A 54,181-nucleotide genomic window follows, 5' to 3' on the forward strand; every position below is an offset into this window, starting at 1 on the left:
GACACCGCCCGCCCCGAGGGCGGCGGGCGCGCCGCGCCCGGCGACGCCCCGGCGCCGGCCCGCCAGTGGCCGCTGCTGGCGGTGCTGGGCGCGACGGGCCTGGGCCTGCTGGTCGTGGCGTTCGACGCGTTCCGGGTGGGGGCGCTCCTGATCGGGCTGGCCATGATCGGCGGAGCGGTGCTGCGCTGGGCGCTGCCCGACGTGGGCATGCTGGCGGTGCGCTCGCGCTTCACCGACATGTTCACCTACGGCGGGATGGGCCTGGCGATCGTGCTGCTCGCCCTGATGGCCCAACCGCACGCCTGGCTGAAGATCCCTTTCCTGGACGACGTGCTGCACTTCACCGTCCGGTAGCGCAAGGTGTCTGTCGAGGGGCCGTCCACGGCGCCGGCCCCGCAGACGTCGCGACGTCGGGACGCTCGGCCAGTGTCCTGGCGTCGGGGCACCCCTGCTGCGCGAGAGGGACGTTCCGGATCATGACCAAGATCAAGGTGGCCCGTCCCGTCGTCGAGCTCGACGGCGACGAGATGACCCGCATCATGTGGCAGTTCATCAAGGACCGGCTGATCCTGCCCTACCTCGACGTCGAGCTGAAGTACTTCGACCTGGGGATCGAGCACCGCGACGCGACCGGCGACCAGGTGACCGTCGACGCGGCGCACGCCATCCGGGAGCACGGGGTCGGCGTCAAGTGCGCCACCATCACCCCGGACGAGGCGCGGGTCGAGGAGTTCGGCCTCAAGGCGATGTACCGCTCGCCCAACGGCACGATCCGCAACATCCTCGGCGGCGTGATCTTCCGCGAGCCGATCATCATGAAGAACGTCCCGCGCCTGGTCCCGGGCTGGACCGAGCCGATCGTCGTCGGCCGCCACGCCTTCGGCGACCAGTACCGCGCGACCGACCTGAGGGTCCCCGGCGAGGGCACCCTCACCATGACGTTCACCCCGAAGGACGGCTCCGAACCGGTCGAGCTGGAGGTCTACGACTTCCCCGGCGCCGGCGTCGCGCTGGCGATGTACAACCTCGACGAGTCCATCCGGGACTTCGCCCGTGCCTCGTTCCGCTACGGCCTCTCCCGCGGCTATCCGGTCTACATGTCCACCAAGAACACGATCCTGAAGAAGTACGACGGGCGCTTCAAGGACATCTTCCAGGAGGTCTTCGACGCCGAGTTCAGGGCCGGCTTCGACGCCAAGGGCCTGACCTATGAGCACCGGCTGATCGACGACATGGTCGCCGCGGCGCTGAAGTGGTCCGGCGGCTACGTCTGGGCCTGCAAGAACTACGACGGCGACGTGCAGTCCGACATCGTCGCCCAGGGCTTCGGCTCGCTCGGCCTCATGACCTCCGTCCTGATGTCGCCGGACGGCCGCACCGTCGAGGCCGAGGCCGCCCACGGCACGGTGACCCGCCACTACCGGCAGCACCAGGCGGGCCGGTCCACCTCGACCAACCCGATCGCCTCGATCTTCGCCTGGACGCGGGGCCTGGCCCACCGCGGCACACTGGACGGCACGCCCGAGGTCACGGCGTTCGCCCAGGCGCTGGAGGAGGTCTGCGTCGAGACCGTCGAGAGCGGCCGGATGACCAAGGACCTGGCGCTGCTGATCGGTCCGGAGCAGCCGTGGCTGACGACGGAGCAGTTCCTGGCGGCGCTGGACGAGAACCTGCGGAAGAAGACCGCGGCGTAGGCGCGTGCACCCGCACGGGTGACGGAGGCCCGTCCTCTCCCCCGAAAGAGGACGGGCCGCCGCGTTTATTTCACCGGCTTCCGGTTAAGGAGCCGGGGCAGGCCCGGCGCCGGGCTGTACGGTGCCGTGCTTACTTGCCGCGCAGAGCCTTCCAGGTCTTCGGCCCGACCTTTCCGTCCGCCTGGCCCCCGCCGTAGTTCTTCTGGAACCACTTCACCGCGGCGAGGGTGTCCTTGCCGAAGTCCCCGTCCACGGCCAGCTTGCCCGTGTACGAGCTGGTGTACTTGATGAGGGCCTGGATCTCCTTCACCTTGGGGCCGCGGTCGCCGAAGTCGGTGTAGTCGCTGCCCTTGTAGTAGCCGCAGTACCAGCCGATGCCGGCCGTCAGGTTGCACTTCGCGGCGACGCTGACGGACGCCGGCTCCTGAGCGGTCGGCTGGGCCGCATGCGCTGCCGGTGCGATGGCGGCCATGGTGCCGCCGACGAAGGCTGCCGAGACGATGCCCGCTGCGATGCGCTTGCGTACGTTCATGGGTTCGGGTTCCTCCCCTGGTGGTGGGCGCGGCGACACGGGGTGGACCGCGTCGCCGCCCGGCTTGCAGGACTGACTTTGATGCGCCACATCCGCAACTGCCAGATCGCCGCGGTCCCTTGGGTCGACGTGGGACGTCCCACGCCCTGACCTGCGAGGACGACGGGTCCCACGACGTCGCGGTGGGACGCCGGAGCCGCCGCGCGGGTGGCCGGAACACACGGCCCCCGTCGTACGGGGCGGAAACCCGTGCCCCCGTGTCGCCATCATGTGCGGCATAGGGGGCTCGTTGCCTCGGGGGCTGTTTGGCGCGTATGGGGTGGAACATGCCGCGTTGGAAGGAATTACCCGTCTCGTTGGACGAGCGCGTGCGTCAACTCGTCGTCCAGCTGAGGAGACTCAAGGACCGCAGCGGGCTGAGCCTCGCCGCACTGGCCGCCAAGACCTCCTACAGCCGCTCCTCCTGGGAGCGGTACCTCAACGGCAGGCTGCTGCCGCCGGCCGACGCCGTCGAGCAGCTGGCACTGGTGTGCGGAGCGGACCCGGTCCGCCTGCTGGTGCTGCACGAGGTCGCGGCGGACGCGTGGTCCGACGAGGCGCCCGCCGGGGAGGAGGGCGCCTTCGACGACGAGGCCGAACGGGCGCGGCGCAGCGCGCGGCGGCGGACCCGGGCGCTCGTCGGGGCGGTGATCGTACTGTCGGTGGCCCTGGTCGCCACGCTGCTGCTCACGCACCCCTGGCGGGACGACGAGGCGGCGCCCCGGGACGGGGGCGGCGGGAATTCCCAGGAGCCGTTCGTCTTCGTCAAGGGCCGCTCCCGCCCGTGCGAGGTGAAGCGCAAGGCCGGCGGGCTGACCGCCGGGTACAGCTCGACCCGCACCACGCTGATGGAGCTCAAGACCTCGGGCTGGGAGGTCGTGGAGGCCCAGTGCCTGCTGAAGTTCCACCACTTCGACCCCGGCATCACCGACGGGTCCTACGGTCCGCGGAGCATGGAGGCGGCCAAGGGCTTCCAGAAGGAGCGCGGGCTGGTCGTCGACGGCATCGTCGGGCCGGACACCTGGGGGGAGCTGCGCCGGTGAGCACCGCACGTCCCCTGCCGGTGGAGTGCGGCCGGCTGGCCGCGGGGCTGCGCGAGCTGAAGGACCGCACGGGGCTGAGCCTGGCCGCGCTCGGCGGGCGCACGCCGTACAGCAAGTCGTCCTGGGAGCGCTATCTCAACGGGAAGAAGCTGCCGCCGAGGCAGGCGGTCGAGGCGCTGTGCGCCCTGGCGCACGAGCCGCCCGGGCGGCTGCTGGCGCTGTGGGAGCTGGCGGAGCAGGCGTGGAGCGGACGGTCCGCGTCGCCCGGGCCCGGACCCGGGGTGGCCGAGGAGGTCCCGGGGCCGGGGGCCGGCGACGCGGCCGGGCCGGACCCGTCCGGTTCCGCTTCCGGCGGGGGCGGCGGCCTGCGGAGGCTCCTCGGCCGGCGTTCCGGAGCCGCGTACGTCGTATCGGGCGTCGTCGCGGTCGCCGCCGCCGTCGCCACGGCCCTGCTCCTGACGTCCGGCGAGCGGGCGTCGGGCGAGCGGGCGCCCGGCGGGCAGGGGCCGGACCGCCCGGCGGCCACGTCCCCGTACGCCCAGCGGTGGGAGCCGGCCTGCGAGGGGGAGCAGTGCGACGGCGAGAAGGCGAAGGACATGGGCTGCGACGTGCCCTCGCCGACGGTGGTCGCCCAGCGTCTGGGGGCCGACGGGCAGCGGGTCGAGCTCCGTTACGGCGAGAGCTGCGGCACCGTGTGGGTGCGGGCGTGGCACCTGCGCCTCGGTGACCGGGTCGAGCTGTCCGTGCCGGGTGCCGACGTCAAGAGGCTGGAGGCCGCGAGCCGGCAGGACACCATGGACTACCTGGTGACCGGCATGTCGGTGGCGAAGGACCCCCGCACGGCGCGCGTCTGCCTGCTGCCCGCAGGCGACGGCCGGCCCGAGTGCTTCACGCCGCCGCCGTCCGGAGGGTGAGGACCCGCCGGCCGTACGCCTGTGTCGCATGTCTTTGTGTGTGGGCCGAGTGGGAGGCGCGGCACAGGGGTAATGAACGAGGTGGAGAGAGCAGGCGACCAGTCCTCCACCCCCGTGGGAGGACGGGCCGCCGCTCACGTTGATGATCAAGACCGTGCCGGCCTGGATCAAGGCCGGGCGGGCCGCTGTGGCCCGCACGTGACACGTCCGGTACCAGGTCCGCTTTCCGTATCAAAAGGCCCGCCCGTGTCACCGCCCGGTGACGCCCGGCCGCCGGGGAGGGCCGCCGGGCGTGCTCCAGGGGCGTGCGCCCCACGGCCTTGATCAACCCCAAGTGCCACCGTGCGCCGCCCGGTTGGGAACTGACATGCTGGTTTCGGGCATCCCCGTGGGTAGCCGGGAACGAGGCTGTGGAGGGGACGCACAGCGACACGGGGGACCACCACCGTACGGACCGGGGGACAGGGGGAGGGCAATGCCTCGCTGGAGGGCGCTACCGGAGGAACTCGACCCGCAGGTGCGCGAGTTCGCCCAGCAGCTGCGCAGACTCGTCGAGCGCAGCGGGCTGAGCATCGCCGCCGTGGCCGACCGCACCGGCTACAGCAAGACGTCCTGGGAGCGGTACCTCAACGGCCGGCTGCTGCCCCCGCGCGGGGCGGCCGAGGCGCTGGCCGAGGTCACGGGCACCGACGTCGGCCACCTGGGCACGATGTGGGAGCTGGCCGAGCGCGCCTGGAGCCGCTCCGAGCTGCGGCACGACGTGACGATGGAGGCCGTCAAGGTCGCCGAGGCGCGCGCCGCCCTCGGCGAGTTCGGCCCGGCCCCGCAGAAGCCGGTCAAGGCCGGCCGGCGGGCCGGGGCGACACGGCAGGGACAGGAAGGGCGGCAGGGGCGGGAGGAGAGGGCGGGCGGCAAGGTCCGCACCGCGCTGCGCAGCGAGGGCGCCCCGGTGCGCACGGGGCTGCCGCGTCCGCCGGAGTCGCCCGACGTGCGGGCCAAGGCCATCCCGCTGCACGGCCCCGGCGGGCCCGGCCGGCGGCGGCGCACGGCGGTGCTGTTCGCCGTGGGCGCCGTGGGTGCCCTCCTCGTGGCCGTCGCGGGCGTGTTGCTGCTGGGTGCGGACGGCGACGACGGCAAGGTGGCCGGGGGCACCGTCGCCACGCCGGGCGTGAGCAGCGCGGCAGCGCCCCCTGCCGGGGTGAAGTGCACCGGCGGCGACTGCTCGGGAAAGGACCCCGAGGACATGGGATGCGGCGGCCGGCACGCCACGACGGCCGGCTCCGCGACGGTGGGCACCTCCTATCTGGAGGTGCGGTACAGCAAGGTGTGCGGGGCCGCATGGGCCCGCATCACCCAGGCCGTGCCGGGCGACGGGCTGCGCATCAGCGGTACGGGCGCGGGGGCCCGTACCGAGAGCGGCCGGGTCGAGCGGGGCACGGACGGTCACACGCGCATGGTCGCGGTGCCGGGGCCGGGGCAGGCGTCGGCGTGCGCCACGCTGCTGTCCGGCCGCAAGGGGTGCACGGTGCCGCGGGCCTCGGCCCCGGCGGAGCCCGGGCCCACCGGCTGAGGAGTGCGGAGGAGCCCGGTGGAGCGGACGGTGAGGCGTCCCACACCGGGTCGGCGGCCGGGGGCGTGCCGGGTCGGATAGCCTGACGCCGGATCTCTTGACACCAAGAGAGATCGACACACCCGGGCAGGGACACCCACCAGTTCGCAGCAGGAGACCGCCATGACCCGCACTCCCGTCAATGTCACCGTCACCGGCGCGGCCGGTCAGATCGGCTACGCGCTGCTCTTCCGCATCGCCTCCGGTCACCTCCTCGGCGCGGACGTGCCGGTCAAGCTGCGCCTGCTGGAGATTCCGCAGGGCCTGAAGGCCGCCGAGGGCACCGCCATGGAGCTCGACGACTGCGCCTTCCCGCTGCTGCGCGGCATCGAGATCACCGACGACCCGAACGTGGCCTTCGACGGCGCCAACGTCGCGCTGCTGGTCGGCGCCCGCCCGCGCACCAAGGGCATGGAGCGCGGTGACCTCCTGGAGGCCAACGGCGGCATCTTCAAGCCGCAGGGCAAGGCCATCAACGACCACGCCGCGGACGACATCAAGGTCCTGGTCGTCGGCAACCCGGCCAACACCAACGCCCTCATCGCCCAGGCCGCCGCTCCGGACGTCCCGGCCGAGCGCTTCACCGCGATGACCCGCCTGGACCACAACCGCGCGATCTCGCAGCTGTCGAAGAAGACCGGTGTCGCGGTCTCCGAGATCCGCCGCCTGACGATCTGGGGCAACCACTCCGCCACCCAGTACCCGGACATCTTCCACGCCGAGGTCGCGGGCAAGAACGCCGCCGAGGTCGTCAACGACGAGCAGTGGCTGGCCGACACGTTCATCCCGACCGTCGCCAAGCGCGGTGCGGCGATCATCGAGGCCCGTGGCGCGTCCTCGGCCGCCTCGGCCGCCAACGCCGCCATCGACCACGTCCACACCTGGGTCAACGGCACCGCCGAGGGCGACTGGACCTCGATGGGCATCCCGTCGGACGGCTCCTACGGCGTCCCGCAGGGCCTCATCTCCTCCTTCCCCGTCACCTGCAAGGACGGCAAGTACGAGATCGTCCAGGGCCTGGAGATCAACGACTTCTCCCGCGCCCGCATCGACGCCTCGGTGCAGGAGCTGGTGGAGGAGCGCGACGCCGTCCGCGGTCTCGGCCTGATCTGATCACACCGGACCGGAACTGACTGATCGGTCGCACCCGATCGGTTCCCACACGGCCCGCCAGTCGGCCCCGACAGGGGTCACCGGCGGGCCTTCTGGCTTATTCTGAGGTCTTCCGAAAATACGTCAACTCATGTAATCGACACATGAGTTCGACGGATCGGGGGACAGAAATGAGTCAATCCGCTCAAGACGCCCCGACAGAGGCCACCCGGTTACTCTGCGCGGGGACCTACCTCGACATCGACTTCCGCCGCCGTGTCATCGAAGAGCTGGTGGAACACGAAGAAAGACCCATCGCCCCCTCGCTGGGCGTGGACGTGGTGCCGGTGCTCACCCACGCACTGCGCGCCCGCGCTCAGGACACCCTGACCGCGACCCTCCTCCTGGGCCTCTGGGTGGGCTTCGTCGCCGTCGACGTCGCCTCCGCCCCGGAAGGCACCCCCGCCCCGCTCTGGTCGGGCGCGTACGCCCTGGTCTGCCTCGTCCACTGGGCCGCCTACGCCGCCGCCGGGCGCGGCTCGGCCGCCTACGTCGTCGACAAGCGCACCCTGCGCCAGGCCCTGCGGGGCAGCGGCGCCCTGCGGGCCCTGCGCGTCCTGCTCCCGGTGGGCGTGCCCGCGCTGACGCTCGGGTACTGGGCGCTGACCTTCTGGGCCCTGTCCGAGGGCGCGAACAACTGGGTCGGCATCATCTTCCCGCTGCTGCTCGCGGTGCCCGTATGGGCGCACCGCGCGCGGGTGGCGGCCGTGATGCGCGACGAGCTGGGCCGCGACGTCTTCCGCAGCCGGCCGCGGGCGTTCCCCGACTCCGCCCACCACCGGCGGATCGCCCGCGCCATCGACCGCGAGCAGTACGCGGGGCTGACCATCTACGACCCGTCCCGGCCGTTCATCGGCATGGGATTCCCCTACGAACCGTGGTCGTTCGCCCTGGAGCTCAAGCAGCGCAAGCAGGCCGGGGACCCCGCCCCGAACGGCACCCCGCCCTTCACCGGCCGCACGATCGTGGAGCTGATCCGGCCCCGGCTGGAGGCCCTGCGCAAGGGGGCCGCCGAGAGCAGCCGGGACCGGCTGAAGGACCTGGAGATCGAGGAGTTCGTCTACCTGCCGGTCGGCCCGCAGCGGCCCATGGTCGACTACGAGGAGCACAGCGTCCGCCGGCACCTGGCGGAGTCCGTCAACGAGGGCGGCGAGGCGCGCCGCTACTTCCTGCGCGTGCGCGTCGGCGCCTGGGACGAGCAGGTGGTCGTCTCCGTGCTCGTCAGGGTGCACACCCAGGGCGGCATGCTCGTCCTGGAGGTCGTCCCGCACGTCCTGACGCCGGTCCGGCCGGAGTTCCGCGCCGTCGACGTGATCGCGGCCCGCGGCGAGGACGACCTGCTGCGCGACGGCGTGCGCGCCCTGCTGACCGCCCCCGCCGCCGGCTTCGCGGCCGCGGTCTCCACGGTCCGCTCGGCCGTCTCCGGCTTCCGCACCTGGCTCGCCGACCCGCGGCGCGCCGTGCCGGACGGACCGGCCGACTCCGTGCGCGAGCTGGCGGCGGCCAAGCACGTCTCGCTGTTCCAGGAGATGGACGTCAGCCGCTACGTGAAGACGGTCCAGGACCGGATCGCCAGCGGGGTCCGGGACGCACTGCGCTCCCAGGGCTACGAGACGGACCAGTTCGAGCAGCAGATCGTGCAGATCAGCGAAGGCGGCATCTACATCGGCTCGATGAGCGGCGGCGCCGTGGCCCAGGGGGCCGGCGCCGAGGCCAAGCACCTCACAGGAAGCGGGGGACGATGACGGACCAGAGGAACGACGACGGCAAGGGCGGCATGTTCATCGGCCGCATGACGGGCGGCGCGGCCGCCTCCGGCAAGGGCGCCCGGGCCGAGGACCGCTCGGAGCGCACCGGCCGGCCCGCCGACGGCGGCGAGTCCGCCCCCGTGGTGGTGCCGGAGGGGCTGCGGATGCCGGGCGAGGGCGGCATGGCCGTCCTCGACATGAGCGGTGGCGCGGCCGCCACCGGGGAGAACGCGGAGGCGGTCGATGCCTCGCGGCAGCTGCTGGCGGTCACGCCCGAGCTGCTGGCGGCCGTGGGCGAGCTGAAGCTGGACCTGCCCCGCTTCGCCCGCACCGAGCAGCTCGACGCGCTCGACGCGGAGCTGGCCGGGCTGGAGGAGGACGCCCGCACGCAGGGGCGGACCCGCTCCGGACGGCTGACCCGGCTGCGCGAGCTGCTGACCGGCGGCGCCACGGCCGTCGGCGGACTGGCGTCCGCCGTCGCCGTCGTGCAGGCGATCAGCTCCTTACTGGGCTGAGGCGGCGAGTGCCATGTACTGGGATGCCGACCAGCAGAAATGGGTGTCCGCCCCACCGTCCCCACCGTCCGCACCGGGCGCGCCGCACCCCGCGGAGCCGCCGGGCGCGTCCGGCGAGCCCGAGGTGTTCCTCGTCCCGCCGCCTCCGCCGGGCCCGCCGCCCGGGCCGCCCGCCGGGCCCTCGCACGCGTCGGTCCTCGCCGGCGTCCTGACCGGCATCGTCCTGGCGGGCGCCATCGGCACCGGCGTCTGGGCGCTCGTCCGCGACGACGGGGACGACGACCGCTCCCGCGGGGTCCCCGGCGCCTCCGCCCCGGTGACGCCCGGCCCCACCGCGAGCTACGGCCCGACCAGCCGCCCCACGGGCGGCACCGGCCCCTCCGGGGGCTTCACGCTGGCCCCCGCCCCCGCGCCGACGCCCACCCCGGGCACCTTCGCCGGCACGGGCTTCCCGGACCGCTTCGTCCGCACCCTGGACCCGGCAGGCTTCCGGCTGGACGTGCCCACGGGCTGGACGCGCAGCGTCGACGGGGCCAGCGTCTTCTACCGGGCACCGGGCGGCAGGAGCCTGATCCAGGTCTTCACCCTGAACCCGCCGGGGCCCACTCCCTACGACTCGCTCGTGCAGACCAGGAAGTACGTCTCCCTCTACGCCGACTACCGCGAGGCCCGGCTGGCCCGGGTCGGCGGGGCGGGGAACCCCGCCGAGCTGGAGTACACCTACACGCTCACCGACCGCACCACCCGCCACGTGATCATCCACGCCCGCACCGCGCCCGACGGGAAGCAGTACGCGCTGCTGTCGGCCGGCCCCGCGGCCGACCGGTTCGCGACGGCCCGGGTCCTGCAGGCCCTGGTGGCCTCGTTCTGCCCCACGGGAGCGTGCACCGGCTGACCCGGCCACCCGACCGGAAAGCGTGTACTCCGAGTGACCCGTGTCACTCTTCGTGAAAAAGGAGGCATAGGTTTCGCCCTTCTGGTTATGGGCGTCCCGTTGCCGGTCCGGCCGTCGTGCCGGCCGGTGACGGGACCGTCTGAGAACCGGAAGGCAGAGAGTGATGTCGTCAGTCGAGACCATCCACGTCGACGGGGTGTGGCGCGCCGCCGCGTCCGGCGCACAGCGCGAGGTGCTCGACCCCGCCGACGCCACGATCCTCGCCGTCGTCTCCGAGGGGAGCGCGGAGGACACCGACGCGGCCGTCGCCGCCGCCCGCCGCGCGTTCGACGGGGGCGCCGGCGTCTGGCCGCGCACGCCCGTCGCCGACCGGGCCGCACTGCTGCGGCACGTGGCCGGACTGCTGCAGCGCGACCGCGAGGAGATCGCGCTCACCGAGAGCCGCGACACCGGCAAGACCCTCGAAGAGGGCCGCATCGACGTCGACTGCGTGAGCGACGCCTTCCGTTACTTTGCCGACCTGGTGGTGAGCGAGGGTGCGGGCCGCGTCGTCGACGCGGGATCCGACACCGTCCACAGCGTCGTCGTGCACGAGCCCGTCGGCGTCTGCGCGATGATCACGCCCTGGAACTACCCGCTCCTGCAGGCGAGCTGGAAGATCGCCCCGGCGCTCGCCGCGGGCAACACCTTCGTCATCAAGCCCAGCGAGGTCACCCCGCTGTCCACCGTCCACCTCGTGCGACTGCTCGCCGAGGCCGGACTGCCCGACGGCGTCGCCAACCTCGTGACCGGCGCCGGCGACCCCGTCGGCGCCCGCCTCGCCGAGCACCCCGACGTGGACCTCGTCTCCTTCACCGGCGGACTCGCCAGCGGCACCCGGGTCGCGGCCGCCGCCGCCCCGACCGTCAAGAAGGTCGCCCTCGAACTCGGCGGCAAGAACCCCAACGTCGTCTTCGCCGACGCCTGCGAGACCCCCGAGGACTTCGACACCGCCGTCGACCAGGCCCTCAACGCCGCGTTCATCCACAGCGGCCAGGTCTGCTCGGCCGGCTCCCGACTCATCATCGAGGAGTCCGTCCGCGACCGCTTCGTCTCCGAACTCGCCCGCCGCGCCGAGCGGATCAAGCTCGGCCGCGGCACCGAGAAGGGCGTCGAGTGCGGCCCGCTCGTCTCCGCGCAGCAGCTCGCCAAGACCGAGGCGTACGTCGCCTCCGCCCTCGCCGAGGGCGCGGCCCTGCGCTGCGGCGGCAAGCGCCCCGAGCCCAGTGCCGTCCGCCCGGAGAACGGCTACTTCTACGCGCCCACCGTCCTCGACCTGTGCCACGGCGCGATGCGCGTCGTCCGCGAGGAGACCTTCGGCCCCCTCCTCACCGTGGAGACCTTCCACACCGAGGACGAGGCCGTGGCGCTCGCCAACGACACCGAGTACGGGCTGGCCGGCGCCGTCTGGACCAAGGACGCGGGCCGGGCCCGGCGCGTGGCCGGCCGGCTGCGCCACGGCACCGTGTGGATCAACGACTTCCACCCCTACCTGCCGCAGGCGGAGTGGGGCGGCTTCGGCAAGTCCGGAACAGGACGCGAACTGGGTCCCACGGGGCTTGCCGAGTACCGCGAGCCGAAGCACATTTACCAGAACCTGGACCCCAAGCCGGTGCGCTGGTTCGCGGGTTGACGCCCCGCACTCGTCAAGCGAAGAACATTCCTGCCGCAGAAGGAGTTCATCCCCCCATGCCTGTCTACGACTACGTCGTCATCGGCGGCGGTACCGCCGGCTCCGTCATCGCCTCCCGCCTCACCGAGGACCCCGACGTGAGAGTCGCCGTCATCGAGGGCGGCCCCACCGACGTCGACCGCGAGGACGTCCTCACCCTGCGCCGCTGGCTCGGCCTGCTCGGCGGCGACCTCGACTACGACTACCCGACCACCGAACAGCCGCGCGGCAACTCCCACATCCGGCACAGCCGCGCCCGCGTCCTGGGCGGCTGCTCCTCGCACAACACCCTCATCTCCTTCAAGCCGCTGCCCGGCGACTGGGACGAGTGGGCCGAGGCCGGCGCCGACGGCTGGGACGCGGCGTCGATGGACCCGTACTTCGCCCGGCTGCGCAACAACATCGTCGCGGTCGACGAGAAGGACCGGAACGCCATCGCCCGCGACTTCGTCGAGGCCGCGCAGAAGGCCGTCGGCGTGCCCCGCGTCGAGGGCTTCAACCGGCAGCCCTTCCACGAGGGCGTCGGCTTCTTCGACCTCGCCTACCACCCCGAGAACAACAAGCGCTCCTCCGCCTCGGTCGCCTACCTCCACCCCTTCCTCGACCGCCCCAACCTCCACATCATGCTGGAGACCTGGGCGCACAAGCTGGAGCTGGACGGCACCCGCGCCAAGGGCGTGCACGTGCGCACCAAGGACGGCGAGGAGATCTACGTCGAGGCCGCGCGCGAGGTCCTCGTCTGCGCCGGCGCCGTCGACACCCCCCGGCTGCTGCTGCACTCCGGCATCGGCCCCAAGGCCGACCTGGAGGCCCTCGGCATCCCCGTCGTCCACGACCTGCCCGGCGTCGGCGAGAACCTCCTCGACCACCCCGAATCGGTCATCGTGTGGGAGACGGACGGCCCCATCCCCGAGAACTCGGCGATGGACTCCGACGCGGGCCTGTTCGTGCGCCGCGACCCGGACGCCAACGGCCCGGACCTGATGTTCCACTTCTACCAGATCCCCTTCACCGACAACCCCGAGCGCCTCGGCTACGAAAAGCCCGGGCACGGCGTGTCGATGACCCCCAACATCCCCAAGCCGCGCAGCCGCGGCCGCCTCTACCTCACCAGCGCCGACCCGGCCGTCAAGCCCGCCCTCGACTTCCGCTACTTCACGGACGAGGAGGACTACGACGCCCGCACCCTCGTCGACGGCATCAAGATCGCCCGCGAGATCGCCAAGGCCGAGCCGCTGGCCGGCTGGCTCAAGCGCGAGGTCTGCCCGGGCCCGGACGTCACCTCCGACGAGGACCTCAGCGAGTACGCCCGCAAGGTCGCGCACACCGTCTACCACCCGGCCGGCACCTGCCGCATGGGCGCCGCCGACGACACCGAGGCCGTCGTCGACCCGCAGCTGCGCGTCCGGGGCCTGAAGAACATCCGCATCGCCGACGCATCGGTCTTCCCGACCATGACGGCCGTGAACCCGATGATCGGCGTCCTGATGGTGGGGGAGAAGTGCGCCGAACTGCTTGCCGAGGCCACGACCCCTGGGGGTGAGGCGTAATGCCTGCTGCCGATACCGACGCCGCGCCCGTCTTCTCCGTCCGCAACCTGTGGAAGGTCTTCGGCCCCAAGGCCGAACGCGTGCCGGGCGGCGAACTGGCCGGCCTGTCCCCCGAGGAACTGCGCGAGCGGACCGGCTGCACCGTCGCCGTCCGCGACGTCTCCTTCGACGTCCGCAAGGGCGAGTGCTTCGTGGTCATGGGCCTCTCCGGCTCCGGCAAGTCCACGCTCGTCCGCTGCCTGACCCGCCTCATCGAGCCCACCAGCGGCACCATCGCCATCGACGGCGAGGACGTGTGCGGCATGGACAAGGGCGCCCTGCGCGACCTGCGCCGCCACCGGGCCGCCATGGTCTTCCAGCACTTCGGCCTCCTCCCGCACCGCACCGTCCTCGACAACGTCGCCTACGGGCTGGAGATCCAGGGCGTCGCCAAGGCCGAACGCCGCGCCCGGGCCGCCGAGATGGTGGAGAAGGTCGGCCTCGCCGGCATGGAGGCCCGCCGGCCCGCCCAGCTCTCCGGCGGCCAGCAGCAGCGCGTCGGCCTGGCCCGCGCCCTGGCCGCCGACCCCGAAGTGCTGCTGTTCGACGAGCCGTTCAGCGCCCTCGACCCGCTGATCCGCCGCGACATGCAGGAAGAGGTCGTACGCCTGCACCGCGACGAGGGCCGCACCATGGTCTTCATCACCCACGACCTCAGCGAGGCCCTGCGCGTCGGCGACCGCATCGCGCTCATGCGCGGCGGCCGCGTCGTGCAGTGCGGCACCCCCGAGGAGATCGTCGGCTCCCCGGCCGACGACTACGTCCGCGACTTCGTCCGCGACGTGCCGCGCGAGCAGGTCCTGACCGTACGCCGGGCCATGCGCCCGGTGCGCAGCTCCGGCGAGGCCGAGAACGGCCCCGCCCTGAACCCCGCCACCACCGTCGCCGACGCCATCGAGGCCGTCGCCCGCACGGGCAGCCCCGCCCGCGTCGTCGACTCCGGCCGGTGCCTCGGCATCGTCGACTTCAAGAGCCTGCTGAGCATCGTCGCCGGCCTGGACCGGGTCCAGTCGCTCGGGAAGGCCGTGGCATGAGCAGCGCCGCCACCACCGTCGCCCCCCAGGCCGCCGCTCCGCCGGGCGCGCTCCGCGCCGCCTGGCAGCGGCCCGCCGCCCGCAAGCTCCTGCTGCTGGCCGCGGTCACCGCCGCCCTCGCGCCGTTCGCCGCCGCCCGCTGGGGCAGCGGGGCGTGGCCGTCGGAGCTGGCCGTCTCCCTCGACGGCCCGCTCGGCAGGGCCAACGACTGGATCATCGACAACCGCGACAGCCACTGGCTCTTCCTGCACTTCTTCGGCCACATCAGCAACGCCATCATCACCGCGGTGCGTGCCGTGTACGTCGTGCTCCTCGCCCTCGGCTGGGCCGGGGTGACGGCGGGCGCGTCGCTGCTCGCCTGGCGCCTGGCCGGCGTACGGGCCGGCGCGACCGCGCTGGTGTCGTTCGCCGTGTGCGGACTGCTGGGCATGTGGGTGCCCACGATGCGCACCCTCGCCCTGATGATCGTCGCCGTGGCGGCCTCGGTCGCCGTCGGCGCGCTGCTCGGCCTCGCGGCCGGCCTGTCGGACCGCATGTTCCGCGGGCTGCGCCCCGTGCTGGACACCATGCAGGCGCTGCCGGCCTTCGCCTACCTGCTGCCCGTCGTCCTGGTCTTCGGGATCGGCGTGGCCCCGGCCGTCCTGGCCACCGTCGTCTACGCGGCCCCGCCGATGGCCCGGCTCACCGCGCTGGGTCTGCGCGGCACGGACCAGGGCGTGCTGGAGGCCGTGGACTCCCTCGGTGCCACCGGCCGCCAGCGGCTGCTGACGGCCCGCCTGCCGCTCGCGCGGCGCGAACTGCTGCTGGGCGTCAACCAGACCATCATGATGGCCCTGTCGATGGCCGTCATCGCCTCGGTCATCGGCGCGGACGGCCTGGGCGACCGCGTCTACCAGTCCCTGTCCACGGTGGACGTGGGCGCAGCCCTGACAGCAGGCATCCCCATCGTCCTCCTGGCGATCGTGCTGGATCGTTCTGTGGGCAATCGTTCCGCAGGGCGGAACGGGGGGGCACAGAACTCACCGCGGAGCCGCACCCGAACGGCAACCACATGGGCCGTGGCCGCGGCGGCGACCGTAGCCCTCGGCCGCCTGGCCGGCACCACATGGCCCGCCCACTGGACGGTGGCCATCGCAGGCCCGGTCAACGAGGCCAAGGACTGGATGGTCCAACACCTCTACAACGGCATCCCCGGCATCGGCGGCACCGCCGACTGGGCCGCCCAGTACACCGGCTGGGTCCTCGACCCCCTGCGCGACGGCCTGCAGGCCCTCCCCTGGTGGGGCGCCCTGGCGCTCGTGGCCGCCCTGGCCTGGCTCATCGGCACCTGGCGCACCGCCCTCACGGCAGTGCTCTCGCTCGCCGCGATCGGCGTGCTGGGCCGCTGGGAGCCCGCCATGGACACCCTCTCGCAGGTGCTCGCGGCCGTCGCCGTCACGCTGGTGCTCGGCTTCGCCGTCGCCGTGCCCGCGGCCCGCAGCCCCCGGGTGGACCGGCTGCTGCGCCCCGTGCTGGACGTCTTCCAGACCATGCCGCAGTTCGTGTACCTGATCCCGGTCGTCGCCCTCTTCGGCATCGGCCGTGCCCCGGCCGCCGCGGCCGCGATCGTCTACGCGCTGCCCGCCGTCGTCCGCATCGTCAGCCAGGGCCTGCGCCAGGCCGACCCCGCGGCCCTCGAATCCGCGCGCTCGCTGGGCGCGACCGGCGGGCAGCAACTGCGGCAGGTGCAGTTCCCGCTGGCCCGCGCCGAGCTGCTGCTGGCCGTCAACCAGGCCGTGGTGCTGGTGCTGTCCGTCGTCATCATCGGCGCCCTCGTCGGCGGAGGCGCGCTCGGCTACGAGGTCGTGTTCGGCCTCGCCCAGGGCGACCTGGCCACCGGACTGATGGCCGGAACGGCGATCGCCTGCCTGGGACTGATGCTCGACCGCGTGACACAGCCGACGAAGGAGGCGACCCGATGAACAAGCGCACCCCGTGGACGGTCGTCGCGGCCGCGGCCCTGCTGGCCACGGCCACCGGCTGCGGCGCCGCCGACATGACGCGCCAGTCCTCGCCCTACGCGAACGCGGCGGGCGACGGGAAGACCGTCACGCTGTCCGTACAGTCCTGGGTCGGTGCCCGGGCGAACACGGCCGTCGCCAAGTACTTGCTGGAGAAGGAGCTCGGCTACCGCGTCGACACCGTCCAGGTCGACGAGGTCCCGGCCTGGGACGCCCTCAGCCAGGGCCGCGTGGACGCCCTCATGGAGGACTGGGGCCACCCGGACCAGGAGAAGCGCTACGTCGCCGACAAGAAGACGGTCACCGACGCCGGTGAACTCGGGGTCACCGGCCACATCGGCTGGTGGGTGCCCAAGTACTTCGCCGACGCGCACCCCGACGTCCTGGACTGGAAGAACCTCGACAAGTACGCGGCACAGCTGCGCACGCCCGAGAGCGGCAGCAAGGGCCAGCTCCTGGACGGCTCGCCGTCCTACGTCACCAACGACAAGGCGCTGGTGAAGAACCTGAAGCTGGACTACCAGGTCGTCTTCGCCGGCTCGGAGGCCGCCCAGATCACGCAGCTCAAGCAGTTCGCGAAGGAGAAGAAGCCCTTTCTGACCTACTGGTACGAGCCGCAGTGGCTCTTCAACCAGGTCCCCATGGTCGAGGTGAAGCTCCCCGAGTACACCGACGCCTGCGCGGAGAAGGGCGCGGCGGACCCGGCGACGGTGGACTGCGCGTACCCCACCACGCCGCTGAAGAAGTACCTCAACACGGAGTTCGCGAAGAAGGGCGGCAAGGCGGCCCGGTTCCTGAAGAGCTTCCACTGGTCGAAGGCCGACCAGAACGAGGTCGCGCAGATGATCGCCGAGGACAAGCTCTCGGCCGACGAGGCCGCGAAGCGGTGGGTGCAGCGGCACCCGGACGTGTGGAAGCCCTGGCTGAAGCAGTGATCCCCGTCCCATGACCCCGGACGCCGGGCGGGCCGTCACCGGCCCGCCCGGCGTCCTTTCGGGTCCGGGAGGGCCGAGGCGTTTGCCCGCGCCCCGGTCAGGGCTGGTAGGAGCCGGGGACCAGGCGCGTGGTGACGCCGATGCGGTTCCAGGCGTTGATCGTGATGATCATCGCGAGCAGCTGGGCCAGCTCCTGCTCCGGGAAGTGGCGGGCGGCCCGCTCGTACACCTCGTCCGGCACGAAGCCGTCGGTGAGGACGGTGACGGCCTCGGTGAGCGCGATGGCCGCCTGCTCCTTCTCCGTGTAGAAGCCGGCCGCCTCCTCCCAGGCGCTGAGGAGGTGGATGCGCTCCTCCGTCTCGCCCGCCTTGCGGGCGTCCTTGGTGTGCATGTCGAGGCAGAACGCACAGTGGTTGAGCTGCGAGGCGCGGATCTTGACGAGCTCGATGATCGTCGGGTCCAGGCCCTGGCGGGCCGCCTTCTCCAGGGCGAACATCGCCTTCGAGACCTCGGGGGCGAGCTTGTGGAAGTGCATGCGCGGGCCGTGCGGGCCAGTGGTTTCGGTTGCCATGACGTCGACACTACGACCGGATCAGCCCAGCAGTATGGTCCATTTCCATGGAGAGAACGTGGGCCATTGACGATGCGGCCGCCCGGGCGGCGACACCCGTGGACGCCCCGGCGCCCCCGGACGCCGACGCGGCGGCCGACGTGCCCGCCGTCCTCGGCGCGGACCTGCACCTGGACCTCGCCGGCGGGGCCGGCGCCCGCGGCGTGCGGGCCGCGCTCACCCGGTCCCTGCGCGAGGCCGTACGGTCCGGCCGGCTGACCCCCGGCACCCGCCTGCCCTCCTCGCGGTCCCTCGCCGCCGACCTGGGGCTGGCCCGCAACACCGTCGCCGACGCCTACGGGGAACTCGTCGCCGAGGGCTGGCTCACCGCCCGGCAGGGCTCCGGCACGCGCGTCGCCCGGCGCACCGCCCCCACCCCGCGGCGGCCCGCCGCCCGCAGCGCCGCGCTGCCCCCGACGCCCGTCCGCCCGCTGCACGACCTGCGCCCCGGCCACGCCGACGTCTCCGTCTTCCCCCGCGCCGCCTGGCTGGCCGCCGTCCGCCGCGCCCTGGCCGCCGCCCCGCACGAAGCCTTCGGCTACGGCGACGGCCGGGGACGCCCCGAGCTGCGCACGGCCCTCGCCGGCTACCTCGCGCGGGCCCGCGGCGTCCGCGCCGACCCCGAACGCATCGTGGTGTGCGCCGGCTTCACGCAGGGCCTGGCCCTGCTGGGCCGGGCACTGCTCCGCCGGGGCGTGCGCGAGATGGGCGTGGAGTCGCACGGGCTCTGGGTGCACCACGGCATCGTGGAGGACACCGGCCTGCGCCCGCGGCCCCTGACGCTGGACCATCACGGCGCCGTCGTCGCCGAGTTGGACGCATGGCGGAACGTGGGGGCCGCCCTCCTCACCCCCGCCCACCAGTTCCCCACCGGTGTCCCCCTGCACCCCGACCGCCGCGCCGACGTCGTCGCCTGGGCCGCGCGGACCGGCGCCGTCGTCATCGAGGACGACTACGACGGCGAGTTCCGCTACGACCGCCAGCCCGTGGGCGCCCTCCAGGGCCTGGCACCCGAAAACGTCGTCTACTGCGGCACCGCGAGCAAGGCCCTCGCCCCCGGGGTGCGCCTGGGCTGGCTGGTGCTCCCGGACCATCTGCTCGGGGACGTGCTGGAGCTCAAGCGCCCGGGGGAGTACGGCCTGAGCGCGCTCGACCAGCTCACCCTCGCCGACTTCATCGAGACCGGGGCCTACGACCGGCACGTGCGCTCCATGCGCCTGCGCTACCGCCGCCGCCGCGACCAGCTCGTCGCGGCCCTGGCCGAACGCGCCCCGCACGTGCGCGTCACCGGCATCGCCGCCGGCCTGCACGCCGTGCTGGAGCTGCCGCAGGGGACGGAACGCACCACCGTGCAGGCGGCCGCCTGGCAGAGCCTGGCCCTGGAGGGGCTGGACCGCTTCCGCCACCCGGCGGCACCGGCCGGGGCGCCGGCCCCGGGCACGTCGACCGGTGACGGCCTCCTCGTCGCCTACGGCACCCCGCCGGAACACGCCTTCCCCGGCGCGCTGGAGGCGCTGCTGAGCGTGCTGCCGCCCGCCGACTGACGAAGGAAGACGGCCGCGGTCAGTGCCGGACGCGCTGGACCATCTGGCAGGGCACGCACCACCACAGGCGGCCGTTGGCGTCCACGTCACTGCCGCCACACACCGGGCACTGCGGCCCGGCGATCAGCGCGGGCCCGAACCTCTGGGAACGGCCCGCCTGCCGGGCCAGCTCCCGGTACTCGGCGGCGTAGCACGCCAGGCACAGCCAGGTCCGCGCGCCGGCCAGCTTGATGGGGCGCACTTCGCACTTGGGACAGGCGGCCTGCCCGACCGGCACCCGTTCCGGCGGCAGGTCGGCGCCGTAGCTCTCCGAGGGGAAGAGGCTCATGCCAGCACCCTGCCCGTGCCGGCGCAGCCGCTGCAGGACGTCGTCACCCTGCTGCCGTCGGGTGCCTCCCACGCCGTCCGTCCCGTGCCACCGCAGTCGTCGCACCGCTTTTCGGGCGGCAGTCCGTCGCCGCTGGTCATGGCTGCTCCCCTGGCATCGATGGCGCGTGTCGGGCGTGGGCCCCAGCGTCCCACGCGCGGGTGCCGTTCGCCGGGCTTTCCCGCAAGCCCCGCCGCGCGGCCCCGTCCCCGGACGGACCGCCCCGGCCGGGGCTCCGTCGCACGGCGGAGACGGATGAGCCCTGCGCGGGACGTGGGACCGGTCGTGCCGCGGCGAGGCTGGCGGCATGCGAATGACGAACGCGAAGGCGACATGGCCCGAGTGGGCGGTACGTGCCGCGACGGTGTGGTCCGCGGCCTACGCGGCCGGGGCGGTGATCGCCGCCCTGTGCCCGGGGTCGGCCTTCGGCTACGAGGCGTGCGGCACGTGGCGCGGCACCGCGGCCGAGTGGACCCTGGCCGGCACGTACACGGCGGCGGCGGTCCTCGGGTGCTGGCCCTCGGCTGGACGGGCGCGGGCGCCCTCGCGCCGTTCGGCGTCTTCCTCCTCGTCTACGGCACGCTCCTGTGGACGGGCGCGGTCGACGGGGGCTTCGAAGGCCACGCCGGCTGGGTGGTGGCCGTCGCCTACGGCGGCTTCTCCGCCTACGGGCTGGCCCTCGGCCGCGCCACCCGCACCTACCAGCTGGCCACCCGGCGGCTGTGCGGCCACTGCGTCCCGCCGGGCCGCCCGGCGTGATCCCCTCCGGGAGCGGGGCCGCCGGGGGCGGGGCGGTGCGTCACGCCGGCCGGGGGGCCGGAGCGGTCGCCGGGCGGGAGGCCCGGGCCACGACGAAGAGGAACAGTCCGCAGGCCGTCACGAGCAGCCATCCCGGGTGGGAGGCACGGGCGAGGCCCGCGGGGGCGACGCCGGAGGCCAGCCCTCCTGCGACGGCGATGCCGACGGCCGAACCGACCTGGCGTGCGGTGGAGGTGATCGCCCCGGCCACGCCGGCGCGGGACGGCGGCAGGCCGCTGACGGCGGTGTTGGTGATCGGTGCGTTGGCGAAGCCGAAACCGATACCGATGAGCAGGTAGGCCAGCAGGAGCAGCAGGACGTTCGTGTCCGGGCCGAGGTTCACCATGCACAGCCCGCCGGCGGCGGTGAAGCCGCCCGCGAGGACCAGCGGACGCCGCGGCCCGAGGCGTGCCACCAGGGCGCCGGACCAGGGCGCGCACAGGGTGGCCCCGAGCGCCATGGGCAGGGTCGCCGTGCCGGTGGCGAGCGGTGACCAGCCGCGGGCGTGCTGGAGGTAGAGCGTGTTGAGCAGCAGCGTCACGTTCAGCGCGACGAACACGGCCACGGCGCCCAGCACCGATGCGGCGAAGAGCGGCCGCCGGAAGAGTCCGAGGTCCATCAGGGGTTCGCTCTGGCGGAGCTCGACCCGGGCGAACCCGGCCGCCGTCACCACGATCAGCGCGTAGCCGGCCAGGGCCGGGGGAGACGTCCAGCCGATGCGGGGCCCTTCGATGAGGACGCCCACCGACAGGCACAGGGTCAGTGTGAGGAGCGCCTGGCCGGGCAGGTCGAGCCGCCGGGCGCGCAGGCCGCGGGACTCCGGCACGAACACGGCGACGAGGACGAGGGCGGCCACGATGACCGGTGCGTTGATCCAGAACACCGACCGCCAGCCGAACGCCGCGATGAGCGCCCCGCCGGTGACGGGGCCCGCCGCCATGCTGAGCCCGAAGACCGACGCCCACACGCCGATCGCGCGGGCCCGCTCGCGCGGGTCGGGCATCGCGTTCACCACGATCGCCAGCGCCACGGGGCTCAGCATGGAGGCCCCGACCCCCTGCAGGGCCCGTGCCGCGACGAGGAGGCCGAACGACGGGGCGACCGCGCACGCGAGGGACGCGACGCCGAAGACGACCAGCCCGCACTGGAACACGCGACGGCGGCCGAAGCGGTCCGCGAGGGCACCGGAGACCATCAGGAGGCTGGCCAGGACCACGGTGTAGGCGTCCACGACCCATTCCAGGCTCCGGGTGCCCACGCCCAGGCCGTCTCCGATCACGGGCAGGCCCACGTTGACGATGGTGGTGTCCAGGCCCACCAGGAACATGCTCAGCGCACAGACGGCCAGCACCGTCCAGCGCCGGCGGGCACTCAATGCGGGCTGAGCAGCCAAGGATGTCGTGGTCACGGGCCTGCCTTCTGCCGGGGGATCGTTCGCCGCCCATGCTCGGACCAGGTGCCGGGACAGGCCCAGTGCCTTTGCGAAGGCTGCAAAATGGAACCCATGGACCGCATGACTCCCACGGACGCCGATCTCGCGGAGATACTCGACGGCATCGGGCCGCGACTGCGAGCGCTGCGGCGCGACCGCGGGCTCACCCTGGAGGCGCTCGCGGAGGACACGGGGATCTCCGTGAGCACGCTGTCGCGTCTGGAGTCGGGCAAACGACGCCCGACGCTGGAGCTGCTCATCCCGCTCGCGCGGGCGCACCGCGTCGCCCTGGACCAGCTGGTGGCGGCTCCCGCCACCGGCGACCCCCGCGTCCACCTGAATCCCCACCGCAAGGAGCGCGGCAACGTCGTCGTGCCGCTGACGCAGTACCCGGGCCGGCTCCGGGTCTTCAAGCAGGTGCTCTCGTACCGCGAACCGAAGCTCGTGACCCACGCCGGCTACGAGTGGCTCTACGTGCTCGCCGGCGAACTCCGTCTCGTCCTGGGGGAACGGGACTTCACGCTCCGGCCGGGCGAGGTCGCCGAGTTCGACACCAGCGAACCGCACTGGTTCGGCCCCGCCGGTGCGACCGCGGTGGAGATCCTCCACCTGTTCGGCCCCCACGGCGACCAAGCCGTTGTCCGCACGGGCCCGACGACGACCTCGTGACCGGCGACCGCCGGGGTGGCGCTCAGCAGCACTGCATCGTGAACATGGCGCGGTCGAAGCGGCGTTCGGCCAGGTCCTCCGGGCGTATGAGCCAGTAGAGGGTGCCGCAGTCGCCCCACATCATGTCGGCGTCGCCGTCCGTGTCGATCTGCGCGAGCAGCGTCCAGCCCTTCGCGTCCTCGGCGACGCGCGGGTCGTCCCAGCGCGCCTCCTTTCCGAGGAGGCCGTGGGCGATCTCGTGCTCCACCGGGTTCTGCACGGGATTGGCGTGGCCGCCGATGTGGTGGTCGGTGCCGCTCTGGAGGTCGTACAGCGCATCGAGGAACGCCTCGGCCTCCTTCGAGCGGGCGTGCGGGTCCTCCACCACGCCGCCCGGCGACAGGGCCACCATCGTGTCCGGGTGCCAGACGTCGGGCGCGGTCAGCTCCACCCGTACGGTCAGCGGTACCTCGGTGTACGCCTCGAACTCGACGTCCTCGTCGTCGATGACGGGCAGGGCGCGTTCGGTGACCGCCGCCCCGGCGGGGATGTGGACGACGCGCGTCCCGGCCCAGGTCTCCGGGTCCTCGGCGTGCACGAACGCCTCGCAGTCGTCGATCTGACCGTCGAAGTAGAAGAACGCCAGCGTGCCGTCGGAGGGCAGCGGTATGTCCAGCTCCCCGGTCGGCAGGGCCCCGCAGTCGACGGACGCGATGAACGTCAGCGGCCCGTGCCCCTCCCACACCGGCCACTCCATGCCCTCCGGCAGCGCGGGCAGTCCGCCGAGCCGGCCGACCACCACGTCCTCCGGGCCCGGCTCCGGCACCGCCACCAGCCGGGCGGCCGGCCGCAGCTGGGCGATCCAGCGCTCGGCGATGCCGGCGGGGAAGTGCTCGCGGGCGAGGTCGATCAGGGGCGATGAGATGGCGCTCTGTGTCATGCCGATGATGATGCACGGCACCACTGACAACCGGCCCCGCGCAGAGCCCGGCGCAGGGCCCCGCCCGGGAGCCACGCCCGGGAGCCCCGGGGAAAACCCGTGTCAGCGACGGGAGGCGGAGCGCGTGGGCGGCGCTATGCGCACCCGCTCCTCGGCGGGGGCGTTCTCGATGTCGTCGAGCTGCGCGAGGATCGTGCTGCGCAGGTCGTCGTAGTCCGCGAAGCGGTAGTCGTTGAACAGCGTGTAGCCCGTCCACATGAGGTTGGCGCACACCCGTGCCGGCACCCGGCCCGTCCGGGCCCCCATGCCGACCAGCGCCACCGACGTGATGCTGCCGGGCGCCTTCTCGTTCTGCTGGTGGACGGCCTGGAACGCGGCGGCGCACGCCAGGGCCACGTTCAGGGTCTCGCTCACGTTCTGCGCCGAGCCCTCCATCGTCGGCGTCGAGATCAGGAACTTCGGGTTCGTCGCCCCGGAGGGGACGCACACCGCGCTGCCCACCGGGAGCCGTCCCGCGAACCGGTCGCGGATCGCCCGCTGCACGCGCAGCTGGATGCCCGCTCCGAGGTGCCGCTTGATGACGGCGTCGGCCCCGCCGTTCATCAGGCCCCGCGCGTTGGTCGGGCTGACCCAGGCGTCGACGGTCTCGTCGAGGATCGATCCCTTGCGGATCTCGATCCCGGGGGTGTCGGCGAACGCCGCCCGCCACGCCTCCACCACGTGGGCGTTGATGTCGGTCAGCACTACCTTGAGCGGTGCCTGCTCGCGGTTCACAGTCATCCTGCACTCCCCCTCGGGAACGGGTTCTTCCAGTGATCCCGAAGCTACAGCGGCCCACTGACAACCAGTCGGGAGCTCGTTGTCACACCCCGTTGCTAGCGTCCCGGCCATGATCGACACCAACGCTCCCGCGCAGCCCGACGCGAACGACCCGCTGGCCCTCGCCGAACTGTTCAAGGGCGGCGGCGAACCGTGGCTTCCGCTGCTGAAGCCGGTCATCGAGGCGCAGCCGGGCGCGGCGGGGTTCATCGGCCCGGGCCGCGGAACGGACGTCGTCCCGGCCCGCGAACTGACCTTCCAGGCGCTCAAGCCCAATCCGCCGCACAAGTGGAAGGTCGTCATATTCGGTCAGAATCCGTATCCGAGGCCGGAGAGCGCCACCGGCATCGCCATGTTCGACAACACCTTCCACGACTGGAAGGACAGCCAGTTCGGCAGGGTCGTCAGCATCCGCTGCATCATCAAGGCGGCGGCGATGTGGAAGTACGGCATCGCCAAGAAGACGCCGATCGCCGACATCCGTGCGCTGCTGAAGGAGCAGGACACCGTCCAGCCGCCGGAGTGGTTCCAGGCGATGCTCACGCAGGGCGTCCTGCTGCTGAACGCGGCGCTCACCGCCGGCAGCAACGACGCCCGCGGCTCCGACCGGCACACCGTGTTCTGGCGCCCGGTCGCCGAGCGGATCGTCGAAGAGATCCTCAAGGCCAAGCAGAACGCCGACGAGGAGGACCGCGGTGTCGTCTTCGCCTGGTGGGGCGCCCACGCACGCAACCTGAAGAAGATCGTCCTTCGTCTCCAGGAGAAGTACCCCGAGGTCGAGGTCCGGCACATCGACCACTCCAACCCCGCGGCACAGGGCGACATCTTCTGCGAGGGCGACCACTTCGGAGTCGTGAACGACGCCCTGGCCTCGCTGGGCGCCGAGGGGGTCGACTGGCTGCCGAGCAAGGGATGGAACGAGGCCGCGGCGGAGGCGGGCGGGACGGACGGCGGCGTCGCCGAGCGCATGGGCGCGTTCATCGCGTCCACCATGGAGCTGCACCAGCTGTATCTGGAGCGGCTCGCCGGCGTCAAGGACGAGGGCCTCGAACTCCCCGCCATCACCGGTGTGTTCGACACCGCCCTCATGGACTTCCGCGACGCCGTCGGCCCCGTCGCCAAGCTGCTGTCCGGCCTCGGCCGGCACGTCGACCGGTCGCACGATTTCGCCAAGAGGCGGGCGGACGAAACGGCCGGCGGCCTGTCCGCCGACGCGATCGCCGCCCTCTACCTCTACACCTGCGAGTCCGCCTTCTACCGGGAGATCAACGCCATCCTCCGCTCACCGGACCGGACCAGGCTCGTCCCGTACCTCCCGTACCTGCGGCTGCTGTTCTCGGCGGTGTCGCAGCTTCCCGCCCGCACGGAGCCGCTGTGGCGCGGCGTGTCGCTGGACCTGCGGGCGCAGTATCCGGTCGGCCGCACCGTGACCTGGTGGGGCGTGTCCTCGTGCACGCCCAAGCTCAGCGTGGCGCGGGCCTTCCTCGGCAGCCGCGGCAAGCGCACGCTCTTCGAGGTGCGCCCTGCCCGGGCCGTGGGCATCAGCAACTTCTCCGCGTTCACCAACGAGGACGAATACATCCTCCTGCCGGGCACGCAGCTCAAGGTGACGGGCGTGACGAACGAACGCGGCGGCCTGTGCACGGTGACGCTGACCGAGTCGGAGGAGCAGCCGCTGGTGTCGTAGGGCGTGTCCGGTGGGTCAGGGGACTTCTCGCAGGTAGAGCGCCGCACAGCTGTGGCAGAAAGGTTCGCCCTGCGGCGTGCCCCAGGCGTCGGCCGACTGTGTAGCCGCACGGGGGTCAAGGTCGCGACCGCACATTCCCTGAGTGCCATCCAGCCGCACCATGTGCCAGAGCCTGATCGGAGCATCGGCCGAGGTCGACGAAACGCCTTCCTCGTACTCCGCGCGCATTTCGTGCTCCACTGCCGGCTCCCTTGTGTCTGCCCTCGCTCGGTCATCTGAACGGGCACCTACCCAGGTGGACGCTGCTCCGGACACATACAAGGGTCAATGCCTCCGTATGTGTGACACCGAACCACCGGACTCTGCCTAGGGCGCCCAGCGGATCGGTCGGAGTGCGTCCTTCCCGCCCTGTCCGACGGTGCCCCGCATGCCGCCGCACTTCTCAGGGCCGGTAGACGCACTCCGCCAGCGTCGCGTGCTTCTTCCAGCCCAGCGTCTCGTACAGCGCACGCCCCGCATCGGTCGCGCCGAGAACGCCCAGGGTCGCGCCCTGTTCCAGCGCCCGGTCGGCGAGCGCACGCATCACGAAGTCGCCCAGCCCGCGCCGTCGGTGTGCCTCCTCGGTCACCACCCGGTCCACGACCGTGGCCTCCCCGAGAACCGCCATCTGCCCCTGGGCCGCCCGCTCGCCCGCCGCATCCAGCACCCGGACCCGGACGACCCCGCCGACGGCCTCCACGGCCGCGGTGTAGCCCTCGGGCGCGACCGGGTCCGTGGCCACCAGATCGACGGCCATCAGATGCCCGGTGTCCTCCCAGGCCATCACCCAGCCCTCCGGCAGCCAGGGCTCGATCTCCTCCGGCTCCGCGGGCATCTTCATCCAGGTCCGCGGGACGGTCACCGAGGCGGCGGCGCTGCGGACCAACGACTCCTCGGCCTCCGGCAGGACATGGCGCCCCACTTCGACGGGGTTGTCGGCCACGTCGATGTAGAAACCCCACGGCTTCCCGACCGGCGAGGGCGCCTGTCGTGACACAGCCCAGCCCGTCGCCCAGGTCCCGATCATGTCCGCAACCATCGAACCCCCCGATGCAGTGGCCGTATCAACGGCAGTGTAAGAGACGGCGATCAGGAGCGCACGTTACATGTTGGTACTGCCATCGACCGTTGCGATCAAGCCAGTTCGCGCCCTCAAGCCTTCGAGGCGCTCCCGCTGGGGCGGATTGCGAACCAGTAGGTGTTCGTCTGGGCGGCGAACCCGACATGGTCGGACGTGCCGATGGAGGCTTCCGCGCTGAGCGAGAGCCGCTCCGCGGGAGGGACGGTGGCGGCGACGCGCATGCGGAAGGGCAGGGTGTAGGTCCCACCCGGCGCGACCTGGTCGATGGGCGCGGGGCAGTCCGCCATCATGTTGCCGACCGGGGTGGCGGTCGGGCACAGATCGGCGAAAAAGCCCTTGCGGTCGAATTCGAGGGCTACTGGGTGCCACGAGCCGCCCGCACGGTACTCCAGCTCGACGCCGCCCTTCTCGAACGTGCCCTTCCCGTAACCGGTGTCGCCGAAGTAGAAGTACGCCCAGAAGTCGGTCATCGTCCGGCTGCTGTGGTTCTCCGCAGTGAGCGAGAACTCCTTCCAGTCGCCGCCCGGGGTGAAGACCTCGGGGAAGCCCTGGAACGACATGACAGGCGTGGTGGGCGCCGCCGGAGCGGCCACCGTCCGGGCGGACGTGCTTGCCTGCTTGGCATCGGCCACGGCCGGGGCCGCGAGCGCGACGGACGAAACCAGCGCGGTGGCGGCCACGGCGGACGCCATCCGGTACAGCTTCATAAAAATGGAACCTCTGTTCTATTCGTTACGAACGAAGATCAGCGTACGCGAAAGGTATGCCGGTACTTCCACCCGTTTTCCGCGACCCGTTCACGCCCGCAGCGGGGATGGGGCATGGCCGGGCCGGTCGCGCGGGCCGCCGGCCGGGGCGCCGCTCATCGCCTTGCGGATCGCGGCCACGCCGCGTCTGGTGGCCTCGACTGCGCCGGTGACGTCGTGCGGGTCGGCTGTGGCCGCCCTGGTCTCTGCCGCCTCCGCTGCCTGCAGGCGGCAGTCGCGGCAGCGCGTCTCGTCCGCGGCCGGCCGGATCATCCGTCCGCAGCCGCCCGCACACGCCCGTAGCGGGGGAGGAGCCGGGGCGGGCTCGGGCAGCGGGTCCGGCATCTTGCGGAGGAGGCGGTCCCGGGTGATGCCCGCGGGGGAGCGGACGGCGTCCGGAAGTCCCGCGGTCAGTGCCTCGTGGAGCTCGGTGAGGGTGGCCCCCCGCTCGAACCACTGCCCCGCGATCGGCGCCAGCGCACGGATGTCCCGCCCCGACAGGCGGAGCCTGCGCTCGCGGTGCGACACCGCAGCGAGGGCGGCGGCGCCGCGCTCGGCCAGCGGGTGGGGAGGGTGGGGAGTGTCCTCCCCGTTGTTTTCCTGGGAACGGCCGACCGCCCGGGGCGTCGGCTCACCGACGGCCGGAGGAGCGGCCGTCGGTGGCGCGCTCGTGCTGCCGCCGTCCCGCACCGCCAGGGCCTCCGCCTCCGTCAGCGGAACGTTCGACACGAGCTGCGTCGTGGACCACCGGCCCCGCGGCCCCGACCGCCGCCACTCGTGCACGTAGCCCTCCGCCTTCAGCTCGCGCTTGGCCCGGATGAACGCCGTCTTCTTGATCCCGGCCCGTTCGGCGGACACGGAGAGCGGCTCGTCGGCGCCGGGCGGAAGTGAAAGCTGCCAGGTCAGAAGGCACTTGGCGTCGGAGGACAGGCGGGGGTGGCGGATGATGTCGTTCGAGATCTGGGTGAAGAAGCGCGTGGGCGCGATAGCATGCCGAAGCATTCCGAGGAGGGCCTTTGCTCCTTGCGGGTGTAGACCCCCGACCGGTGTTCCTAGCACCGCCGGGGGTCGCTTCGTATGCGGCACGAAGCAACCCGATGCGGTGCAACGTAGGCGATGCGGGCGGCCGGACGGGTCCGTTTCGCCGCCCCAACACCCGTACGGTTACGACTAGATCAGGCGTGCGCCATTCGCTGGTGGATGCCCATCACGGTCGCCATCTCCGCGGCCTCGTCGCGGTTGCCGTCGCGCAGCGCCCGGGCCCTGTTCCGCTTGATGGAGTGGCACTCCTCGCAGCGCGGCCTGCTGCCGGTATAGGCGGACAGTGCGGCGGTCAGCAGCTGAGCCTCGTAACCGCTGAGCGGGTCGTGGATGGTGAGGAACACCTGTCCGTCGACGGGCGGTTGGGGAACGACCTGGATTGTGCAGCCGTGCGCCTTGAAGGCGTCGGCGAGCTCGCGTGCCGTGCGGGCGGCGGCGTGGTGGATGTTCATGGGTGGGTACCTCGGTCGTGGACTGTTGCTCCGGTTCGGTTTTCAGCATCGGACTGTGGAGCTACGCTCACCAGGGGTAACGGTTTTCGACGCATCAAGACGAAAACAGGTGGCGACGGTGCCAGCACCCAAGGAACTCGACCCGTCCAGCTCGCTGCCCGCGTTGTACGGGGCGAAGTTGCGCAAGCTGCGCATTCGAGCCGGTTGGACCCAACGCCAGTTGGGCGACAAGATTCCCATCGCCCACAGTCGTATCGCGCAATTCGAGCTGGGCAAGGAGACGCCATCGCGCTGCGTCTCCGACCAAATGGACAACCTCCTGGGCGCGGACGGCGATCTGTCCGACCTGTGGGATCACCTGAACCGATTCCCGCCTACGGATGCATACCGCAAGTACAGGGAGTACGAGACGAAGGCCGTCGCCATGCACAAATACCAGGCACATACGGTGCCGGGATTGCTGCAGACCGAGGCTTATGCGCGCGAGGTAATGCGCCAGGCGCTGCCATGGTGCACCGCAGAGGAAATCGAGGAGAAGGTGGCGACGCGACTCGCCCGGAAGAGTGTCCTCACGAAGGACGTCCCGCCCCTGCTGTGGGCCGTGCTGGACGAGGCGGTGATCCGACGTCCGGTCGGTGGCCCCTCTGTCATGCGTGACCAGTTGGCACGCCTACTGGAGGCTGCGGAGGCCCCCAACGTCGAGATGCAGGTGCTGCCCTTCGAGGTCGGGGGGCACGCAGGCATGGGCGGCTCGGTGACCGTTCTGTCCTTCGCCAACGCTCCAGACGTGGTCTACCTGGAGGGTGGCACCTTGACCGAGATGGTGAAAGATCGTCGATCAGTGGCGCGTCATTCCCATCGATACGATCGCGTGCACGCCATGGCGCTACCTCCGCAGGCGTCTGTCAGATGGATCGAAAAGGCAATGGAGGAGTTCGGCACATGCGAGCCGACCTGAGCGCCGCGGTCTGGCGCAAGTCGACGTACAGCGATGGTCAGGAAGACTGCCTTGAGGTAGCCGACAGCTGGCGCAAGTCCACGCACAGCACCGCGAATGATGACTGCCTAGAGGTCGCCGACAACATACCCACCGCCCTCATCCCCGTCCGCGACAGCAAGAACCCCACAGGCCCCTCCCTCCTCATCGAGGCCGGGGCCTGGTCCGCGTTCGTGGACTTCCTCAAGGCGGCGGCGCCGCGGGGCTGACGACCGGTCCGGCCGTTGTCAGTGGCTGCTGGCAGCATCGCCGCCATGAACGCGATCCGTACCACCCCGCCGCGGCCGCTCGACGTCGCCGCGGTCTTCCCGCAGCTGGCGCCGCTGGCGCGTACGGCGACCCGGCTGCATCCCCGCCCCGGGGCTCCGTCGCTGCACGACAGTTCGATCGGCGGGCCGCTGCTGTGGCCCGCCGACGAGCCGTGGCCGCACTGCGACGCTCCGCACCAGGGCGGGGGCTACTCGCTGATCGAGGTGCGGGCGGAGCGGCGCGCCCGGGCGAGAAGGGCGATGTATCCGGACGGCGCTCCAGACGTCCCCCACTACACGCCTGAGGAGGAAGCGGCCTTGGCGGAGATCGACTGGGACGCCGAGTTGCCGGACGGACCGGTCCCCATGCTGCCTCTGGCCCAGTTCTACGTGCGTGACATTCCCCTGTTGCGCCCGCCCGGTCAGGCCGACCTGCTTCAGGTGCTGTGGTGCCCGTTCGACCATGAGCCGATGAACATGCCCAGGACCGCTCTGTTCTGGAGGTCGGCGGCCGCCGTCACCGACGTTCTCACCTCACCCCCGGAATGGCCCGTGGTGGAGTTCGAGGAGTACGTGCCCGTGCCGTGCGTGCTCGCGCCGGAGCAGGTCACCGAGTACCCCAACTCGCTGGAGTTGAGCGAGGAGCTGCGAGAGCAGTTGAAGGACTGGAGCAGGTGGCAGGCGGCCGATGCCGGTGTGGACAGCTCCTACGCTCCCTACCCGGAGTCGTACTATCACAGCCATCTGTCTGTCGCCCCGGGCTGGAAGGTCGGCGGCTGGCCGCAGTGGGGCTACACCGACCCCGTCCCCCGGCTCTGCCCCGCCTGCGACACCGAGATGGACGCGCTGCTGACCATCGCCACGTTCGAATGGGACGGCGGCAACCGAAGCTGGATCCCGGAGGAGGACCGAGCCGCTGCCTCCTCCCGTGACGACCGCTACCGCGATCTGTGCCAACCGACTGCGGTCCAGATAGCCAGCGGCCACAAACAGCAGCTCTACATCTGCCCGGCGGCGCCGGAGCATCCCCACATGGAGCTGATGCAGTAGCCGGCCGACGGCACGGGTTGCGGGGGAGTGCGGCAGGGGCGCACGGGGTGGCGGCGCGTACCCGTTGGCCGGTGGTGGCGGTGCATACCTGCGCACACCGTGGGGAGGGTGAGCGCGTCCGGACCGACCGCCGTCAGAGGGCTGCCGCATGCGCCAACGTACCGTCGCCACCGCGGCATTGTGCCTCGCCTTCCTCACCGGATGCGGCGCCGGAGCGGCGCCCGGGCCCGCCCCCGACGACGTCATCAAGGCCGCCACCCAGCGGCTCACCGACGCCTGCCTCGCCCGCCGGGGCATCGCCCCGCCACGGGCGGGGCGGAGTCCGTCGCCGGATGCGGCCGCGGCGCAACGGGCCGCGGCCCTCTTCGGCACCGGACCGGCCGAGCTGTCCGTCGAGCTGCCCACCGGCTACGTCGTACGGGCGCACACCGACGGCTGTCTGGCCGCGGCCCAGCAGCGGCTCTACGGCGATCAGCGCCGCTGGTTCCGGGCGTCGGTGATCGTCAACAACTTCGGGCCCGAGGCGGCCCACACCCACCGCAGCATCGCCGAGGTCCGCGACCGGCACCGCGCCGAGATCGCGGACTGGCGTCGGCTGCGCGCACATGCCCTCGCCGGAGCCACCACCCTGCTGGATCACACCTCACCCAAGGGAGCCCCACCTCCATGAAGCGCTTCACCGCTCTCCTCGCCGCCGTTCTGGTCTCCGCGGGCGGCGTCCTGGCCACGTCGTCGACGGCGCAGGCGGCCTCCTGCCGCAGCGGTTACTTCTGCGTCTGGACGCACGCGAACTTCGACGGAATGAAGATCGAGCACAGCGGCGACGACCACTGGTGGGAGGGCAACATGTCCAACCAGGACTCCTCGTGGGCGAACCACGGCGTGTCCGGGCCGGGCGTCAAGGACCACGTCAAGATCTACGACGGCCGCAAGCTGACCGGAGGGGTGACCCTCTGCCTGGGCCCCGGGCAGGAGGTGAGCTACAACGCGCGGGCGAACGACAAGGGCAGCTCCCACACCTGGACCTCCGGCTGCTGAAGCCCGCCCCGGTGAGCGCTACGCGGTGCACGCCCCGGCCGCCGTGACCCGTCGGCGCCTCGCGTAGGCGACGGTCAGCACGGCCAGCAGCGGGCCCCACAGAAGCAGCGGCGCGTAGCAGACGTAGAACCAGGCGGACCTCCACCCGCCGACTTCGCTCGGGAAGTCGGCGGGCAGGTCGTCGCCCCGGATCGTCGTGCCCGTCACCTGGGTGACGAGGGCCAGGACCGTCCACAGGAACGTCAGGGCGGCGGCCCCGGTCGCGGCCGGGACGAGGGCCGCCGCCGGCGGGACCCGGCGGCCGCGCAGCACCGGGACCCAGCGCGGGAAGACCTCGCCCCACCGGGCGATCAGTCCGAACGCCGTGAACGCGAACGCCTCGGACAGGACCGACAGGAAGACGACGTACAGCCGCCCGCCGACCGCGACGTCGCGGTGGAACGCTGCGGGGAGCCGCCAGATGCTGGACGGCAGGACGGACAGCGGCACCGCCCAGGCGACGAGGCGTGTGCGCCGGGACACCCCGGCCACGGGGTCGTGGGCCGCCCGCCAGGCGGCGCGGAACCGCCCGGTGCGGGTGGCGGTGGGTGACCCGGTGCGCGGGAGCGGCTGCATGTGCGGTCCTCGGCTCGGCGGGCCCGGCCGGCCCGTTCGCCACCGAAGATCGCAGCCGGACGGGCCGCGGGGGATCGCCCGGAGGGCCGAACCGGCTCCGCCATGCGGCGGAAGGCGCATACGCCGGATGCACCGGCCTACCGAAGCGCGCAGGCGTCGGCGATGGCCGCGGTGTCCCAGTAGAACGGGCGTACCTCGGTGATCCGGCCGTCCTGCACCCTGATCGTCTGCAGGATGGGGAAGGCGAGCTCCCGGCCGGTGGCACGCGCGCGTGCCCGTACCCGGGTGAGGACCACCGCGGTCTCGTCGGTGGCCAGGAACTCCTGCTCCACCATGTCGAACGATTCCCACGCCGCGCTCATCGCGAGGAAGAACTGTTCCATTCCTGCGTGGCCGCGCCAGGTGCCGCCATAGGGCAGGGCGTCGGCCTGGTGGAGGACGACATCGGGGGAGAAGAACGGGGCCAGCAGATCGAACGAAGCCTCGCCCGGGCCTCCTGCTGCCAGGTACTCCGCCTCGGCCGTGTACATGCGGGTGAGGACGGCTACGGCGTCCGTCGTCAGGGGATCGGTCATGTCCGCCAGCATGGCCGGGCCCACCGGGGGCGCGCTGGCGGCGGTCGGACGTTGCAGCCGCTGGTCTTGTGGGGCCCCTGCTCGCCGCCGTCACCGTCTTCTACCGCCGGCGCCGTAAGCCCTCCGCGTGAGGCGGTGCGGCCCTACAGTCGGAACATGCTTTCCCTGGTCGTGGCGCCCTGGGGGCGCGCTCCTGTGTTCGAACGGAACGCGGACGTGCCGCACGACGCGGCGAGCACCATGAAGGTGGCGGTGCTGGCCGCGCTCCATCGCAGCGGCGCCGACCTGGACGCACGGGTGCCGGTCGTCAACGCCTTCACGTCCGTGACCGGCGACGCCACGTACGCCAACGTGCGCGAGGACGACAGCGACCAGGGGCCGTGGGAGCTGCTCGGCGGCACCGCGTCGCTGCGCTGGCTCGCCGGGCGGATGGTCACGCACTCGTCCAACCTGGCCACCAACCTCTGCCTGGCCGAGGTGGGGCACGAGGCGGTGGCCGAGGTCTGGCGCCGGGCGGGGGCGAGGGGCAGTGCGAGCCCGCGGGGGATCGAGGACCTGCCCGGCCGCGCGGCCGGCTTCTGCAACAGGGTGACGGCCGGTGACCTGGTCAGGCTGCTGGCGTCGCTGGAGCCGGAGGTGCTGGGCCTGCTGGAGGGCAACGTCCACCGTGTGGACCTGGCGGCGGGGCTGCCGCCGGGCACCCGGCTGGCGGGCAAGAACGGCTGGTTCCCCGGCGTGCGGCACAGCGCGGCGGTGATCCACCCGCCCGACGCGGCGCCCTACGCGATGGCCGTCTGCTACAGCGGGCCACTGGCCAACGGCCACGACGTCGACGATCCGGCGGCGAGGCTGCTGGCGCGGCTGTCGGCGGCGGTCTGGAGGGAACGGCACCGCATCGCGGGCTGAGGGCGCCACGAACTTACGCGCCGGTCGGTGCGCTGCGCGCGGCCTTTCCCCTCCCCGCCCTCCCCCAGCTACCGCTGGGCGGTGCCCCCATCCCGAAACCGGGGCTCCGCCCCGGACCCCGGTCCTCAATCGCCGGACGGGCTGGAAATCCAGCCCGTCCGGCGATTGAGGACACTGCGCGAAGCGCGGTCGGGGAGCCACCCCCGGGCCCCCGGCCCGGCTCAGTACCGGACCGCCGAGCCGACCTCGGCCCGGACGTCGTCGGACAGCTTGCGGTTGCCGGTGGCGGTCGCCTCGCCGTCCGTCTTCGGGGCGACGTCCGTGACCGTCACCACCGTGACGTCCAGCAGGTTGCCGCTCTTGTCCTTGAACTGGACGAGGACGGCGAACGACTTGGCCGAGTCGGCCGTGTTGTGTGCCGTCACCTGCACGGTCGCCCGCCCGTCCCCGCCGGTCGTCGGCGTGCCGAGCCGGACGTCGTCCTTGGCGGCGACGCCGTTCTTCACCTCGTCGAGCTTCTTCTGCGCCTCCGCGGTGGCCGAGGAGAGCGCCGCCGCCCCCTGCGAGGCCAGGGAGGCGGCCGCGGAGGACGCCGCCGAGGCGACCTTGCCGCCATTGCCGCCGGACCCCCCGTCGTCGGAACATCCGGCCGCGCCGGCCGTCACGATTGCCGCGAGCGCCACACCCACGGTGCCTCGCACCCAGCCGCCTGCCTGAGCCCTCATGTCGCCTCCACCGGGATCGACGCCCTGTGCCTATCCCAGTGAAGGGCCTGCCCGCCGCGGCCGCACGCCCGACCGGGGATTAGGGTGTACGCACTTTCGAACGCTAAACGCTACGGGGGCGTCAGAGATGGAAAAGAAAACGCGACGGCGTTTGCGGTCCAGCACGGTCATATTGGGCGGAATGGGTGTGCTCGCCGCCGCCCTGACCTCCTGCGGTTCCGAGCCCGACAAGCGCTGCGTGGACCGCAACAGCTATGAGGCCGGAAAGGGCTACAAAGTCCTCGATTCCAAGGCGTGCAAGAAGAGCAGCGGCAGCGGAACGAGCTCCGGCGGAACATCCGGAACCTGGTACTACAACTCAGGAAAATCCGGCACCCACGCCGACAGCGGCACCTTCAACAAAAGCCAGGCCGTTTCGCGGGGCGGTTTCGGCTGCTCGTCGTCCAAGAGCCACTCCGGTTCGAGCGGCGGCTGATTCCCGGAAATGCAGCGTCACCGCATCACCCCCCGCCCCGGCTGGCAGGCCACCGTCGAGGACCAGGGCCTGATCTATCCGCTGGCCCGCCACCCCGACGGTTCACTGCGGCCGTACTGGGACGAGAGCGCGTACTACTCCTTCTCGCTGCCCGAGGTCGAGGCGCTGGAGGAGGTGGTCGAGGAACTGCACGCCATGTGCCTGGCCGCGGCCGCGCACATCGTGGAGCACGACCGCTTCGCGGACCTCGGCATCACCGACCCGCGCCTCGCCGCACTGATCGCCGAGTCCTGGCGGCGCCGCGAGGAACTCCCCTCCCTCTACGGCCGCTTCGACCTGCGCTACGACGGCCGCGGCGGCCCGGCGACGATGCTGGAGTACAACGCCGACACGCCGACGTCCCTGGTCGAGGCCGCCGGACCGCAGTGGTTCTGGATGGAGGAGCGCTTCGCGGACGTGCCGCACGCAGACCAGTGGAACTCGCTCCACGAACGGCTCGTCGACGCGTGGCGCCGCCAGGCCGCCCTGCTGCCGCCCGGGGCGCCCGTGCACTTCGCCCACTCGGCCGGGGACGAGCTGGGCGAGGACCTGATGACGGTCGCCTACCTGCGGGAGACGGCGGAACAGGCCGGCATCGCGACGGACGCCATCTCGATGGAGGACATCGGCTGGGACGCGCTCTCCGGGCGCTTCGTCGACAAGAAACTCCGCTTCATCCGCGCCTGCTTCAAGCTCTATCCGTGGGAATGGCTGGCGGAGGACGACTTCGGCCCGCACGTCCTGGACACGCTCGACAACGGCGGGGGGACGGGATCCACGCTGTGGATCGAGCCCGCCTGGAAGATGCTGCTGTCGAACAAGGCACTGCTCGCGATCCTCTGGGAGCTTTACCCCGGCCACCCGAACCTGCTGCCCGCCTACCTCGACGGGCCGCGGGAGCTGGCCCGTACCCGCGGCTACGCCGCCAAGCCGCTCTTCGGCCGGGAGGGCGCGGGCGTCACCCTCCATCCCGCCGGGGACGCGCCCGTCGTGCGGGACGAGCCCTGCTGCTACCAGGAGCTGGCCCCGCTGCCGGAGTTCGACGGCAACCACGTCGTGCTCGGCGCCTGGGTGGTCGAGGGCGAACCCGCCGGACTGGGCATCCGCGAGTCGGCGGGGCTCATCACGGACGAGTACGCCCGCTTCGTCCCGCACGTGATCATGTAAACAAGCCATCATGGCCTGAAAGTGACGTATTCCACGGCGGCTTGGCGACCGGGTTTCCTCTCCTCTGCCCGACTTGCCGGTCCTCGGAGATCGTCTTCTCCACTACGCTCCGTGCCGCCGGATACGTTGTGTAACCGATTAGGAGAGACACATGCGTCGACGCATTTCCGCCCTGGCCCTGACTGCCGCGCTGGCAGGGGGCGTTGTGCTCACGGCTCTGCCCGTGCAGTCGGCCACCGCCGCCACCGCCACCTGCAAGCCGTCCCAGATGCGCCAGGACATCGCCAACCTGCGGGCCAAGGCCAAGCGGATGAAGCACGAGGGCGAGCCCGAGGCGGCCCGCCGCGCCAACGCCCAGGCGGACGCCATCGAGAAGCGCCTCAACCAGTGCCTCAAGACGGAGAACGAGTCCTCCAAGCGCTGGTCGTAACCCACGGCACGACTGCCGCCCGCCCCGGACGCGTACGGGGCGGGCGGCCGCATGTCGGGAGATCCGGCGCGTCCGCCGCGGTGGTTACCGCCTCCCCGACACCAGCCACCCCGACAGCGCGTCCCCACCCGGCATCGGCCGGCCCAGCGCCGACCCCACCGCGGCGAACGACTGCACCTCGGTGTCCCAGCCGAACCGCTCCAGCAGCTCTTGCGGCGCATCGGTCCCGAAGCGCCAGTCCGCACCCCACTCCGCCATCAGGTCCAGCACCGGCCGGGCCTCGGGAGCGGCGAGCAGCGCCCCGGACACGAAGTCGGTCAGCAGACGGCTGCCCGGCGCGGACAGGGCCGAGAGGCGGCCGAAGAGCGCGTGCACCGCGGACTCCGGCAAGTACTGGTTGAGCCCTTCGACCAGCCAGCACGTCGGATCCTCCGCCCGGAAGCCCGCAGCGGTGAGCGTCTCCTCCCAGTCGTCCGCCGCGAGATCGACCCCCACCGTCACGCGGTGACACGTCGGCTCGCTGTCCACCAACACCCCTTCCTTGCGCGCCAGAAGCTCCGGCCGGTCCAGTTCGTAGACCGTCACCTCCTCCGGCAGCCCCAGCCGGAACGCGCGCGTGTCCATCCCCGCCGCGACGATCACCAGGCGGTGGGGACCCCCGTACCCCACCGCGTCCCTGACGGCGTCGTCGAAGAAGCGCGTCCGCACCGCGATGGCCGGGATGTCGCCGGCGGCCGCGAGCAGGGACGCGCCGGTCTCTCCCGCCAGCGTCGCGGCCGACGGGTCGTGGAAGAGGGCGTCCGCCCTGGCCGATTCCCTCGCCCGTTGGGCAGCCGTGATCAGGGCCGTACCGGCGACGGGGTCGAGTCGTGTTCCGTTCGTCATGCGGATGACCTTCGCCGCACCGGACGCCCTCTGTCCCCAACCGCCCTCCTTCTGAAGGAATCCGACATCGAGTAGCGTCGTCCGATGGATTCCGCCATATCCGACCTCGACGTCCTCGACCGGCAGTTGGCGCACGCCCTGCAGATCGACGGACGCGCCCCCTTCAGCCGGATCGCCGCCGCCGTCGGCTCCTCCGACCGCACGGTCGCCCGCCGTTACCACCGCCTGCGGTCGGCCGGAGCCCTGCGGGTCGTGGGGCTGCCGGAGGCCCGGAGCCTCGGCTACGTCGACTGGTGCGTACGCATCCAGTGCACGCCCGACGCATCCGTCGCGATCGCCACGGCACTCGCCGAACGGGACGACACCTCGTGGGTCGGGCTCGCCTCCGGCGGCACGGAGATCACCTGCATCACCCGCGCCCGGGCGGGCTCCGCCCAAGGAAGCATGCTCCTGTCCAAGTTGCCCAGGACCCCGCGGATCACCGCGGTGACCGCCCACTGCATGCTGCGCGCGGTCGCCGGGACGGCCGGCTGGCCGGGCCGCACCGCGGCACTCGACGAGCGGCAGATCGCACAGCTGTCACCGCCGCCGGCCGCGCCCCCCTCCCGGGACGTGGCGCTGACCGCCGCCGACCACCGGCTCTTCGCCGTCCTCGCCACGGACGGCCGCGCCGCCGTCCGCGACCTGACCGCCGCCACCGGCTGGTCGGAGTCCACCGTCCGGCGCCGGATCGACGAACTCCACGCCGCCGGCGTGCTGTACTTCGACGTCGACGTCGAGCCCCGGCTCTACGGGTTCACCCACGAGGCCGTCCTGTGGCTGACCGTCGCCCCCGCCGAACTCGGCGCCGTCGCCGAGGCCCTCGCCGGACACACCGAGGTCGCCTTCGCCGCGGCCGTCACCGGGCCGAGCAACATGATGGTGTGCGTCGTCGCCCGCGACGCCGACGCGCTGTACGACTATCTCGCCACCCGGATCGGCGCGCTGCCCGGCGTGCGTGCCGCCGAGACGATGCCCGTGACCCGGCACATCAAGCGCGCGGGCCGGCTGCTGGTGCCGCCCGCCACGGCCGACGGCCGCCCCCAGGGGGCCAGGACCCCCCGGGGCGGCCGCTGAGGCCGCTCAGGCGCCGCCGAGGACCTCGCGGAGACGGTCCAGGCCCCAGTCGAGGTCCTCCTTGCTGATCACCAGCGGCGGCGCGATGCGGATCGTGGAGCCGTGGGTGTCCTTCACCAGCACCCCGTGCGCCATCAGCCGCTCGGAGATCTCGCGGCCCGTGCCGTGCGCGGGGTCGATGTCCACACCCGCCCACAGCCCGCGGCCGCGGATCGCCCGCACCGCACCCGAACCGGCCATCTGGTGCAGCTCGCGGTGCAGGTGCTCGCCCAGCTCCGTGGCCCGCTCCTGGTACTCGCCGGAGCGCAGGATCGCGATGACCTCCAGCGCCACCGCGCACGCCAGGGGGTTGCCGCCGAAGGTGGAGCCGTGCTCGCCGGGCCGGAAGACGCCCAGCACCTCGCGAGAGGAGACCACCGCCGACACCGGCACCACGCCGCCGCCCAGCGCCTTGCCCAGCACGTACACGTCGGGGACGACGCCCTCGTGCTCACAGGCGAACGTCCGGCCCGTGCGCCCCAGCCCCGACTGGATCTCGTCCGCGATGAAGAGGACGTTCCGATCGGTGGTCAGCCGCCGGACCCCGGCCAGGTAGCCCGGCGGCGGCACCAGCACGCCCGCCTCGCCCTGGATCGGCTCCAGCAGCACCGCCACCGTGTGCTCGTCGACGGCGGCCTCCAGCGCCGCCAGGTCGCCGTACGGAACGATCTCGAAGCCGGGGGTGTACGGACCGAAGTCCGTCCGGGCCTCGGGGTCGGTGGAGAAGCTGACGATCGTGGTGGTGCGGCCGTGGAAGTTGTTCTCCGCCACGACGATCTTCGCCCGGCCGTCGGGCACGCCCTTGACGCGATAACCCCACTTACGGGCGGTCTTCACGGCCGTCTCCACCGCCTCCGCACCGGTGTTCATCGGCAGCACCATGTCCATGCCGCACAGCTCCGCCAGCGCGGCGCAGAACTCCGCGAAGCGGTCGTGGTGGAAGGCGCGGGAGGTGAGCGTGACCCGGTCCAGCTGCTCCTTGGCCGCGTTGATCAACCGTCGGTTGCCGTGCCCGAAGTTCAGCGCCGAGTACCCGGCGAGCATGTCGAGGTAGCGGCGCCCCTCGACGTCCGTCAGCCAGGCGCCCTGTGCGGTCGCGACCACGACCGGCAGCGGATGGTAGTTGTGCGCGCTGTGTTCGTCGGCGGCGGCGATGCTGCGTTCCGTGGCGGTCAACGTGTGCTCCGTTCGTGTCGGGGCATGCTGGTGACGCCTTTCTACACCCCGACCCGCACCGCTGGGCCGAGTCCGCTTCCGCACCTGAGAGAATGTGGGCATGGCCCTTGATCGTCCGCGCGCCCTCTCCGGTATCCAGCCCACCGCAGGCTCGTTCCACCTCGGGAACTACCTCGGTGCCGTCCGTCAGTACGTGGCTCTGCAGGAGACGCACGACGCCTTCTACATGGTGGTCGACCTGCACGCGATCACGGTGGCGCAGGACCCGAAGGAACTGCGCGCCAACACCCGCGTCGCCGCCGCCCAGCTGCTGGCCGCGGGCCTCGACCCGGACCGCTGCACCCTGTTCGTCCAGAGCCACGTGCCCGAGCACGCGCAGCTCGGCTGGGTGATGAACTGCCTCACCGGCTTCGGCGAGGCGTCGCGGATGACGCAGTTCAAGGACAAGTCCGCCAAGCAGGGCACGGGCGCGACCACGGTCGGCCTCTTCACCTACCCGATCCTCCAGGTCGCCGACATCCTCCTCTACCAGGCGAACGCCGTGCCGGTGGGCGAGGACCAGCGCCAGCACGTCGAGCTGACGCGCGACCTCGCCGAGCGCTTCAACGGCCGCTTCGGCGACACCTTCACCATCCCCTCCGCGCACATCGTCCGCGAGACGGCGAAGATCTACGACCTGCAGGACCCGACGGCGAAGATGAGCAAGTCGACGGCCAACCCCAAGGGCCTGATCAACCTGCTCGACGAGCCCAAGGTCTCCGCGAAGAAGATCAAGAGCGCGGTCACCGACACCGACACGGTCGTGCGCTTCGACGCCGAGGAGAAGCCGGGCGTCAGCAACCTCCTGACCATCTACTCCACGCTCACCGGCAGCACGATCGCCGAGCTGGAGCAGAAGTACGAGGGCAAGGGCTACGGCGCGCTCAAGACCGACCTCGCCGAGGTCATGGTCGAGTGGGTCACGCCCTTCCGCGCCCGTACGCAGGAGTACCTGGACGACCCCGAGACGCTGGACGCGGTCCTGGCCAAGGGCGCCGAGAAGGCCCGCGCCGTCGCCGCGGAGACGCTGGCCCAGGCGTACGACAAGGTCGGCTTCCTGCCCGCGAAGCACTAGCGGAAACCCAGCGGAGGCTGGGCCATCCGGATACGGTTCGGATGCGTCCGTGCACGTCGGGCCCCTGGTCCCGGGCGCCGGGGACCAGGTGACCTGGCAGCGGGTGCGGCGCAGCCGTCACACTGACCACGGGGACGACGTACAGGCGCTCAGGAGGGAGAACGCAGTGGGGACCGTAACGCTCGGCGTTTCGATCGCGGTCCCGGAGCCGTACGGCAGCTTCCTCCAGAAGCGCCGTGAGAGCTTCGGCGACCCGCAGGCCCACGGCATTCCCACGCACGTGACGCTGCTGCCCCCCACCGAGGCGGACGCCTCGTCACTGCCGGCGATCGAGCGCCACCTGGCGGAGGTCGCGGAGGCCGGGCGCCCGTTCCGGATGCGGCTGAGCGGGACGGGCACGTTCCGCCCGCTCTCGCCCGTCGTCTTCGTCAACGTGGTGGAGGGCTCCTCCTCCTGCGCCTGGCTGCAGAAGCGGGTGCGGGACGCCTCGGGGCCGGTGGCGCGGGAGCTGCAGTTCCCGTACCACCCGCACGTGACCGTCGCGCACGGCATCGCCGAGGAGGCGATGGACCGGGCGTACGCGGAGCTCGCGGACTACGAGGCCGAGTGGACCATCGAGGGGTTCGCGCTCTACGAGCAGGGGGAGGACGGCATCTGGCGCCTGGAGCGCGACTTCCCGTTCGGGAAGGACGGCGCGGGCGAGCTGCCCCACCAGAGCGACCTCTCCCCTTTGAGCCGCCCGTCCCCGTGACCTGCGCACGAGAGACGTTTCGGGCCGGATTGGGGGTAGACGTTCCCCCATGGACTGGCTGACGCGGCTCCCCTGGATCGGCCCCCCGATCGGCAAGGCGATGCGGACGCACGCCTGGCGGACGTACGAGACCCTCGACCGGGTGAAATGGACCCGCCTGGCCGCGGCGATCACCTTCACCAGCTTCGTGGCGCTCTTCCCCCTCCTGACGCTCGGCGCGGCCGTCGCTGCGGCCCTGCTCACCGACGGGCAGGTCCAGGAGCTGGAGAAGAAGCTCTCCGAGCAGCTGCCCGGCCTCTCCGGCAGCATCGACCTGCACGCCTTCACCGAGCACGCCGGCGCCGTCTCGCTCGTCGCCGCCGTCCTGCTGCTCTTCACCGGCATCAGCTGGGTGGGCTCCCTGCGCGAGTGCCTGCGCGCGGTGTGGGAGGTGGAGGAGGACCCCGGCAACGTCTTCCTGCTCAAGCTCAAGGACGCGGCGGTGCTGGTGGGCCTGGGGGCCGTCGCGCTGCTGTCCGCCGGCTGCTCGGCGTTCGCGTCGTCGGCCGTCGGCTGGGTCGCCGAGCGGACGGGCCTGTCCGGCGTCGGCGGGCTGCTGACGGCCGCCGGCTTCTGCATCGCCGTCCTCGCCGACTTCCTGATGCTGCTGTACGTGCTCTCGCGGCTGCCCGGCGTCTGGCCGCCGCGCCGTCGCCTCGTCGTCGCCGCCCTCGTCGGGGCGGTCGGCTTCGAGGTGCTCAAGCTGGTGCTGAGCGGCTATCTGCAGGGCGTGGCGGCCAAGAGCATGTACGGCGCGTTCGGAACGCCGATCGCGCTGCTGCTGTGGATCAACTTCACGGCGAAGCTGACCCTGTACTGCGCCGCGTGGACGGCCACCGGAAGCTCCCGGGAGGCTGCGCCCACGCGGCGCGGGAAGAACGGGGAGGACGGCAAGGGCAACGCCGCGTGACGCCCTTGTTTCACTCCTTCGGGCGACGGTGCTGCGTGCGCTGCGGCAGCGGGTGCCGACGGTTGACGACGTAGCCGGCCACGGCCAGCACCGCCAGCGCGCCACCCGTCAGCCCGACCGCCGTCCACATGCCGTCGCTACCGGAGACCGACGCCTGGGCGCCCTGCCCGGCGCTGCCGCCACCGCTGACCCCGCCCGGCTTGTTGGAGGCGCCCGGCGGGGCCACCAGCACGCCGACGGGCTTGACGTGTCCGGCCGCCTCGAATCCCCAGTCCAGGAGCAGCTGCGTCTCCTTGTAGACCTGGTGCGGCTCCTTGATCTCCGGGTTCATGACGGTGACCAGCAGCTTCTTGCCGTCGTGCTGGGCGACGCCGGTGAAGGTGTTGCCGGCGTTGGTCGTCGAGCCGTTCTTCACGCCGGCCATGCCCTTGTACGCGGGGATGCCCTGGCCGGTGAGGAGCCGGTTGGTGTTGACGATCTCCTTCGTCTTCCCCGGGTGGTCCTCGTCCGGGAACTGCGTCCGGGCCGTCGAGCAGTACTCGCGGAAGTCCGCCTTCTGCAGCCCCGAGCGGGCGAAGAGCGTGAGGTCGTAGGCGCTGGAGACCTGCTCCTCGGCGTCGTAGCCGTCGGGGGTGACCACGTGCGTGTCGCGCGCCTGGAGGGCGTCGGCGTGGGCCTGCATGTCCTTGACGGTCTTCGCGACGCCGCCGTTCATCGCGGACAGCACGTGCACCGCGTCATTGCCGGACCTCAGGAAGACACCCATCCACATGTCGTGGACGGAGTAGGTGAGGCCCTCTTTCATCCCGACCTGGCTGCTGCCGTCGCCCATGCCCTCCAGGTCGGAGGAGCGGACCGTGTACTGCTGGTTCTTGGGGAACTTCGGCAGCACGGTGTCGGCGAAGAGCATCTTGAGGGTCGAGGCGGGCGGCAGCTGCCAGTGCGCGTTGTTCGCGGCGAGGATCTCGCCCGACTCGGCGTCCGCGACGAGCCACGAGTTGCCGCTGAGCTCCCTCGGCAGCGCGGGCGCGCCCGGGCCCGGCCGGACCTGGACGCCCGGCCGGCCCAGCAGCTCGCCGCCCACCGTGGACATCTTGGCGGGCGGCCGCTTGGGCGGCTGCTTGGGCTGGCCCTTGCCGTCGGCCGCCGGGGTGGCGGAGGGGGCGGGCGGCGCGGCGAGGGCGGGTGCGGCGGTCGCCAACGGGAGCAGCAGCGACGCGCCGGCCGCCAGCAGGGTCGCGGAGCGCCGGACTCGGCGCGGTGCGGAGTACCGCGTGCGGTGCGCGGGGTACCGCGGGGGGTGTGATGTTGTGGTCGGCACGCTGGTGAACGTACCTCCACGGACTGTGAACCAGGACGGTGCCTCACGGCGTGCGGCCTGCGAGGACCCGATAGGACCAGTGCGAATGCCGGAACGCATACTGAAACCCATGGTGAAGTCTTCCGGGGAAGCGGCCCCCCGAACCCCCGCGACCCTCTCGCGTCCCGTGTCGTGGTTCCTGCTCGCCTTCGGCGCCTGGAGCTGGGTCATCTGGATCACTTTCGTGAAGAATCTCTGGAAGGACGGCAGCGGGCTGGCCTTCGACGACGCGGGTTCCCCGACCGCGTACTTCTGGGTGCATCTGCTGCTCGCGATCACCTCGTTTCTTCTGGGGACGGCTGTAGGACTCATCGGGTTGCGTGGCGTGAGGGCCTTGCGGCGCACCTCATAACGGACAACTCCCCACCCCCTCCGCGGACGGCCGACGATCACTTGGCCGATTCCCGGGACGCACGCGCGTTCGCTTGTTTACGGTGATGCGCATCACCGGGCGGGAGGGGCGCAGGGATGCGTGGGGTCCGAATGCGAGGGGCCGTGGTGTCCCTGGCGCTGCTGGCGTTGTGTGCCACGGGGACCGGCGGCTGCCGGATCACCTCGGGGAAGGGCGGCGGTGGGGGGCCGCTGCGGGTCGGCACGACCGACACGGTCAGTACGCTCGACCCCGCGGGGGCCTATGACGCGGGTTCCTGGGCGCTGTACGGCAACGTGTACCAGTCACTGATGACGTTCAGCCCGGGCTCGGGCGCCCCGGTGCCGGACGCGGCGCGCCGCTGCGGCTTCCGGGGCGAGGACTTACGCGCGTACGCCTGCGAGCTGCGGCCGGGGCTGAAGTTCAGCAACGGGAACGCCCTGACGGCGAAGGACGTGAAGTTCTCCTTCGACCGCATCCTGCGGATCAGATCCGAGCAGGGCCCGAAGCCGCTGCTGGACACGCTGGGGTCGGTGGAGGTCGCCGACGACGACCGGACGGTGACGTTCCGGCTGAAGGCGCCGGATGCGACCTTCCCGTTCAAGATCGCCACGGGTGCGGGGTCCATCGTCGACAGCACGCGCTACCCCGCCGACCGGCTGCGCGAGGGCAACGAGGCCGACGGCTCGGGCCCGTACGTCCTCGCGTCCTACCGCCCGGGCGCCACCGCCGAGCTGGAGCGCAACGACACGTACGCCGGCGCCGTGAAGAAGGTCGGCGGGGACGTGACGGTGCGGTACTTCACCGACCCGCAGCGCATGAGCGACGCCTGGCAGCGCCGGTCCGTGGACGTGGCCGCCCGGCAGATGCCGCCCACCGACCTGGCCCGGCTGTCCTCACCGGACTCCGGCGTCCGGGTGAACGAGAACGCGGCCGCCAACACCCGCTTCCTGGTCTTCAACCTGCGGGAGGACTCCCCGCTGCGGACCCCGGCCGTGCGCCAGGCGGTGGCCGCCGTGGTCGACCGCCAGGCGCTCGCGCGCGACGTGCACCTGCGCACGGTCGAGCCGCTGTACTCCCTCGTACCGAAGGGCCTCACCGGCCATGCCACGTCCTTCTTCGACGCCTATCCCGCGCCGGACGCCGGACGGGCGCGGCAGCTGCTGCAGAAGGCGGGCGTGCAGGTGCCCGTGTCGTTCGGGCTCGCCTACTCGCAGGGCGCGGTGACGGACCAGGAGGCGGCGCTGCTGAAGCAGCAGCTGGAGGCCACGGGCCTGTTCCGGGTGACGACGCGGAAGGTGGCCTGGCAGGAGTTCCAGGAGGGCTACGCGCGGGGCGCCTACGACGCGTACTGCGTCAGCTGGGTGGCCGACTTCCCCGACCCCGACACCTTCACCACCCCGCTGGTCGGCGGCGGCAACGCCTTCCACTCCGGCTACTCCAGCCCCCGCGTGGAGCAGCTCATCCGGCTGACGCAGCAGAACCCCCAGCGCAACCGGGTGGCCGACGAGATCCGCGACATCCAGAAGATCGTGGCCGAGGACGTGCCCATGGTGCCGCTGTGGCAGAAGAAGGACTACGTCCTCAGCACGTCCTCGGTCTCGGGGGCCCAGTACCTCTCCGACGGAACGGGCATCTGGCGGCTGTGGATGCTGGGCCGGATCTGAGGCCCCGCTGCCGGAGGCCGCCGTCCCCGATCAGAGGCCGTGGCGGTCGAGGAAGGACACGATCAGCTTCTCCCACTCCTGCGGGCGCTCGGCCATGGGGACGTGGCCGGTGGCGATCTCGGCGTACTCCGCGCCCGGGATGTGGTCGGCCAGGTAGCGGGAGTTGGCCGGCGAGACCAGGGTGTCCCGGGTGGTGGCGATGACCAGGGTGGGGACGGAGATCCCGGCGAGGTCGCCGGTGGTGTCGCCCGTCAGGACGGCGGCGGCCTGGTCGGCGGTGCCGGCCGGCACGCCCGACGCGATCTGGTCGTAGAAGGGACCCACCTGATCCTGCGGGACGGCGTTGAAGAAGTCCTCGCCGAAGCCGCTGAGCGCGACGAAGCGGGCGAACGCCTGCAGGTCGCCCTCGGCCAGCAGCTTCTGCCACAGGTCGAGCGAGGCCCGCGCCCGGTTGTCGGGCCGGGCCAGACCCGCCGTCAGCACCAGGCCCCGCACCCGCTCCGGGTGGCGGGCCGCGGCCCGTACGGACACCAGCGTGCCCAGCGAGTAGCCGATCAGGGTGAAGGTGTCGAGGCCCGCCTCGTCGGCGGAGGCGACGACGGCGTCGGCGAGGGCGTCCACGGTCAGCGGGCCCGTCGCGCGCGGTGTGGATCCGGAGCCCGGGTAGTCGGGGGCGACGACGGTGTGGGCGGCGGCCAGGGCCGGCAGGACCGGGGCGTAGTTGCCCTCGATGCTGCCGCCCGCGCCGTGCGCGAGGAGGAGGCCGGGGCCGGTGCCGGTGACGGAAGCGGAGAGTGCGGGAATCTGTGTCATGGACCGGAGGTTTCCGTATGACATCAGTGTCAAGGTCAAGTCCGGTGGGGGAATCCGCTGATGCGCATAGGCGAACTGTCACGTCGGACCGGGGTCAGCACCCGGCTCCTGCGCTACTACGAGCAGCAGGGCCTGCTCAGCTCCGAGCGCGACGCCAACGGCTACCGCCGCTACCACCCCGACGCCGTCGAGCGTGTCACGCGCATCCGCGAGCTCCTGGCGGGCGGTCTGACGACCGAGGCCATCCGGGAGTTGATGCCCTGCACCCAGGGCGGTCCCGGCCTGCTCGCCTGCGACCACTCCGTCGGCGTGCTCGACGAGCAGCTCGCCCGGGTCGACGAGCAGATGGCCGACCTGCTGCGCAAGAAGGAGGCGCTGCTCGGGGTGACGTCGGGCCTGCGCACCGCCTGACGGCGGCCCGGGCTCCGGCCCCGGCCCGGTCCCGGGCCCCGGCCGTTGTCAGTGGTCGCCCCTACTCTCGGTGACATGGCAAAGGTGAGGCTCGTCGACGAGACGACATCGGGGGAGCGACGCGATGCCTGCGCGCTCGACATCGCGGAAGAACGGCTGACGCTGCGGGAGGTGATCCGCCGTCGGGTGTTCGAGGAAGTGGCGGAGCTCAACGCCGGGCGGACGGACGGCGGGCGCGGGCTGGTCCGGCCGACCGAGACGGAGCGCACGCTCAATGGCACGGACGGGCGCGGGGCTCCGCGACTGCAGCCGCAGCCGTGCTACGAGCGCGCGCTCGCCGCCTTCGCGCGCAACGGCTTCCTCGTGCTCGTCGGCGACCGGCAGATAGAGGACCTGGACGAAGAGCTCGACCTCACGTCCGGCACGGAGATCACCTTCCTCAAGCTCGTTCCGCTGGTGGGTGGATGATGACGACGACACCGACCACACCGGCGACACCGACCACACCGACGACACCGGCGACCGCCGCCTGGGCCGAGGAGCTCGGCCGCGAGCACGTCACCCACGGCTTCCACCATCCGGTGTGGCACACGGCGGCCGCCGCGCTCGCCGCCGGCGAGCGGCTCCGGGACCTCGCCGTCGCCACGCTGCGGCGCACGGTCCTCGCCCACTCCTACTGGACGCACGAACACGGGCAGGCCGTCGCCGCTCTCGAAGAGCCGGTGCTCAACCCCGGCGAAGCCTGGAGCGACCGGGCCCTGGCCGACGCCGCCGCCCTCGGCGAGCCGGGGCGGCGCCTGCTGGCGCACGCCCTGACCGCCCGCAGCGCCCGCCCCAGCCGCGCCTGGGAGAAGACCGGGCGCGCGCTCCTCGACGGCCTGGGCGAGGAGCCCGACGCGGTGCGGACACGCCTGCTGTCCTGGCTCGACCTTGTCGGCCGCCCCCGCACCGTGCCGTACAGCGACGACGGCTCCCACTGGGCGGACAACACCTACGACAGGTACAACGCCGACGCCCTGCGCGGCCTCGCCTGGCTGGTCACCCTGCTGCCGGCCCACCCCGACTCCGTCCGGGCGCTCGGCGCCCTCGTGGAACACGCCCTGCGCAAGGTGCCCTCCGTGGGCCCGCGCAACCCCAAGGTCGCCAACGCCGGCGTCATCGCGCTCTCCCGGATCGACGGCCAGGACGCCCTCGCCCAGCTGGCCCGGCTGTCCACCCGCGTCACCTACAAGGGCACCCTCAAGCAGCTCGACACCGCACTCAAAGCCCGTGCCGAGGCCCTGGGGCTGAGCCGCGAGGAGATCGAGGAACTGGCCGTCCCCGACTACGGGTTCACCGACGTGGGGCGCGGCGCGCACACCCTCGGCGACTGCACCGCCGAGCTGGCGGTCCTGTCCGGCAAGGCCGTCCTGACCTGGACGAACACCAGCGGCAAAGCGGTGAAGAGCGTGCCCGCCGCCGTCCGGCGCGACCACCCCGACGAGCTCAGGGAACTCAAGGCGGCCGCCAAGGACATCGACAAGATGCTCACCGCCCAGGCCGAGCGCCTGGACCGGCTCTTCCTCTCCCGCCGCCGGTGGACGTACGCCGCCTGGCGCGAGCGCTACCTCGACCACCCGCTCGTCGGCACCCTCTCCCGCCGGCTGCTGTGGACCGTCGACGGCACCGCCTGCGGCTACGCGGACGGCGCGCTGCGCACCCTCGACGACACCGAGGTGCGCCCGGAGCCCGGCGCCCCGGTCGAGCCGTGGCACCCCACCGGCCACGACCCCGGCGAGGTGCTCGCCTGGCGCGAATGGCTCGAACGCCACGCGATCACCCAGCCGTTCAAGCAGGCCCACCGCGAGGTCTACCTGCTCACCGACGCCGAGCGCACCACCCGCGTCTACTCCAACCGCTTCGCCGCCCACGTGCTGCGCCAGCACCAGTTCAACTCCCTGGCCGCCGCCCGCGGCTGGAACAACAAGCTGCGCCTGTGCGTCGACGACTGCTACCCGCCCGCGACGCGCGAGCTGCCCGAGTGGGGACTGCGCGCGGAGTTCCGGGTGGACGGCATCGAGGACGGGGCGGGCGCGGACATCACCGACTCCGGCAGCTACCTGTGGCTGAGCACCGATCAGGTGCGCTTCTACCCGATCGACGCACCGATGCATTACGCCCACGCCGGCTCCGGCGACTACCGCCTCGACTGGAACCAGCCGGCCGTCGAGCCGATACCCCTCGCCGACGTGCCACCGCTGGTGCTGAGCGAGGTCATGCGCGACGTCGACCTGTTCGTGGGCGTCGCCAGCGTCGGCAACGACCCCACCTGGCACGACGGCGGACCCGAGGGCCGCTTCCGTGAGTACTGGACCTCGTACGGCTTCGGCGAGCTGTCGCAGAGCGCCGAGACCCGCCGGGCACTGCTCTCCCGACTCGTGCCCCGCCTCGCGGCAGCCGACCGCTGCACGGTCGAGGGCCGCTTCCTGCACGTCCGCGGCGACCTGCACACCTACAAGATCCATCTGGGCTCGGGCAACATCCTCATCAGCCCGCACGACCGGTACCTGTGCATCGTCCCCAAGGGCGCCGGCCCCGGGGACGCCGGCTACCTGCCCTTCGAGGGTGACCGGACGCTGTCCGTGATCCTCAGCAAGGCCATGATGCTCGCCCGGGACACGGAGATCACCGACCCGACCATCACCAGCCAGCTCGGGTGAACGCGGACGGGCCCGCTCCGCACCTCGCGGTGCGGAGCGGGCCCGGAACCCGTGAACGGGGGAGGGGATCAGAAGCGGCGCGTGATGAGCGCTCGCTTCACCTCCTGGATCGCCTTGGTGACCTCGATGCCACGCGGGCAGGCGTCGGTGCAGTTGAACGTCGTGCGGCAGCGCCACACGCCGTCCTTGTCGTTCAGGATCTCCAGGCGCTGCTCGCCCGCCTCGTCACGCGAGTCGAAGATGAAGCGGTGCGCGTTGACGATCGCCGCCGGGCCGAAGTACTGGCCGTCGTTCCAGAACACCGGGCACGAGGAGGTGCACGCGGCGCACAGGATGCACTTGGTGGTGTCGTCGAAGCGCTCGCGGTCCTCGGCGGACTGCAGGCGCTCGCGCGTCGGCTCGTTGCCCTTGGTGATCAGGAACGGCATGACGTCGCGGTACGCCTGGAAGAACGGCTCCATGTCGACCACGAGGTCCTTCAGGACCGTCAGGCCCTTGATGGGCTCGACCGTGATCGGCTTGGCGGGGTTGATGTCCTTGATCAGCGTCTTGCACGCCAGCCGGTTGCGGCCGTTGATGCGCATGGCGTCGGAGCCGCAGATGCCGTGGGCGCAGGAGCGACGGAAGGTCAGCGTGCCGTCCAGGTCCCACTTGATCTTGTGGAGACCGTCGAGCACACGCTCCTTCGGGTCGATCTCCACCTCGAAGTCTTCCCAGGTGGCCTCCGCGGAGACCTCCGGGTTGAACCGGCGGATCCGGAAGGTGACCGTGATGTACGGCGAAACGTCCTGCGCCGCCGTCCCGGCCTTTTCGAGAGTCGGGGTAGCCATCAGTACTTACGCTCCATCGGCTGGTAGCGGGTCTGGACGACCGGCTTGTAGTCGAGGCGGATCGAGTCCTTGCCGTCCGCGTCGACCTCGCGGTACGCCATGGTGTGGCGCATGAAGTTGACGTCGTCGCGGTTGGGGTAGTCCTCGCGGTAGTGACCACCGCGGGACTCCTTGCGCGCCAGCGCGGACACGGCCATCACCTCGGCCAGGTCGAGCAGGTTGCCCAGCTCGATGGCCTCCAGCAGGTCGGTGTTGAAGCGCTTGCCCTTGTCCTGGACGGACACGTTCTTGTAGCGCTCGCGCAGCTCGGCGATCTTCTCGACGGCCGTCTTGATGGTCTGCTCGGTGCGGAAGACCATGACGTTGGCGTCCATGGTCTCCTGCAGCTCCTTGCGGAGCTCGGCGACCCGCTCGGTGCCGGTGGAGTTGCGCAGCCGCTCGACCTGGTCGGCGACGAGCTGCGCCGGGTCCTCCGGCAGCTCGACGAAGTCGGCCTTCGCCGAGTACTCCGCGGCGGCGATGCCGGCGCGGCGGCCGAAGACGTTGATGTCGAGCAGCGAGTTGGTGCCCAGACGGTTGGCGCCGTGCACCGACACGCAGGCGACCTCGCCGGCGGCGTACAGACCGGGGACGACGGTGTCGTTGTCGGCCAGCACCTCGCCCTCGACGTTGGTCGGGATGCCGCCCATGGCGTAGTGCGCGGTGGGCTGGATCGGGATCGGGTCCGTGTAGGGCTCGATGCCCAGGTACGTCCGCGCGAACTCGGTGATGTCGGGCAGCTTGGCGTCCAGCTGCTCCGGCGGCAGGTGGGTCAGGTCGAGGTAGACGTGGTCGCCCTCGGGACCGCAGCCACGGCCCTCGCGGATCTCCGTGTAGATGGAGCGCGAGACGACGTCACGGGACGCGAGGTCCTTCATGACCGGCGCGTACTTCTCCATGAAGCGCTCGCCGTCCTTGTTGCGGAGGATGCCGCCCTCACCGCGGGCGCCCTCCGTCAGCAGGATGCCCATGCGCCAGATGCCGGTCGGGTGGAACTGGAAGAACTCCATGTCCTCCAGCGGCAGGCCGCGGCGGTAGCAGGCCGCCTGGCCGTCACCCGTCAGGGTGTGCGCGTTGGAGGTCACCTTGAAGAACTTGCCGGTGCCGCCGGAGGCGTAGATGACGGCCTTCGCCTGGAAGACGTGGATCTCGCCGGTGGCCAGCTCGTAGGCGACCACACCGGCGGACTTCTTGACGCCGTCCACCTCGGTGATCAGCTGGTCGAGGACGTAGAACTCGTTGAAGAACTCCACGCCCTCCTTGACGCAGTTCTGGTACAGCGTCTGGAGGATCATGTGGCCGGTGCGGTCCGCGGCGTAGCAGGACCGGCGGACCGGGGCCTCGCCGTGGTTACGGCTGTGGCCGCCGAAGCGGCGCTGGTCGATGGTGCCGTCCGGCGTGCGGTTGAACGGCAGGCCCATCTTCTCCAGGTCGAGGACCGCGTCGATGGCCTCCTTCGCCAGGATCTCGGCGGCGTCCTGGTCGACCAGGTAGTCGCCACCCTTGATCGTGTCGAAGGTGTGCCACTCCCAGTTGTCCTCCTCGACGTTCGCGAGGGCGGCGGCCATGCCGCCCTGGGCGGCGCCGGTGTGGGAGCGGGTGGGGTAGAGCTTCGTCAGCACGGCGGTGCGGCTGCGCTTCGTCGCCTCGATGGCGGCGCGCATGCCGGCGCCACCGGCGCCGACGATGACGGTGTCGTACTTGTGGATCTTCATGATTTAGCGCCTCAGCCCCGGCTCTAGCGGATGTTCGGGTCGAAGGTGAAGATCACCAGCGTGCCCAGCAGGACGGTGAACACCGTGGCGGTGTACAGCAGCATCTTCAGCCAGAAGCGGGTGTTGTCCCGCTCCGCGTAGTCGTTGATGACCGTGCGCAGGCCGTTCGCGCCGTGCAGCATCGCCAGCCACAGCATGACCAGGTCCCATGCCTGCCAGAACGGCGAGGCCCAGCGGCCCGCCACGAAGGCGAAGCCGACCTTGCTGACGCCGCCGTCCAGCACGAGCTGGATCAGCAGGTGGCCGAGGACCAGGACGACCAGCACGATGCCGGACAGCCGCATGAACAGCCAGCCGTACAGCTCGAA

Annotated in this window: 58 protein-coding genes (1 of these 58 cut by a window edge); 36 read left to right on the forward strand and 22 right to left on the reverse strand. The window is 71.9% G+C overall.

Annotated features, from left to right (window positions below; all coding sequences use genetic code 11):
- Window positions 1–354 (forward strand): DUF3017 domain-containing protein (locus tag LE181_RS12415; RefSeq protein ID WP_225661299.1); only part of this gene is annotated, 354 nt, incomplete at its 5' end.
- 122 nt (window positions 355–476) lie between these two features.
- Window positions 477–1,694 (forward strand): NADP-dependent isocitrate dehydrogenase, encoded by a 1,218-nt coding sequence (locus LE181_RS12420; protein WP_225661300.1) that lies wholly within the window; start codon window positions 477–479, stop codon window positions 1,692–1,694.
- A 130-nt stretch (window positions 1,695–1,824) separates the two neighbouring features.
- On the opposite strand, the gene LE181_RS12425 is transcribed toward LE181_RS12420, so the two are convergent.
- Window positions 1,825–2,226 (reverse strand): peptidoglycan-binding domain-containing protein, encoded by a 402-nt coding sequence (locus LE181_RS12425; protein WP_225661301.1) that lies wholly within the window; start codon window positions 2,224–2,226, stop codon window positions 1,825–1,827.
- A 356-nt stretch (window positions 2,227–2,582) separates the two neighbouring features.
- Here LE181_RS12425 and LE181_RS12430 point away from each other — a divergent pair, with 356 nt between their 5' ends.
- The 12 genes from LE181_RS12430 to LE181_RS12485 all read left to right on the forward strand — a co-directional run bounded on the left by LE181_RS12430 (window position 2,583) and on the right by LE181_RS12485 (window position 17,410).
- A complete protein-coding gene (locus tag LE181_RS12430) occupies window positions 2,583–3,308 on the forward strand; it encodes a helix-turn-helix domain-containing protein (protein ID WP_225661302.1) in 726 nt (241 codons plus the stop codon).
- A complete protein-coding gene (locus LE181_RS12435; RefSeq protein WP_225661303.1) occupies window positions 3,305–4,222 on the forward strand; it encodes a helix-turn-helix domain-containing protein in 918 nt (305 codons plus the stop codon). Before LE181_RS12430 ends, LE181_RS12435 begins: the two co-directional genes overlap by 4 nt.
- Before the next feature lie 475 nt (window positions 4,223–4,697).
- Window positions 4,698–5,792, forward strand: a complete 1,095-nt coding sequence (locus tag LE181_RS12440) for a helix-turn-helix domain-containing protein (RefSeq protein WP_225661304.1) — start codon at window positions 4,698–4,700, stop codon at window positions 5,790–5,792.
- Window positions 5,793–5,954: 162 nt separating this feature from the next.
- On the forward strand, window positions 5,955–6,944 hold the full coding sequence (locus tag LE181_RS12445; RefSeq protein ID WP_225661305.1) for a malate dehydrogenase: 990 nt from the start codon (window positions 5,955–5,957) through the stop codon (window positions 6,942–6,944).
- 272 nt (window positions 6,945–7,216) lie between these two features.
- Window positions 7,217–8,728: an AbeC-like domain-containing protein gene (locus tag LE181_RS12450; protein ID WP_225661306.1), complete on the forward strand. Its 1,512-nt coding sequence runs from the start codon at window positions 7,217–7,219 to the stop codon at window positions 8,726–8,728.
- Complete coding sequence (locus LE181_RS12455) at window positions 8,725–9,246, forward strand: hypothetical protein (protein ID WP_225661307.1); 522 nt, start codon at window positions 8,725–8,727, stop codon at window positions 9,244–9,246. The genes LE181_RS12450 and LE181_RS12455 overlap by 4 nt, the downstream gene beginning before the upstream one ends.
- A gap of 13 nt (window positions 9,247–9,259) precedes the next feature.
- Entirely contained in the window at window positions 9,260–10,141 is an 882-nt protein-coding gene (locus LE181_RS12460) for a serine/threonine kinase C-terminal domain-containing protein (protein WP_225661308.1), read from the forward strand.
- Window positions 10,142–10,304: 163 nt separating this feature from the next.
- On the forward strand, window positions 10,305–11,813 hold the full coding sequence (locus LE181_RS12465) for an aldehyde dehydrogenase family protein (RefSeq protein ID WP_225661309.1): 1,509 nt from the start codon (window positions 10,305–10,307) through the stop codon (window positions 11,811–11,813).
- 56 nt (window positions 11,814–11,869) lie between these two features.
- Complete coding sequence (locus tag LE181_RS12470; protein WP_225661310.1) at window positions 11,870–13,402, forward strand: GMC family oxidoreductase; 1,533 nt, start codon at window positions 11,870–11,872, stop codon at window positions 13,400–13,402.
- Complete coding sequence (locus LE181_RS12475) at window positions 13,402–14,475, forward strand: quaternary amine ABC transporter ATP-binding protein (RefSeq protein WP_225661311.1); 1,074 nt, start codon at window positions 13,402–13,404, stop codon at window positions 14,473–14,475. The genes LE181_RS12470 and LE181_RS12475 overlap by 1 nt, the downstream gene beginning before the upstream one ends.
- Complete coding sequence (locus LE181_RS12480) at window positions 14,472–16,436, forward strand: ABC transporter permease (RefSeq protein ID WP_225661312.1); 1,965 nt, start codon at window positions 14,472–14,474, stop codon at window positions 16,434–16,436. Before LE181_RS12475 ends, LE181_RS12480 begins: the two co-directional genes overlap by 4 nt.
- Complete coding sequence (locus tag LE181_RS12485; RefSeq protein WP_225661313.1) at window positions 16,433–17,410, forward strand: ABC transporter substrate-binding protein; 978 nt, start codon at window positions 16,433–16,435, stop codon at window positions 17,408–17,410. The genes LE181_RS12480 and LE181_RS12485 overlap by 4 nt, the downstream gene beginning before the upstream one ends.
- A gap of 97 nt (window positions 17,411–17,507) precedes the next feature.
- Here the strand turns inward: LE181_RS12485 and LE181_RS12490 are convergent, their stop codons facing one another.
- Window positions 17,508–17,981 (reverse strand): carboxymuconolactone decarboxylase family protein, encoded by a 474-nt coding sequence (locus tag LE181_RS12490; protein WP_225661314.1) that lies wholly within the window; start codon window positions 17,979–17,981, stop codon window positions 17,508–17,510.
- 47 nt (window positions 17,982–18,028) lie between these two features.
- On the opposite strand from LE181_RS12490, the gene pdxR reads away from it, so the two are divergent.
- Window positions 18,029–19,564 carry a MocR-like pyridoxine biosynthesis transcription factor PdxR gene (gene pdxR, locus LE181_RS12495; RefSeq protein ID WP_225661315.1) on the forward strand — a complete coding sequence of 512 codons (1,536 nt, stop codon included), beginning with the start codon at window positions 18,029–18,031 and terminating at the stop codon, window positions 19,562–19,564.
- A 19-nt stretch (window positions 19,565–19,583) separates the two neighbouring features.
- On the opposite strand, the gene LE181_RS12500 is transcribed toward pdxR, so the two are convergent.
- Both LE181_RS12500 and LE181_RS12505 read right to left on the reverse strand, forming a co-directional pair.
- The gene (locus tag LE181_RS12500) at window positions 19,584–19,892 is read right to left on the reverse strand and encodes a hypothetical protein (protein ID WP_225661316.1); all 309 of its coding nucleotides are present in this window, start codon (window positions 19,890–19,892) and stop codon (window positions 19,584–19,586) included.
- Window positions 19,889–20,032: a hypothetical protein gene (locus LE181_RS12505; RefSeq protein WP_225661317.1), complete on the reverse strand. Its 144-nt coding sequence runs from the start codon at window positions 20,030–20,032 to the stop codon at window positions 19,889–19,891. Before LE181_RS12505 ends, LE181_RS12500 begins: the two co-directional genes overlap by 4 nt.
- A gap of 367 nt (window positions 20,033–20,399) precedes the next feature.
- Here LE181_RS12505 and LE181_RS12510 point away from each other — a divergent pair, with 367 nt between their 5' ends.
- Complete coding sequence (locus LE181_RS12510) at window positions 20,400–20,690, forward strand: hypothetical protein (protein WP_225661318.1); 291 nt, start codon at window positions 20,400–20,402, stop codon at window positions 20,688–20,690.
- A gap of 40 nt (window positions 20,691–20,730) precedes the next feature.
- On the opposite strand, the gene LE181_RS12515 is transcribed toward LE181_RS12510, so the two are convergent.
- Window positions 20,731–22,137, reverse strand: coding sequence for an MFS transporter (locus LE181_RS12515; protein ID WP_225661319.1), 1,407 nt, complete (start codon window positions 22,135–22,137; stop codon window positions 20,731–20,733).
- A 96-nt stretch (window positions 22,138–22,233) separates the two neighbouring features.
- Here LE181_RS12515 and LE181_RS12520 point away from each other — a divergent pair, with 96 nt between their 5' ends.
- Window positions 22,234–22,830, forward strand: coding sequence for a helix-turn-helix domain-containing protein (locus tag LE181_RS12520; RefSeq protein ID WP_372458327.1), 597 nt, complete (start codon window positions 22,234–22,236; stop codon window positions 22,828–22,830).
- 22 nt (window positions 22,831–22,852) lie between these two features.
- Here the strand turns inward: LE181_RS12520 and LE181_RS12525 are convergent, their stop codons facing one another.
- Together LE181_RS12525 and LE181_RS12530 are read right to left on the reverse strand one after the other, a co-directional pair.
- Window positions 22,853–23,749: a YwqG family protein gene (locus LE181_RS12525; protein WP_225661320.1), complete on the reverse strand. Its 897-nt coding sequence runs from the start codon at window positions 23,747–23,749 to the stop codon at window positions 22,853–22,855.
- Between the two features lie 102 nt (window positions 23,750–23,851).
- A complete protein-coding gene (locus tag LE181_RS12530) occupies window positions 23,852–24,529 on the reverse strand; it encodes a macro domain-containing protein (protein WP_225661321.1) in 678 nt (225 codons plus the stop codon).
- Between the two features lie 109 nt (window positions 24,530–24,638).
- On the opposite strand from LE181_RS12530, the gene LE181_RS12535 reads away from it, so the two are divergent.
- Window positions 24,639–26,255 carry an ADP-ribosyltransferase domain-containing protein gene (locus LE181_RS12535; protein WP_225661322.1) on the forward strand — a complete coding sequence of 539 codons (1,617 nt, stop codon included), beginning with the start codon at window positions 24,639–24,641 and terminating at the stop codon, window positions 26,253–26,255.
- A gap of 15 nt (window positions 26,256–26,270) precedes the next feature.
- Here the strand turns inward: LE181_RS12535 and LE181_RS12540 are convergent, their stop codons facing one another.
- The 5 genes from LE181_RS12540 to LE181_RS12560 all read right to left on the reverse strand — a co-directional run bounded on the left by LE181_RS12540 (window position 26,271) and on the right by LE181_RS12560 (window position 29,614).
- Window positions 26,271–26,495, reverse strand: a complete 225-nt coding sequence (locus LE181_RS12540; RefSeq protein WP_225661323.1) for a hypothetical protein — start codon at window positions 26,493–26,495, stop codon at window positions 26,271–26,273.
- A 202-nt stretch (window positions 26,496–26,697) separates the two neighbouring features.
- Window positions 26,698–27,321, reverse strand: a complete 624-nt coding sequence (locus LE181_RS12545; RefSeq protein WP_225661324.1) for a GNAT family N-acetyltransferase — start codon at window positions 27,319–27,321, stop codon at window positions 26,698–26,700.
- A 125-nt stretch (window positions 27,322–27,446) separates the two neighbouring features.
- Window positions 27,447–28,082: a hypothetical protein gene (locus LE181_RS12550; RefSeq protein ID WP_225661325.1), complete on the reverse strand. Its 636-nt coding sequence runs from the start codon at window positions 28,080–28,082 to the stop codon at window positions 27,447–27,449.
- A 90-nt stretch (window positions 28,083–28,172) separates the two neighbouring features.
- On the reverse strand, window positions 28,173–29,123 hold the full coding sequence (locus LE181_RS12555) for a hypothetical protein (protein ID WP_225661326.1): 951 nt from the start codon (window positions 29,121–29,123) through the stop codon (window positions 28,173–28,175).
- Window positions 29,124–29,296: 173 nt separating this feature from the next.
- The gene (locus tag LE181_RS12560) at window positions 29,297–29,614 is read right to left on the reverse strand and encodes a hypothetical protein (RefSeq protein WP_225661327.1); all 318 of its coding nucleotides are present in this window, start codon (window positions 29,612–29,614) and stop codon (window positions 29,297–29,299) included.
- A gap of 118 nt (window positions 29,615–29,732) precedes the next feature.
- On the opposite strand from LE181_RS12560, the gene LE181_RS12565 reads away from it, so the two are divergent.
- The 5 genes from LE181_RS12565 (at window position 29,733) to LE181_RS12585 (ending at window position 32,947) form a co-directional block, all read left to right on the forward strand.
- Complete coding sequence (locus LE181_RS12565) at window positions 29,733–30,572, forward strand: helix-turn-helix domain-containing protein (RefSeq protein ID WP_225661328.1); 840 nt, start codon at window positions 29,733–29,735, stop codon at window positions 30,570–30,572.
- Window positions 30,557–30,820 (forward strand): DUF397 domain-containing protein, encoded by a 264-nt coding sequence (locus LE181_RS12570; RefSeq protein ID WP_225661329.1) that lies wholly within the window; start codon window positions 30,557–30,559, stop codon window positions 30,818–30,820. The genes LE181_RS12565 and LE181_RS12570 overlap by 16 nt, the downstream gene beginning before the upstream one ends.
- A gap of 45 nt (window positions 30,821–30,865) precedes the next feature.
- Complete coding sequence (locus LE181_RS12575) at window positions 30,866–31,909, forward strand: hypothetical protein (RefSeq protein ID WP_225661330.1); 1,044 nt, start codon at window positions 30,866–30,868, stop codon at window positions 31,907–31,909.
- Between the two features lie 148 nt (window positions 31,910–32,057).
- Window positions 32,058–32,579: a hypothetical protein gene (locus LE181_RS12580; protein WP_225661331.1), complete on the forward strand. Its 522-nt coding sequence runs from the start codon at window positions 32,058–32,060 to the stop codon at window positions 32,577–32,579.
- On the forward strand, window positions 32,576–32,947 hold the full coding sequence (locus LE181_RS12585) for a peptidase inhibitor family I36 protein (protein ID WP_225661332.1): 372 nt from the start codon (window positions 32,576–32,578) through the stop codon (window positions 32,945–32,947). The genes LE181_RS12580 and LE181_RS12585 overlap by 4 nt, the downstream gene beginning before the upstream one ends.
- 18 nt (window positions 32,948–32,965) lie before the next feature.
- Here the strand turns inward: LE181_RS12585 and LE181_RS12590 are convergent, their stop codons facing one another.
- Both LE181_RS12590 and LE181_RS12595 read right to left on the reverse strand, forming a co-directional pair.
- Window positions 32,966–33,562: a hypothetical protein gene (locus tag LE181_RS12590; protein WP_225661333.1), complete on the reverse strand. Its 597-nt coding sequence runs from the start codon at window positions 33,560–33,562 to the stop codon at window positions 32,966–32,968.
- Window positions 33,563–33,699: 137 nt separating this feature from the next.
- The gene (locus LE181_RS12595; RefSeq protein ID WP_225661334.1) at window positions 33,700–34,137 is read right to left on the reverse strand and encodes a nuclear transport factor 2 family protein; all 438 of its coding nucleotides are present in this window, start codon (window positions 34,135–34,137) and stop codon (window positions 33,700–33,702) included.
- A gap of 156 nt (window positions 34,138–34,293) precedes the next feature.
- Here LE181_RS12595 and LE181_RS12600 point away from each other — a divergent pair, with 156 nt between their 5' ends.
- Complete coding sequence (locus tag LE181_RS12600) at window positions 34,294–35,043, forward strand: serine hydrolase (RefSeq protein WP_225661335.1); 750 nt, start codon at window positions 34,294–34,296, stop codon at window positions 35,041–35,043.
- A gap of 221 nt (window positions 35,044–35,264) precedes the next feature.
- Here the strand turns inward: LE181_RS12600 and LE181_RS12605 are convergent, their stop codons facing one another.
- The gene (locus tag LE181_RS12605; RefSeq protein WP_225661336.1) at window positions 35,265–35,768 is read right to left on the reverse strand and encodes a hypothetical protein; all 504 of its coding nucleotides are present in this window, start codon (window positions 35,766–35,768) and stop codon (window positions 35,265–35,267) included.
- Between the two features lie 127 nt (window positions 35,769–35,895).
- Between LE181_RS12605 and LE181_RS12610 the strand changes: the two genes are divergently transcribed.
- From LE181_RS12610 to LE181_RS12620, 3 genes are all read left to right on the forward strand, one after another.
- Window positions 35,896–36,243: a hypothetical protein gene (locus tag LE181_RS12610; RefSeq protein WP_225661337.1), complete on the forward strand. Its 348-nt coding sequence runs from the start codon at window positions 35,896–35,898 to the stop codon at window positions 36,241–36,243.
- Between the two features lie 9 nt (window positions 36,244–36,252).
- Window positions 36,253–37,449, forward strand: coding sequence for a glutathionylspermidine synthase family protein (locus LE181_RS12615; protein WP_225661338.1), 1,197 nt, complete (start codon window positions 36,253–36,255; stop codon window positions 37,447–37,449).
- Window positions 37,450–37,600: 151 nt separating this feature from the next.
- Complete coding sequence (locus tag LE181_RS12620) at window positions 37,601–37,879, forward strand: hypothetical protein (protein WP_225661339.1); 279 nt, start codon at window positions 37,601–37,603, stop codon at window positions 37,877–37,879.
- Between the two features lie 84 nt (window positions 37,880–37,963).
- Here LE181_RS12620 and LE181_RS12625 read toward each other — a convergent pair whose 3' ends face one another.
- Window positions 37,964–38,764, reverse strand: a complete 801-nt coding sequence (locus tag LE181_RS12625; protein WP_225661340.1) for a class I SAM-dependent methyltransferase — start codon at window positions 38,762–38,764, stop codon at window positions 37,964–37,966.
- 84 nt (window positions 38,765–38,848) lie between these two features.
- On the opposite strand from LE181_RS12625, the gene LE181_RS12630 reads away from it, so the two are divergent.
- Window positions 38,849–39,880, forward strand: coding sequence for an Lrp/AsnC family transcriptional regulator (locus LE181_RS12630; protein WP_225661341.1), 1,032 nt, complete (start codon window positions 38,849–38,851; stop codon window positions 39,878–39,880).
- 6 nt (window positions 39,881–39,886) lie between these two features.
- Here the strand turns inward: LE181_RS12630 and rocD are convergent, their stop codons facing one another.
- Window positions 39,887–41,095 (reverse strand): ornithine--oxo-acid transaminase, encoded by a 1,209-nt coding sequence (rocD, locus tag LE181_RS12635; protein ID WP_225661342.1) that lies wholly within the window; start codon window positions 41,093–41,095, stop codon window positions 39,887–39,889.
- 100 nt (window positions 41,096–41,195) lie between these two features.
- Between rocD and trpS the strand changes: the two genes are divergently transcribed.
- The 3 genes from trpS (at window position 41,196) to LE181_RS12650 (ending at window position 43,909) form a co-directional block, all read left to right on the forward strand.
- On the forward strand, window positions 41,196–42,209 hold the full coding sequence (gene trpS / locus LE181_RS12640; RefSeq protein ID WP_225661343.1) for a tryptophan--tRNA ligase: 1,014 nt from the start codon (window positions 41,196–41,198) through the stop codon (window positions 42,207–42,209).
- A gap of 166 nt (window positions 42,210–42,375) precedes the next feature.
- Entirely contained in the window at window positions 42,376–42,960 is a 585-nt protein-coding gene (locus LE181_RS12645; protein WP_225661344.1) for a 2'-5' RNA ligase family protein, read from the forward strand.
- Between the two features lie 49 nt (window positions 42,961–43,009).
- Complete coding sequence (locus LE181_RS12650) at window positions 43,010–43,909, forward strand: YihY/virulence factor BrkB family protein (protein ID WP_225661345.1); 900 nt, start codon at window positions 43,010–43,012, stop codon at window positions 43,907–43,909.
- A 10-nt stretch (window positions 43,910–43,919) separates the two neighbouring features.
- On the opposite strand, the gene LE181_RS12655 is transcribed toward LE181_RS12650, so the two are convergent.
- The gene (locus LE181_RS12655) at window positions 43,920–45,329 is read right to left on the reverse strand and encodes a D-alanyl-D-alanine carboxypeptidase family protein (RefSeq protein WP_372458328.1); all 1,410 of its coding nucleotides are present in this window, start codon (window positions 45,327–45,329) and stop codon (window positions 43,920–43,922) included.
- A gap of 10 nt (window positions 45,330–45,339) precedes the next feature.
- Between LE181_RS12655 and LE181_RS12660 the strand changes: the two genes are divergently transcribed.
- Together LE181_RS12660 and LE181_RS12665 are read left to right on the forward strand one after the other, a co-directional pair.
- Entirely contained in the window at window positions 45,340–45,621 is a 282-nt protein-coding gene (locus LE181_RS12660; RefSeq protein WP_225661347.1) for an SCO4848 family membrane protein, read from the forward strand.
- Between the two features lie 116 nt (window positions 45,622–45,737).
- Window positions 45,738–47,306 carry an ABC transporter substrate-binding protein gene (locus LE181_RS12665; protein WP_225661348.1) on the forward strand — a complete coding sequence of 523 codons (1,569 nt, stop codon included), beginning with the start codon at window positions 45,738–45,740 and terminating at the stop codon, window positions 47,304–47,306.
- A 30-nt stretch (window positions 47,307–47,336) separates the two neighbouring features.
- On the opposite strand, the gene LE181_RS12670 is transcribed toward LE181_RS12665, so the two are convergent.
- Entirely contained in the window at window positions 47,337–48,119 is a 783-nt protein-coding gene (locus LE181_RS12670) for an alpha/beta fold hydrolase (protein WP_225661349.1), read from the reverse strand.
- Window positions 48,120–48,179: 60 nt separating this feature from the next.
- Here LE181_RS12670 and LE181_RS12675 point away from each other — a divergent pair, with 60 nt between their 5' ends.
- The 3 genes from LE181_RS12675 to LE181_RS12685 all read left to right on the forward strand — a co-directional run bounded on the left by LE181_RS12675 (window position 48,180) and on the right by LE181_RS12685 (window position 51,229).
- Window positions 48,180–48,530: a MerR family transcriptional regulator gene (locus tag LE181_RS12675; protein ID WP_225661350.1), complete on the forward strand. Its 351-nt coding sequence runs from the start codon at window positions 48,180–48,182 to the stop codon at window positions 48,528–48,530.
- 75 nt (window positions 48,531–48,605) lie between these two features.
- On the forward strand, window positions 48,606–48,998 hold the full coding sequence (locus LE181_RS12680; RefSeq protein ID WP_225661351.1) for a hypothetical protein: 393 nt from the start codon (window positions 48,606–48,608) through the stop codon (window positions 48,996–48,998).
- Window positions 48,998–51,229, forward strand: coding sequence for a DUF4132 domain-containing protein (locus LE181_RS12685; protein WP_225661352.1), 2,232 nt, complete (start codon window positions 48,998–49,000; stop codon window positions 51,227–51,229). Before LE181_RS12680 ends, LE181_RS12685 begins: the two co-directional genes overlap by 1 nt.
- Before the next feature lie 68 nt (window positions 51,230–51,297).
- Here the strand turns inward: LE181_RS12685 and LE181_RS12690 are convergent, their stop codons facing one another.
- The 3 genes in view from LE181_RS12690 to LE181_RS12700 are tightly spaced (at most 23 nt apart) and all read right to left on the reverse strand, a layout consistent with a single transcriptional unit that may run on beyond the window.
- Window positions 51,298–52,059 (reverse strand): succinate dehydrogenase iron-sulfur subunit, encoded by a 762-nt coding sequence (locus LE181_RS12690; RefSeq protein WP_225661353.1) that lies wholly within the window; start codon window positions 52,057–52,059, stop codon window positions 51,298–51,300.
- Window positions 52,059–53,813 (reverse strand): succinate dehydrogenase flavoprotein subunit, encoded by a 1,755-nt coding sequence (gene sdhA / locus LE181_RS12695; RefSeq protein ID WP_225661354.1) that lies wholly within the window; start codon window positions 53,811–53,813, stop codon window positions 52,059–52,061. The genes LE181_RS12690 and sdhA overlap by 1 nt, the downstream gene beginning before the upstream one ends.
- Before the next feature lie 23 nt (window positions 53,814–53,836).
- Window positions 53,837–54,181, reverse strand: the 3' portion of a protein-coding gene (locus LE181_RS12700) for a succinate dehydrogenase hydrophobic membrane anchor subunit (RefSeq protein WP_225661355.1). The gene runs 123 nt beyond the window's last position; only the last 345 of its 468 coding nucleotides appear in the window; its start codon lies off the right edge, out of view; the stop codon is at window positions 53,837–53,839.

The sequence above is a fragment of the Streptomyces sichuanensis genome (assembly GCF_020328095.1).
Taxonomy (GTDB): domain Bacteria; phylum Actinomycetota; class Actinomycetes; order Streptomycetales; family Streptomycetaceae; genus Streptomyces; species Streptomyces cinnamoneus.

What these genes read in the sequence shown, in the direction of transcription:
- LE181_RS12420 (WP_225661300.1), top strand. Translation starts at nt 477, where the DNA reads ATGACCAAGATCAAGGTGGCCCGTCCCGTCGTCGAGCTCGACGGCGAC.
- LE181_RS12425 (WP_225661301.1), bottom strand. Translation starts at nt 2,226, where the DNA reads ATGAACGTACGCAAGCGCATCGCAGCGGGCATCGTCTCGGCAGCCTTC.
- LE181_RS12440 (WP_225661304.1), top strand. Translation starts at nt 4,698, where the DNA reads ATGCCTCGCTGGAGGGCGCTACCGGAGGAACTCGACCCGCAGGTGCGC.
- LE181_RS12445 (WP_225661305.1), top strand. Translation starts at nt 5,955, where the DNA reads ATGACCCGCACTCCCGTCAATGTCACCGTCACCGGCGCGGCCGGTCAG.
- LE181_RS12455 (WP_225661307.1), top strand. Translation starts at nt 8,725, where the DNA reads ATGACGGACCAGAGGAACGACGACGGCAAGGGCGGCATGTTCATCGGC.
- LE181_RS12460 (WP_225661308.1), top strand. Translation starts at nt 9,260, where the DNA reads ATGTACTGGGATGCCGACCAGCAGAAATGGGTGTCCGCCCCACCGTCC.
- LE181_RS12465 (WP_225661309.1), top strand. Translation starts at nt 10,305, where the DNA reads ATGTCGTCAGTCGAGACCATCCACGTCGACGGGGTGTGGCGCGCCGCC.
- LE181_RS12470 (WP_225661310.1), top strand. Translation starts at nt 11,870, where the DNA reads ATGCCTGTCTACGACTACGTCGTCATCGGCGGCGGTACCGCCGGCTCC.
- LE181_RS12475 (WP_225661311.1), top strand. Translation starts at nt 13,402, where the DNA reads ATGCCTGCTGCCGATACCGACGCCGCGCCCGTCTTCTCCGTCCGCAAC.
- LE181_RS12480 (WP_225661312.1), top strand. Translation starts at nt 14,472, where the DNA reads ATGAGCAGCGCCGCCACCACCGTCGCCCCCCAGGCCGCCGCTCCGCCG.
- LE181_RS12485 (WP_225661313.1), top strand. Translation starts at nt 16,433, where the DNA reads ATGAACAAGCGCACCCCGTGGACGGTCGTCGCGGCCGCGGCCCTGCTG.
- LE181_RS12490 (WP_225661314.1), bottom strand. Translation starts at nt 17,981, where the DNA reads ATGGCAACCGAAACCACTGGCCCGCACGGCCCGCGCATGCACTTCCAC.
- pdxR (WP_225661315.1), top strand. Translation starts at nt 18,029, where the DNA reads ATGGAGAGAACGTGGGCCATTGACGATGCGGCCGCCCGGGCGGCGACA.
- LE181_RS12500 (WP_225661316.1), bottom strand. Translation starts at nt 19,892, where the DNA reads ATGAGCCTCTTCCCCTCGGAGAGCTACGGCGCCGACCTGCCGCCGGAA.
- LE181_RS12505 (WP_225661317.1), bottom strand. Translation starts at nt 20,032, where the DNA reads ATGACCAGCGGCGACGGACTGCCGCCCGAAAAGCGGTGCGACGACTGC.
- LE181_RS12520 (WP_372458327.1), top strand. Translation starts at nt 22,234, where the DNA reads ATGGACCGCATGACTCCCACGGACGCCGATCTCGCGGAGATACTCGAC.
- LE181_RS12525 (WP_225661320.1), bottom strand. Translation starts at nt 23,749, where the DNA reads ATGACACAGAGCGCCATCTCATCGCCCCTGATCGACCTCGCCCGCGAG.
- LE181_RS12530 (WP_225661321.1), bottom strand. Translation starts at nt 24,529, where the DNA reads ATGACTGTGAACCGCGAGCAGGCACCGCTCAAGGTAGTGCTGACCGAC.
- LE181_RS12535 (WP_225661322.1), top strand. Translation starts at nt 24,639, where the DNA reads ATGATCGACACCAACGCTCCCGCGCAGCCCGACGCGAACGACCCGCTG.
- LE181_RS12545 (WP_225661324.1), bottom strand. Translation starts at nt 27,321, where the DNA reads ATGATCGGGACCTGGGCGACGGGCTGGGCTGTGTCACGACAGGCGCCC.
- LE181_RS12550 (WP_225661325.1), bottom strand. Translation starts at nt 28,082, where the DNA reads ATGAAGCTGTACCGGATGGCGTCCGCCGTGGCCGCCACCGCGCTGGTT.
- LE181_RS12555 (WP_225661326.1), bottom strand. Translation starts at nt 29,123, where the DNA reads ATGCTTCGGCATGCTATCGCGCCCACGCGCTTCTTCACCCAGATCTCG.
- LE181_RS12560 (WP_225661327.1), bottom strand. Translation starts at nt 29,614, where the DNA reads ATGAACATCCACCACGCCGCCGCCCGCACGGCACGCGAGCTCGCCGAC.
- LE181_RS12570 (WP_225661329.1), top strand. Translation starts at nt 30,557, where the DNA reads ATGCGAGCCGACCTGAGCGCCGCGGTCTGGCGCAAGTCGACGTACAGC.
- LE181_RS12575 (WP_225661330.1), top strand. Translation starts at nt 30,866, where the DNA reads ATGAACGCGATCCGTACCACCCCGCCGCGGCCGCTCGACGTCGCCGCG.
- LE181_RS12580 (WP_225661331.1), top strand. Translation starts at nt 32,058, where the DNA reads ATGCGCCAACGTACCGTCGCCACCGCGGCATTGTGCCTCGCCTTCCTC.
- LE181_RS12585 (WP_225661332.1), top strand. Translation starts at nt 32,576, where the DNA reads ATGAAGCGCTTCACCGCTCTCCTCGCCGCCGTTCTGGTCTCCGCGGGC.
- LE181_RS12590 (WP_225661333.1), bottom strand. Translation starts at nt 33,562, where the DNA reads ATGCAGCCGCTCCCGCGCACCGGGTCACCCACCGCCACCCGCACCGGG.
- LE181_RS12595 (WP_225661334.1), bottom strand. Translation starts at nt 34,137, where the DNA reads ATGACCGATCCCCTGACGACGGACGCCGTAGCCGTCCTCACCCGCATG.
- LE181_RS12600 (WP_225661335.1), top strand. Translation starts at nt 34,294, where the DNA reads ATGCTTTCCCTGGTCGTGGCGCCCTGGGGGCGCGCTCCTGTGTTCGAA.
- LE181_RS12605 (WP_225661336.1), bottom strand. Translation starts at nt 35,768, where the DNA reads ATGAGGGCTCAGGCAGGCGGCTGGGTGCGAGGCACCGTGGGTGTGGCG.
- LE181_RS12610 (WP_225661337.1), top strand. Translation starts at nt 35,896, where the DNA reads ATGGAAAAGAAAACGCGACGGCGTTTGCGGTCCAGCACGGTCATATTG.
- LE181_RS12615 (WP_225661338.1), top strand. Translation starts at nt 36,253, where the DNA reads ATGCAGCGTCACCGCATCACCCCCCGCCCCGGCTGGCAGGCCACCGTC.
- LE181_RS12620 (WP_225661339.1), top strand. Translation starts at nt 37,601, where the DNA reads ATGCGTCGACGCATTTCCGCCCTGGCCCTGACTGCCGCGCTGGCAGGG.
- LE181_RS12625 (WP_225661340.1), bottom strand. Translation starts at nt 38,764, where the DNA reads ATGACGAACGGAACACGACTCGACCCCGTCGCCGGTACGGCCCTGATC.
- LE181_RS12630 (WP_225661341.1), top strand. Translation starts at nt 38,849, where the DNA reads ATGGATTCCGCCATATCCGACCTCGACGTCCTCGACCGGCAGTTGGCG.
- trpS (WP_225661343.1), top strand. Translation starts at nt 41,196, where the DNA reads ATGGCCCTTGATCGTCCGCGCGCCCTCTCCGGTATCCAGCCCACCGCA.
- LE181_RS12650 (WP_225661345.1), top strand. Translation starts at nt 43,010, where the DNA reads ATGGACTGGCTGACGCGGCTCCCCTGGATCGGCCCCCCGATCGGCAAG.
- LE181_RS12655 (WP_372458328.1), bottom strand. Translation starts at nt 45,329, where the DNA reads ATGCGTTCCGGCATTCGCACTGGTCCTATCGGGTCCTCGCAGGCCGCA.
- LE181_RS12660 (WP_225661347.1), top strand. Translation starts at nt 45,340, where the DNA reads ATGGTGAAGTCTTCCGGGGAAGCGGCCCCCCGAACCCCCGCGACCCTC.
- LE181_RS12665 (WP_225661348.1), top strand. Translation starts at nt 45,738, where the DNA reads ATGCGTGGGGTCCGAATGCGAGGGGCCGTGGTGTCCCTGGCGCTGCTG.
- LE181_RS12670 (WP_225661349.1), bottom strand. Translation starts at nt 48,119, where the DNA reads ATGACACAGATTCCCGCACTCTCCGCTTCCGTCACCGGCACCGGCCCC.
- LE181_RS12675 (WP_225661350.1), top strand. Translation starts at nt 48,180, where the DNA reads ATGCGCATAGGCGAACTGTCACGTCGGACCGGGGTCAGCACCCGGCTC.
- LE181_RS12680 (WP_225661351.1), top strand. Translation starts at nt 48,606, where the DNA reads ATGGCAAAGGTGAGGCTCGTCGACGAGACGACATCGGGGGAGCGACGC.
- LE181_RS12685 (WP_225661352.1), top strand. Translation starts at nt 48,998, where the DNA reads ATGACGACGACACCGACCACACCGGCGACACCGACCACACCGACGACA.
- LE181_RS12690 (WP_225661353.1), bottom strand. Translation starts at nt 52,059, where the DNA reads ATGGCTACCCCGACTCTCGAAAAGGCCGGGACGGCGGCGCAGGACGTT.
- sdhA (WP_225661354.1), bottom strand. Translation starts at nt 53,813, where the DNA reads ATGAAGATCCACAAGTACGACACCGTCATCGTCGGCGCCGGTGGCGCC.